General features: G+C 47.1%; 42 protein-coding genes and 1 riboswitch (1 of these 43 only partly in view). Of the genes, 18 read left to right on the top strand and 24 right to left on the bottom strand.

Features of this window, described 5'->3' with window-relative positions; translation table 11 throughout:
* Positions 1-137 precede the first annotated feature (137 nt).
* The 3 genes from RHEIN_RS12985 (at position 138) to RHEIN_RS12975 (ending at position 3129) form a co-directional block, all read left to right on the top strand.
* Positions 138-1415 carry a citrate synthase gene (locus RHEIN_RS12985; protein WP_008899431.1) on the top strand — a complete coding sequence of 426 codons (1278 nt, stop codon included), beginning with the start codon at positions 138-140 and terminating at the stop codon, positions 1413-1415.
* Between the two features lie 62 nt (positions 1416-1477).
* Positions 1478-2692, top strand: a complete 1215-nt coding sequence (locus tag RHEIN_RS12980; RefSeq protein WP_008899430.1) for an aminotransferase class V-fold PLP-dependent enzyme — start codon at positions 1478-1480, stop codon at positions 2690-2692.
* Entirely contained in the window at positions 2689-3129 is a 441-nt protein-coding gene (locus RHEIN_RS12975; RefSeq protein WP_008899429.1) for a SufE family protein, read from the top strand. The genes RHEIN_RS12980 and RHEIN_RS12975 overlap by 4 nt, the downstream gene beginning before the upstream one ends.
* Before the next feature lie 8 nt (positions 3130-3137).
* On the opposite strand, the gene tcdA is transcribed toward RHEIN_RS12975, so the two are convergent.
* The 7 genes from tcdA to RHEIN_RS12940 form a co-directional block, all read right to left on the bottom strand.
* Positions 3138-3923, bottom strand: a complete 786-nt coding sequence (tcdA, locus tag RHEIN_RS12970; protein WP_008899428.1) for a tRNA cyclic N6-threonylcarbamoyladenosine(37) synthase TcdA — start codon at positions 3921-3923, stop codon at positions 3138-3140.
* A 13-nt stretch (positions 3924-3936) separates the two neighbouring features.
* The gene (locus tag RHEIN_RS12965; protein WP_008899427.1) at positions 3937-4644 is read right to left on the bottom strand and encodes a pseudouridine synthase; all 708 of its coding nucleotides are present in this window, start codon (positions 4642-4644) and stop codon (positions 3937-3939) included.
* The gene (gene kdsB, locus RHEIN_RS12960) at positions 4645-5424 is read right to left on the bottom strand and encodes a 3-deoxy-manno-octulosonate cytidylyltransferase (protein ID WP_008899426.1); all 780 of its coding nucleotides are present in this window, start codon (positions 5422-5424) and stop codon (positions 4645-4647) included.
* The gene (locus tag RHEIN_RS12955) at positions 5412-5609 is read right to left on the bottom strand and encodes a Trm112 family protein (RefSeq protein ID WP_008899425.1); all 198 of its coding nucleotides are present in this window, start codon (positions 5607-5609) and stop codon (positions 5412-5414) included. Before RHEIN_RS12955 ends, kdsB begins: the two co-directional genes overlap by 13 nt.
* Complete coding sequence (gene lpxK, locus RHEIN_RS12950; protein WP_008899424.1) at positions 5609-6574, bottom strand: tetraacyldisaccharide 4'-kinase; 966 nt, start codon at positions 6572-6574, stop codon at positions 5609-5611. Before lpxK ends, RHEIN_RS12955 begins: the two co-directional genes overlap by 1 nt.
* Positions 6574-8322 carry a lipid A export permease/ATP-binding protein MsbA gene (gene msbA, locus RHEIN_RS12945; RefSeq protein ID WP_040555183.1) on the bottom strand — a complete coding sequence of 583 codons (1749 nt, stop codon included), beginning with the start codon at positions 8320-8322 and terminating at the stop codon, positions 6574-6576. Before msbA ends, lpxK begins: the two co-directional genes overlap by 1 nt.
* Before the next feature lie 68 nt (positions 8323-8390).
* Positions 8391-10562, bottom strand: a complete 2172-nt coding sequence (locus RHEIN_RS12940; protein WP_008899422.1) for a DNA internalization-related competence protein ComEC/Rec2 — start codon at positions 10560-10562, stop codon at positions 8391-8393.
* A 64-nt stretch (positions 10563-10626) separates the two neighbouring features.
* Between RHEIN_RS12940 and RHEIN_RS12935 the strand changes: the two genes are divergently transcribed.
* A complete protein-coding gene (locus tag RHEIN_RS12935) occupies positions 10627-11166 on the top strand; it encodes a DUF2062 domain-containing protein (protein ID WP_008899421.1) in 540 nt (179 codons plus the stop codon).
* A 37-nt stretch (positions 11167-11203) separates the two neighbouring features.
* Here RHEIN_RS12935 and RHEIN_RS12930 read toward each other — a convergent pair whose 3' ends face one another.
* From RHEIN_RS12930 to RHEIN_RS12920, 3 genes are read right to left on the bottom strand one after another with little or no spacing between them, the layout of a single operon-like run.
* Positions 11204-12442, bottom strand: a complete 1239-nt coding sequence (locus RHEIN_RS12930; RefSeq protein ID WP_008899420.1) for a lipoprotein-releasing ABC transporter permease subunit — start codon at positions 12440-12442, stop codon at positions 11204-11206.
* Complete coding sequence (gene lolD / locus RHEIN_RS12925) at positions 12435-13133, bottom strand: lipoprotein-releasing ABC transporter ATP-binding protein LolD (protein WP_008899419.1); 699 nt, start codon at positions 13131-13133, stop codon at positions 12435-12437. The genes RHEIN_RS12930 and lolD overlap by 8 nt, the downstream gene beginning before the upstream one ends.
* Entirely contained in the window at positions 13126-14337 is a 1212-nt protein-coding gene (locus RHEIN_RS12920; RefSeq protein WP_008899418.1) for a lipoprotein-releasing ABC transporter permease subunit, read from the bottom strand. Before RHEIN_RS12920 ends, lolD begins: the two co-directional genes overlap by 8 nt.
* 86 nt (positions 14338-14423) lie before the next feature.
* On the opposite strand from RHEIN_RS12920, the gene RHEIN_RS12915 reads away from it, so the two are divergent.
* The 6 genes from RHEIN_RS12915 to RHEIN_RS12890 all read left to right on the top strand — a co-directional run bounded on the left by RHEIN_RS12915 (position 14424) and on the right by RHEIN_RS12890 (position 22832).
* On the top strand, positions 14424-15053 hold the full coding sequence (locus RHEIN_RS12915; protein ID WP_008899417.1) for a hypothetical protein: 630 nt from the start codon (positions 14424-14426) through the stop codon (positions 15051-15053).
* A gap of 98 nt (positions 15054-15151) precedes the next feature.
* Positions 15152-18676 carry a transcription-repair coupling factor gene (mfd, locus tag RHEIN_RS12910; RefSeq protein ID WP_008899416.1) on the top strand — a complete coding sequence of 1175 codons (3525 nt, stop codon included), beginning with the start codon at positions 15152-15154 and terminating at the stop codon, positions 18674-18676.
* The gene (locus RHEIN_RS12905) at positions 18673-19752 is read left to right on the top strand and encodes a DUF2803 domain-containing protein (RefSeq protein WP_008899415.1); all 1080 of its coding nucleotides are present in this window, start codon (positions 18673-18675) and stop codon (positions 19750-19752) included. The genes mfd and RHEIN_RS12905 overlap by 4 nt, the downstream gene beginning before the upstream one ends.
* A gap of 27 nt (positions 19753-19779) precedes the next feature.
* Complete coding sequence (locus RHEIN_RS12900; RefSeq protein WP_008899414.1) at positions 19780-20031, top strand: hypothetical protein; 252 nt, start codon at positions 19780-19782, stop codon at positions 20029-20031.
* Positions 20032-20095: 64 nt separating this feature from the next.
* Complete coding sequence (locus RHEIN_RS12895; protein ID WP_008899413.1) at positions 20096-21838, top strand: DEAD/DEAH box helicase; 1743 nt, start codon at positions 20096-20098, stop codon at positions 21836-21838.
* Positions 21839-21989: 151 nt separating this feature from the next.
* Complete coding sequence (locus RHEIN_RS12890) at positions 21990-22832, top strand: HDOD domain-containing protein (RefSeq protein ID WP_008899412.1); 843 nt, start codon at positions 21990-21992, stop codon at positions 22830-22832.
* 41 nt (positions 22833-22873) lie between these two features.
* Here RHEIN_RS12890 and lysC read toward each other — a convergent pair whose 3' ends face one another.
* Both lysC and nhaD read right to left on the bottom strand, forming a co-directional pair.
* Complete coding sequence (gene lysC, locus RHEIN_RS12885) at positions 22874-24220, bottom strand: lysine-sensitive aspartokinase 3 (RefSeq protein ID WP_008899411.1); 1347 nt, start codon at positions 24218-24220, stop codon at positions 22874-22876.
* 109 nt (positions 24221-24329) lie between these two features.
* A riboswitch (Lysine riboswitch) is annotated at positions 24330-24503 on the bottom strand.
* A 296-nt stretch (positions 24504-24799) separates the two neighbouring features.
* Positions 24800-26047: a sodium:proton antiporter NhaD gene (nhaD, locus tag RHEIN_RS12880; RefSeq protein WP_008899410.1), complete on the bottom strand. Its 1248-nt coding sequence runs from the start codon at positions 26045-26047 to the stop codon at positions 24800-24802.
* 127 nt (positions 26048-26174) lie between these two features.
* Between nhaD and RHEIN_RS12875 the strand changes: the two genes are divergently transcribed.
* From RHEIN_RS12875 to RHEIN_RS12865, 3 genes are read left to right on the top strand one after another with little or no spacing between them, the layout of a single operon-like run.
* Positions 26175-27419, top strand: a complete 1245-nt coding sequence (locus tag RHEIN_RS12875; protein WP_008899409.1) for a hypothetical protein — start codon at positions 26175-26177, stop codon at positions 27417-27419.
* Positions 27420-27968 carry a condensin complex protein MksE gene (locus tag RHEIN_RS12870; RefSeq protein WP_008899408.1) on the top strand — a complete coding sequence of 183 codons (549 nt, stop codon included), beginning with the start codon at positions 27420-27422 and terminating at the stop codon, positions 27966-27968.
* Positions 27961-30828 carry an ATPase gene (locus tag RHEIN_RS12865; protein WP_008899407.1) on the top strand — a complete coding sequence of 956 codons (2868 nt, stop codon included), beginning with the start codon at positions 27961-27963 and terminating at the stop codon, positions 30826-30828. The genes RHEIN_RS12870 and RHEIN_RS12865 overlap by 8 nt, the downstream gene beginning before the upstream one ends.
* A 66-nt stretch (positions 30829-30894) precedes the next feature.
* Here the strand turns inward: RHEIN_RS12865 and RHEIN_RS12860 are convergent, their stop codons facing one another.
* Both RHEIN_RS12860 and RHEIN_RS12855 read right to left on the bottom strand, forming a co-directional pair.
* The gene (locus RHEIN_RS12860) at positions 30895-31572 is read right to left on the bottom strand and encodes a response regulator transcription factor (protein WP_008899406.1); all 678 of its coding nucleotides are present in this window, start codon (positions 31570-31572) and stop codon (positions 30895-30897) included.
* On the bottom strand, positions 31560-33155 hold the full coding sequence (locus tag RHEIN_RS12855) for a sensor histidine kinase (protein WP_008899405.1): 1596 nt from the start codon (positions 33153-33155) through the stop codon (positions 31560-31562). The genes RHEIN_RS12860 and RHEIN_RS12855 overlap by 13 nt, the downstream gene beginning before the upstream one ends.
* Positions 33156-33336: 181 nt before the next feature.
* On the opposite strand from RHEIN_RS12855, the gene RHEIN_RS12850 reads away from it, so the two are divergent.
* The gene (locus RHEIN_RS12850) at positions 33337-33882 is read left to right on the top strand and encodes a hypothetical protein (RefSeq protein WP_008899404.1); all 546 of its coding nucleotides are present in this window, start codon (positions 33337-33339) and stop codon (positions 33880-33882) included.
* Between the two features lie 24 nt (positions 33883-33906).
* Here the strand turns inward: RHEIN_RS12850 and RHEIN_RS12845 are convergent, their stop codons facing one another.
* From RHEIN_RS12845 to RHEIN_RS12825, 5 genes are all read right to left on the bottom strand, one after another.
* A complete protein-coding gene (locus RHEIN_RS12845) occupies positions 33907-34650 on the bottom strand; it encodes a 3'-5' exonuclease (RefSeq protein WP_008899403.1) in 744 nt (247 codons plus the stop codon).
* A gap of 10 nt (positions 34651-34660) precedes the next feature.
* Positions 34661-36526, bottom strand: a complete 1866-nt coding sequence (locus RHEIN_RS12840) for a putative nucleotidyltransferase substrate binding domain-containing protein (RefSeq protein WP_008899402.1) — start codon at positions 36524-36526, stop codon at positions 34661-34663.
* A 61-nt stretch (positions 36527-36587) separates the two neighbouring features.
* A complete protein-coding gene (locus RHEIN_RS12835; RefSeq protein WP_008899401.1) occupies positions 36588-38216 on the bottom strand; it encodes a BCCT family transporter in 1629 nt (542 codons plus the stop codon).
* Positions 38217-38318: 102 nt separating this feature from the next.
* Positions 38319-39605: a porin gene (locus RHEIN_RS12830; RefSeq protein WP_008899400.1), complete on the bottom strand. Its 1287-nt coding sequence runs from the start codon at positions 39603-39605 to the stop codon at positions 38319-38321.
* A 325-nt stretch (positions 39606-39930) separates the two neighbouring features.
* Positions 39931-41646, bottom strand: coding sequence for a dipeptidyl-peptidase 3 family protein (locus RHEIN_RS12825; RefSeq protein ID WP_008899399.1), 1716 nt, complete (start codon positions 41644-41646; stop codon positions 39931-39933).
* Between the two features lie 471 nt (positions 41647-42117).
* On the opposite strand from RHEIN_RS12825, the gene RHEIN_RS12820 reads away from it, so the two are divergent.
* The 3 genes from RHEIN_RS12820 (at position 42118) to RHEIN_RS12810 (ending at position 48921) form a co-directional block, all read left to right on the top strand.
* Entirely contained in the window at positions 42118-44460 is a 2343-nt protein-coding gene (locus RHEIN_RS12820; protein WP_008899398.1) for a glycosyl hydrolase family 18 protein, read from the top strand.
* A gap of 106 nt (positions 44461-44566) precedes the next feature.
* A complete protein-coding gene (locus RHEIN_RS12815) occupies positions 44567-47641 on the top strand; it encodes a chitinase C-terminal domain-containing protein (protein WP_008899397.1) in 3075 nt (1024 codons plus the stop codon).
* Positions 47642-47715: 74 nt separating this feature from the next.
* Positions 47716-48921, top strand: coding sequence for a lytic polysaccharide monooxygenase (locus RHEIN_RS12810; RefSeq protein WP_008899396.1), 1206 nt, complete (start codon positions 47716-47718; stop codon positions 48919-48921).
* A 44-nt stretch (positions 48922-48965) separates the two neighbouring features.
* On the opposite strand, the gene RHEIN_RS12805 is transcribed toward RHEIN_RS12810, so the two are convergent.
* On the bottom strand, positions 48966-50243 hold the full coding sequence (locus RHEIN_RS12805) for an acetyl-CoA hydrolase/transferase family protein (RefSeq protein ID WP_008899395.1): 1278 nt from the start codon (positions 50241-50243) through the stop codon (positions 48966-48968).
* Positions 50244-50442: 199 nt separating this feature from the next.
* On the opposite strand from RHEIN_RS12805, the gene RHEIN_RS12800 reads away from it, so the two are divergent.
* The gene (locus RHEIN_RS12800; protein WP_008899394.1) at positions 50443-51045 is read left to right on the top strand and encodes an outer membrane beta-barrel protein; all 603 of its coding nucleotides are present in this window, start codon (positions 50443-50445) and stop codon (positions 51043-51045) included.
* Positions 51046-51117: 72 nt separating this feature from the next.
* Here the strand turns inward: RHEIN_RS12800 and bktB are convergent, their stop codons facing one another.
* From bktB to RHEIN_RS12780, 4 genes are all read right to left on the bottom strand, one after another.
* Positions 51118-52302, bottom strand: coding sequence for a beta-ketothiolase BktB (bktB, locus tag RHEIN_RS12795; protein WP_008899393.1), 1185 nt, complete (start codon positions 52300-52302; stop codon positions 51118-51120).
* A 242-nt stretch (positions 52303-52544) separates the two neighbouring features.
* Complete coding sequence (locus RHEIN_RS12790) at positions 52545-54035, bottom strand: S41 family peptidase (RefSeq protein WP_008899392.1); 1491 nt, start codon at positions 54033-54035, stop codon at positions 52545-52547.
* Between the two features lie 94 nt (positions 54036-54129).
* Positions 54130-54531: a hypothetical protein gene (locus RHEIN_RS12785; protein WP_139056463.1), complete on the bottom strand. Its 402-nt coding sequence runs from the start codon at positions 54529-54531 to the stop codon at positions 54130-54132.
* 346 nt (positions 54532-54877) lie between these two features.
* Positions 54878-57671 carry the 3' portion of an ExeM/NucH family extracellular endonuclease gene (locus tag RHEIN_RS12780; protein WP_008899390.1) on the bottom strand. 185 nt of this gene lie beyond the right edge of the window, so 2794 of the gene's 2979 nt are visible here — the last part of the coding sequence; its start codon lies beyond the right edge, outside the window; its stop codon occupies positions 54878-54880.

Below are 57671 nucleotides of genomic sequence, written 5' to 3'. Positions count from 1 at the left end.
ATTCAACTTTGATGGCAATACGACCAGAGTCGAATACTTATTATCCAATCGCGCATTAAAATTGACTTTTAGGCAGCACTTGACGTTAGAATAGGTGCGAAAAGGTTTAACCCAATTAAAACAACAGGAGAAATCCAATGGCAGATAAAAAAGCTGTCGTGCAGATCGAAGGACAGGCACCATTTGAACTTCCTATCTATTCTGGCACTGCAGGCACTGATGTTATTGATGTTCGTGCTTTAGGTCAGCAAGGATACTTCACCTTCGATCCGGGCTTTATGGCCACGGGCTCATGCGAATCAAAAATCACCTATATCGATGGTGACAATGGCGTGTTGTTACACCGGGGTTACCCAATTGAGCAATTAGCAGAACATTCAGATTATCTGGAAACCTGTTATTTATTACTGGAAGGCGAATTACCAGGCAAAGAAAAGTACGAAGACTTTGTGCATACCATCACGCGTCACACCATGGTGCATGAGAAAATCGCCTCATTTTTCCAGGGCTTCCGTGTTGATGCTCACCCTATGGCTATGCTCTGTGGTGTAGTAGGCGCGCTTTCTTCATTCTATCACTCAGACCTGGACATTAACGACCCGGCTCAGCGTAAACGCAGTGCCCACCGCTTAATTGCCAAGTTACCTACTATCTCTGCCATGGCGTATAAGTACACTGTAGGTCAGCCTTTTGTGTACCCACGCAATGACTTAACTTATGCAGAAAACTTCCTGCATATGATGTTCTCTGTACCAGCTGAAGATTACAAAGTCAGTCCTATTGTTGCTAAGGCAATGGACCGCATTTTTATGCTGCATGCAGACCATGAACAAAACGCTTCAACTTCTACTGTACGTTTGGCCGGTTCTTCAGGCGCAAACCCATACGCTTGTATAGCTGCTGGCGTAGCTTCTTTATGGGGTCCTGCACATGGCGGCGCCAACGAAGCTTGCTTAAAAATGTTACAGGAAATCGGTTCTGTAGACCGTATTCCTGAGTTTGTGGCTCGCGCTAAAGACAAAAACGACAGTTTCCGTCTGATGGGCTTTGGTCACCGCGTTTACAAAAACTTTGACCCTCGCGCCAAAGTGATGCGTGAAACCTGTCACGATGTGTTAAAAGAGCTGAACATCAAGGATCCTCTGCTGGATGTAGCAATGGAACTGGAGCGTATTGCGCTGTCAGACCCGTACTTCATCGAGAAGAAATTGTATCCAAACGTCGATTTCTACTCAGGCATCATTTTAAAAGCCATTGGTATTCCAACCAGCATGTTTACTGTGATTTTTGCTATGTCACGTACTGTCGGCTGGATCTCTCACTGGGACGAAATGTTGTCCGACAAAGGCCACAAAATTGGTCGTCCGCGTCAGCTGTACACCGGCTATACGAAGCGCGACTACAAAAAAGCCTAACCTGCTAATGGGGCCGGATGTTATGATCCGGCCTCATTTGTTTTTGCTTTAGGTTGGCAACCTTGAACTTCGATCTTCCCGCTTTACGGCAACAATTCCCATTTTTTACCGCTCATCCGGATTGGATTTATCTGGATAACGCTGCCACTTTGCATAAACCTCAAGCCGTTTTTGATGCAATGAATCAGTTTTACTGTGCGCAAAACAGTAATGTGCATCGCTCAGCCCATGGCTTAAGCCAACAGGCTACTGCCGCCTTTGAAGCGGCCAGAACCATTGTTGCACAGTTTCTAAATGCGCGTTCTTCCCATGAAATTATCTGGACCAGTGGCACCACAGCAGGTTTTAATCAGTTGGTTTTTGGTCTGATGGGGCCTGTTTTGCAGTCTGGCGATCGTGTATTAATTTCAACTATGGAACATCACGCCAATATAGTGCCATGGCATATTCATGCGCTGCCTTTTGGTGTGGAGTTGGACGTCGTGCCTTTGACGGCAGACCATCGTTTTGACCTGTCTGCCTTTGCAGAATTATTAAAGCTTAAGCCCAAAGTGGTCAGTATCAGCCATGTATCCAATGCGCTGGGGCATATTCAGCCAATAGCAGACATAGCGCGACTGGCCAAGGCTGCCGGCGCTATTGTGGTGCTGGACGGCGCTCAGGGCATTGTCTGGGAAAAAGTTGATGTACAGGCCCTGGATCTGGATTTTTATCTGTTCTCCGGTCACAAGCTCTATGGGCCAACGGGAATTGGCGTTTTGTATGGTAAAACAGAGTATCTAGAGTTGCTGCGCCCGCTACTTGGTGGTGGCGAAATGATTAAAACTGTGAGTTTTTCACAGAGCAGCTGGAACGATTTACCCTACCGATTAGAAGCTGGCACGCCCAATATGGCAGGTGCTATTGGCCTTGGTGCTGCTATTTTGTGGCTGCAACAGCAGGATATAGCCGCGATGCAGCACCATAAAAAAGCGCTGGTACAACGTTTTTATGAGGGTTGTCGACAAATTCCTGGCCTTGAACTGCTATCTGGTCCGACAACCAACGCAGGAATAGTGGCACTCAACCTGAAAAATGAGCACCCTGCCGACCTGGCTACCTTGTTAGACCAACAAAAGATCGCTGTTCGGGCCGGAACTCACTGCGCTATGCCGTTATTTCAGGCACTCAATAGCAAAGGCTCTGTGCGATTTTCTTTTGCCTGTTACAACAGTTTCGACGAAATTGACCGAACTTTGACCGCTTTAGCTACTGCAGTGGAGTTACTTACTGAATGATCCGACCAGATATCTTTACAGAAACTGCTGCTGCGCTAAAAAATATTTACGATACACAACTGCCGGAATTACGTCAGTTGAAAGACTGGCAAAGCAGATACAGAATTTTAATGACGCTGGGCAAAGCATTACCTGTTTTTGACAGTGACGGGCACAGAGATGAGTTTTTGGTTCAGGGCTGCGAAAGCAAAGCCTGGCTGCTGCATTATCAGGACCCTGTTACAACACAGCATTTCTGGGCCTTCGACAGCGATGCCCGCATTGTCAAAGGCTTAATTATTCTGATTTTAGCCCAAGTGAATGGTTTAACCGCAGAAGAGTTCGCCAGGGCGTCACCAGAGTTATTACTAAACGAATTGCAGCTGCAACAAAATATCAGCCCCTCCCGCAGCAACGGTCTGCTGGCAGTGTTAACTAAAATTAAAAATGTGATCTGATTCTAATTTCATTTATTCGCTTTTTCCGCCAGCTTTTTCAGCACTTTTGATACAGCAACAAAAGCAAAGGTGCCTGTTACTACAGTGACAGCACCAAAACCGCCGCTGCAATCTAAACGCATAGGGCCATCCAGTTCAGGTTTGGTCTGACAAACAGTGCCATCGCCTTTCGGATAGACCAACTGCTCAGTGGAATACACAGCATCTATACCAAAACGTCGTTTGGGGTTACGACTATAGTTGTAGTCGCGGCGCAATGTATTACGAACTTTGGATAATAACGGGTCGTAGACTGTCTGGCTTAAGTCGGCCAGCTGAATTTGAGTGGGATCCACCTGCCCGCCAGCCCCACCTACTGTCACTATCGCAATTTTATTACGTTTGCAGTGCGCTATAAGCGCGACTTTAGCTTTGATGGAATCAATGCAATCCACCACATAGTCAAAATCGGTGCTCATCAACTCAAATAAATTGTCAGAACTGACAAAGTCTTCCACCTGATGCACAACACAATCCGGATTAATAGCTTTAATCCGCTCTGCCATCACCGCCACTTTGTCTTTGCCTATGCTGCCCGACAAGGCATGCAGCTGCCTGTTGGTGTTGCTGATGCAAATATCATCCAAATCAATCAGGGTAATTTCGCCTATACCTGAGCGAGCCAAAGCTTCAGCAGCCCAGCTGCCAACACCACCAATGCCCACCACACAAACATGAGCCTTCTGAAACGCATCCAGCGCTTTGGTGCCATACAAACGGCCTATGCCGGCAAAACGTAATAAATAATCGGACACGTAAATTACTCTTTTACTCAACAACTTTAGAGGTTGTTGGTTTTTGATAAGAAGGCCAATCCAGCAATGCAGGTTCTGCCCAATGCTGATTCAGGTGCTGCAACAAGGATGGCGATAAAAACTCTGTGCCATCAGATGGAGGCAACACCAGCTTAATGTCAGTGCCACGCCAGCTAAAATACAGCGCATAAGCATGCAGATAAAGACGATCTGCCACTGTGCCCTGATACAACTCATCCCCAAGAATAGCGGCGCTGACACTTTTTAAAGCAACACGCACCTGATGAGTTTTACCGGTAAAAGGCTTGACCAGAAAAGCTCTGCGCCCTTCCACCTCATAAAAAGCCGAGACAAAATAACTGACCGCTGGATTCGTTAACCTACTGGTCAATTTCCAGGCCGAACGACGCGCCTGCACCATATCGCCTTTGACCCAGCCTTGTTTCTTCTTTGGTTTTTGATCAGTCAGCGCCAGATAAAACTTTTGGATCTGCTGGTTTAAAAACAATTCCGACAATAAAGCAGCCGCTTCGCTACTTTTAGCCAGCAGCAATAAACCTGAAGTGCCTTTGTCTAAACGATGCACAGCATAGAGCTTCAGCCCAAACTGAGCTTCCGCCAAAGCCACTACTCCTGGTTCAAACTCGGAATGAAAACTGCTGCCGGAAGGTTTATCCAACACCAGAAAATCGACATGATCCAATACCAGCTTCAATGACATTTATAAAGCTGCCGCAACCAGACGGGCGCGTTCTAAATCTTCAGGCGTATCTACGCCCACTGCAGGCGTTTCCAGCGCAGTCGCTACATGAATAGCTTCGCCTTGCCACAAGACTCTAAGCTGCTCTAAGCATTCAATCTGTTCCAGCTGTGATGCTGGCCAACTGACATAATCTTTAATAAAACCAGCACGATAAGCGTAAATGCCGATATGACGGCGATAAATATCAGCCAGAGCCGCAGTAAAATTTTTATCGCGATCAAAAGGGATCACAGAGCGGCTGAAATACAAAGCATAGCCATTTTTGTCGCTTTGTACTTTCACCACATTCGGATTTTGCACTTCATCCTGATGTTCGATAGGCACAGATAAAGTCGCCATACGCGCTTTGCTTTGACTGGCTAAATTCTCTGCCACCTGACGGATAATAGCTGGCGGAATAAAAGGCTCATCGCCCTGCACATTCACCACCACAGTATCATCGGCCAAACCTAATAAAGACACCACTTCGGCCAGTCGCTCGGTGCCTGAATTATGTGCTGGGCTGGTCATACAAACTTCGGCACCAAAGCCTTCACACAGTTGCTGCACCCGGACATCGTCAGTGGCTATAACAACCCGCTCAGCTCCACTTTTAATGGCCTGACGGTACACCCGCTCAATCATACTTTGGCCAGCAATATCGGCCAGAGGTTTGCCAGGTAAACGACTGCTGGCGTAACGGGCCGGAATAACAACCAGAAAACCTGAAGTATTCATAGCTTCGTTCAGGAGCGCCATTTCTCAGCCTCATCCAGACTTAAAGTGCGGGCTTCTGAACTTAACAGCACCGGAATATGTTGTTTCACCGGATACGCCAGACGGTCTGCAGTGCAAATCAGCTCCTGCTTTTCTTTGTCCAGTTTCAGTTTGTTTTTACAAAGTGGACAAGCAATGATGTCCAGTAAGGCGATATTTAAAGCCATTAGTTATCTCTCCATTGGTTCAGCTGTTGCTGCAACCAGAATTTAAATTCATCCGGTAATTGAGCTTCGACCGGCAGGTAATACCAATTGGGTTTGGCAAAAGCCCGGCATTTGACCGCATCTTTTTCAGTCATCAATAGTGGGCCTTCAATGCCCGCTAAGGTTTGTTCATCAAAAGCATAATGATCGCGGAAAAACTCTGTGCTTTTAATCTCAATACCAAAGCTTTTTACCGTATCAACAAAACGTTGTGGATTGCCTATAGCTGCCACTAAAGTCACTGCCTGCTGTTGCCATGCCGTTTGACCATCCAAAGCAACAGGAGTAACAGGTTGTAACGCCATTTTATACTGAGCGGACTGGAATTCGCCGCTATTTACAATAACCGCATCGACACTTTGTAAACGTGATACTGGTTCACGCAAAGGTCCTGCTGGCAATAACTGCTGATTACCCAGTCCACGCTGACCATCAATCAGCACTAACTCCAAATCACGTTGTAGTCTGTAATGCTGCAAACCATCATCGCTAATGACAATATCGCAATCCGTGGTAGCGAGCAGATATTGTGCTGCGGCAACACGATCCGGACAGACCACCACAGGACAACCGCTTTTACCTGCTAATAACAAAGGTTCGTCACCCACATCAGCGGCTAAATGCAAAGAAGTAACCCGCACAGGTTCGGTGATACGGGCACCATAACCCCGGCTGACAATACCAGGAGTAAACCCCTGTACTGTTAAAAACTGACAGAGCCAAAGGGTAAAAGGGGTTTTGCCTGTGCCTCCAACTGAAATATTACCGACAATAACAACTGGTTTTTCCACAGCAAAAGATTGAAACCAGCTGCGCTGATAACCAACACGGCGAATAACAGCCACCAGCCGATACAACAAACTCAAAGGCCAAAACAACAGTGTAAAAGGATGCTGTTTATACCAGCCGCGCTCCCACCAGTTCATCAGACCTCGCTAAATTGCATTTTATACAGCTGAGCATAGTAGCCATTTTGCGCCAGCAAAGACTGATGAGTGCCCTGCTCTACGATCTGGCCCTGATCCATCACTAAAATCTGGTCAGCATTTTCAATAGTAGATAAACGGTGTGCTATGACAATACTGGTACGGCCTTTAAACAACTCTTCTAAAGCCCCCTGTATTTTACGCTCTGATTCGGTATCCAAAGCTGAAGTGGCTTCATCCAGAATAAGTAAAGGAGCCTGACGTAATAAAGCTCTGGCTATGGCTATACGCTGGCGTTGACCACCGGATAAAGTCACACCATTTTCGCCAATTTCTGTATCCAGCCCTTGTGGCATCTGGTTGACAAACTCCATCACATGAGCTTTTTCCGCCACGTTAATTAAATGCTCGCGACTTAATTCACCACGATAACCATAAGCGATATTATTGGCGATGGTGTCGTTAAACAGTACCACCTGCTGCGAGACCACAGCCATTTGTCCACGTAGTGAGTCCAGCGTGCAGTCTTTGGCATTGATGCCATCCAGCAGAATTTCACCTTGTGTTATTTCATAAAAGCGCGGCAATAAGTTGGAAATAGTAGTTTTACCGCTGCCGGAGCGACCCACTAAAGCCACAGTCTGGCCAGGTTCCACTTTGATATTGATCTGTTTTAACACCTGTTTTTCATGACCAGGATAGTTAAAGCTTAAGTTCTTTATTTCAATGGCGCCTTTTACCTGCCCAAGCTCGATAGTGCCGGTGTCCTGCTCTGGTTTTTCATCCAACACTAGAAACACATTAGTGGCAGCAGCCATACCACGCTGGAAATCACTGTTCACTGTCGTCAGCTGTTTAAGCGGTTTCAACAACAGCATCATGGCGGCCAGAATTTCGCTGAAAGTACCAGGGGTTAAGGTATCGAGCATGGCCGGGAAGCTGGCCAGATAAATCACAAAAGCCAAAGCAAAAGAAGCGATCAGCTGCACCAGCGATACACTGATGGAACGGGTCGCTTCCATTTTGACATCCAACTGGCGGTTACGATTATTCACAGCTTTAAATCTGGCGTTTTCCAGCCCGGCAGAACCAAAGGATAAAATCACTTTATGACCATTCAGCATTTGCTCTGAACTGGTAGTCACATCGCCCATGGCATTTTGCATATTGCTACTGATTTTGCGAAAGCGTTTTGACACTTGAGTCACGATCACGGCGATCACTGGCGCTATCACCAGAAAAATAAGCGACAACTGCCAGCTGTTATAAAACATCAGGCCCAGACAACCTAAAACAAAAACACCTTCGTGAATAAGCACCATCAACGCTTTACTGGAGGCTTGTTTAATTTGCTCTGCATCGTAGGTGATTTTGGAAATCAGCTCGCCAGTCGAATGTTTATCATGATAACTGACAGGTAAGGCGATCATCTGACGGAATAATTGCTGGCGTAAGTCTTTGACTATATGAGTGCCAGCCCAGGTTAAGCAATAACTGGAAATAAAATGAAACACACCGCGCAGGAAAAACATACCCACTACAAAAACCGGCGCCCAGGCCAGGTAATTCATATCTTTTTGGGTAATGCCTCTGTCGATAAAACTGGAAAACTGCGAAATAAAATACACGTCGACGCAGGCATAACCGGCCATACCCAACATGGCCAGCGCAAACCCGGCTTTATAGGGCTTTAAATACTGCAGCAGGCGTTTAAAAGTGCTGATTGAACCTGTTGTTTGTGAAGACAAATCTAACCCCAAAGAATATGAAAACCGCCGCCATTCTACCTTGTTGTTTCGGCTCTTTCAGCAATTGTTCACTGCTTTTGCAGCCAAAATGGCAAAGGCTGCTGCCGGTAAGGCCAGATATGTAGCTGCTGCTCCGTTATTTCAATCCGAATAGCGCCCTGGTCTGCAGTGTTTAGCAGCGGAATTTGCAACAAAGACAACCGGGCACGCACTTCTTTACTCGGATGGCCATAGGCATTGTTCGCCGCAGCGCTATTGAGGGCTAACAACGGCTGGACTTGCGCTAAAAAGCGCAGGTGGCTTGAGCTCTTGCTGCCATGATGGCCCAACAGCAACAGATCTGTCTTCAAATCAGGCTGAACACTGAGCAGCTCTGCTTCCACTTTGCTGCTGATATCCCCCGTTAATAAAAAACGCCATCCGACGGCCTCTACAGCAAGCACGCAGGATGAGTCATTGCCTTTCGGCTTTGCGTAGGCACTTTGAAACGACCATAGCCTGGCATCCAGATAAGCAGCAGGCAAAGCTGAACAAGGCTGCTGCGGATAACCTGTCTGAAAATCAGCAATTAACCGCACCTGAGGGTAAGCCTTTAGTACTTCAGAAAAAGCACCTGTATGATCGCTGTCCGCATGGCTTAAAACTAAATAATCCAGCTGACGTATGCCCTGATAATGCAGATACGGCAGCACATAAGCTTGGGTTGCATTAAAACTGCCATACACAGGCCCAACATCGTACAGCAGGCCTCTGTCGCCTTTTTGCAACAACACAGCTGTACCTTGCCCGACATCAATCATATGTAATTGCCACTGCGACCCTTTGGGCCATAACAAAAAAACAAAAGGCAACAGCAGTAAACTCAAGCGCAATCTGGGGGCAGAACCTGGCAGGAAAAATACAGCAACTAACAGCAACGCCACCAAAAGCGCAGAAAAAACCGTCTGAGCAGGCAATAGCCACCAATAGTCCATCGCCGCACCGTACAGAAGCCAATGGTAAAGCGGCGCTAAAATCAGATCAGCCAGTTGCCAGTGCCATACCGCATGTGCAGGCAACACCAGCTCCAACAGCAAGGCGATAAGTAAATAAGGAATAACCAGCAAAGAACACCAGGGCACAAAAATCAGGTTGGATAACAAAGCTAAAGGCGCTATGCCATGGAAAAATAGTAAAGTAGGCGCACTCATCAAAAGCGTCATCAGCGCCTGAAACTTAATAGCGTGGCGAACTCGGCCCCTAAAGCTATGATCCAGCAAAGGATAACGCCAGACAAACAAAAAAATAAGCGCCACCGCATAGACCGTCAGCCAAAAGCTGATACTCATCACCCACAAAGGGTTCAACAGCAATAGCGAGCCACAGACCAACAACCAGCTTTGACTATAACTTAAACGCCTGTGCTGTTGCATCAGGTACACAGCCAGGATCAGCGCAACCAAAGCACGTAAGGTAGGTATAGCAAAACCTGCCAGCAAGCTGTAATACCAGGCGGCCGCTAAAGCAACAAAAGGAGCCCACTGGCGGCAGACTAACAAGCTCAGATTGATTTTTGCCAGCAACAGCATCAGGCCATAAACCCAACCAAACAACAAACCAATATGAAAACCGGATATCGAAATTAAATGCCCAAGTGCTGTCGCCTGCAAACCTAACCATAGTTCATCGCTAAAAGGCCGCTCACCCAGAGTTAAAGCAGTGATCAAAGAAAAAGAAGGCAAATCACCAATTTTTGCTTTTAAACGCTGATACAACTGCTGACGGTGATCCCATTGAGGCTCCAGCAAGACCGCATCTTTTACAATGCAGTTGGCAATAAGGCCGGGCACATAGGCATTGGCCTCCACATAAGCAGAGCCTGGATTGGCAGGCGCCCTAATTGCTTTACAACGTACTTTAAACCACCAGTGCTGCCCTTGGCCCAGGACCTGTGGCGCTTCCTGCCAGCGCAGTCGTAACAAATAACCCTGGTGTGGCCCTTCATTGATTTGCCATAAAAATCTGCTGAAGTCTTCATTTTGTTGTCTGATACTCACCACCTGCCCTTTCAGCCAGGGATCGGACAAGCTAAGTAACTGCTGCGTATGCAACTGGTGCTGTTGTACTTGCCACAACCAGAGACTTAAAGCGCAACAAAGCCCGGTAAAAAACAGTAAACGGTAGTACAAAAAAATCAGGATCAAAGATAACAAAAAAATAAGCCACAAAAGGGCTGGCACTATTGGTAAAAATAATGACAATAGACATCCGCTGATCACGCCGATGAAAAAACGGTTCACGTTAATTTTTCATTAATGAGTTGTAATGGCAAAGAATCTAATTAAGAAATATCTACCAGATACAGAAAAAATCAAGCAACACCCGTCGCTAAAAATTTTTGGTGATTTGTTGCATGACAACAATTTGTGGCACTTTAACCGCCGTTCAGCCCGTGGCGCTTTTGCTGTGGGTTTGTTTGTTGCCTTAATCCCTATGCCATTTCAGATGGTGTTAGCTGCGGCTTTAGCTATTTTATTCAGAGTAAATTTACCCTTGTCGGCAGCTTTGGTCTGGTTGACCAACCCTTTGACCATGGGGCCCATATTTTTTATTTGTTATCAGTTGGGAGCGCTGATCCTGGGTCATCCAGGCCATCATGTAGAGCCTCAGATCAGTGTAAGCTGGTTGATAGATAGCCTGGATACCATAGGAAAACCTTTCCTGTTAGGCAGTCTGATTATTGGCTGCACCCTGTCGGCTTTGGGTTATACGCTGGTGGATTATTTCTGGTGTTTGTCGGCAAAAAAATCCTGGCACAACCGCATTAAAAAACGTCAGAGTGAAACTAAAACCGACTCGCTCTGACGTTTTTTTATCTTCGCCTGCCACTTGGCGCCAGAAACTATCGTTGTCCTAACACAAAGGCTGGCTGCACTTTGCTGGCACTTAATGCAGGATAAATAGTCGCCAGTAAACTCATCACCAGCGCTATGCCTATGGTCATCACCACTTGCATAGGTTCGATATGAGAGGGCACATAATCAACAAAATAAATGCTGGAATCCAGTAAGCTAAAACCGGTCAGGCTGGTAATAAGGCGAAACAGCGGCTCTATTTGCCAGGCCAATAACAAGCCCACAATGCCACCAACTAAAGTTCCTGTTAAACCATTCAGCCAGCCAAGCCACATAAAAGCTTTCACTATGCGGGTTCTGGGCATGCCCATAGTCAGCAGAATAGCTATATCCCCTTGTTTTTCACGCACTGCCATCACTAAAGTGGCGACAATGTTAAAGCAGGCCACAGCCAATACCAGCACTAATACCAAATACAGAATACTGCGCACCATCTGAATATCGTTATACAAATGGCCCTGAGTGCGGAACCAGTCCAGCATATAAACATAGTCACTCGCCTTGTTGCCCAACTCTCTGGACAACAAAGGTGCGGCAAAAATATCGTCAATCTTAAAGGCAAAACCCTGAACAGCACCCTGCGGGTAGTTCAGCCAGGAGCCTAAAGCAGCAATATCCACCCAGGCTTGCTGGTGATCCAGCTGGCCGCCAATACTGACGATGGCGGATACGGTTAAACTGACATGCTTATGACTGGCCAGTTTGCCATCCGCAGTCACTTGCGGCAGCATCAGTTGCACTTCGTCCCCTATTTTGGCCTGTACTTCGTCGGCTATGCCTTTGCCAAGCACAATCTGATGCTCGTCTATCTGGCTTAAATTCCCTGCGACCACAAAAGAGCCTAAAGCACTGATACCTTGCTCCAGCTTTAGATCAATGCCCCTTAAACCTGCGGCTTTGACTTTAGCACCACTACGGATCATGGTATTGGTTTTGATATATGGCGCGCCCGCCACAACACCCGGATGCTGTTGCAAAGGCTGAATTTTTTTCCGCCAGTTCTGAATAGGGTCCGACACTGCCTGCAATTCAACATGAGGAATGACCGACAAAAGTTTGTCTTTTAATGCCAGCTCAAAGCCGTTCATCACGGATAAAGCCAGAATAAGAATAGCCACACCAAGGCCAATACCTATAGTAGAAGAGGCCGCAATAAAACGGATAAAGGCATTGCTGTTACGGCTTTTGCGATACCGCTGCGCCAATTGCCAGGACAAACTAGCCATGAGGTAAGCCATCCATCGTCTTGCCCAGGTGTCCATCACGCATCCAGTATTGCTGATCCAACTTTTTCGCCAGAGCCAAATCATGGGTCACCACAATAAAGCTGGTTTTCAGCTCCCGGTTTAATTCACGTAACAGCTTATAAATACTTTCTGCGGTTTGATGATCCAGATTACCAGTAGGCTCATCGGCCAGCACTAATGCAGGCTCTCCCACCAAAGCCCGGGCTATAGCAACACGCTGACGTTCACCACCGCTCAATTCAGCAGGCCGGTGATCAACCCTGTGTCCTAAACCCACACGTTTTAACATAGTGGCCGCTTTTTGCTCAGCGTGTTCGTTAGACTCGCCACGAATAAGCAACGGCATAGCCACATTTTCAAGCGCAGTAAAATCCATCAGCAGATGGTGAAACTGATAAATAAAGCCCAGTTTTTCATTACGGAGTTTTGCTTTGGCATTGGCCGATAACTTAGCCACAGCTTTGCCCAATAAGGTCAGTTCACCACTGTCCGGCTGATCCAAAGTGCCTAAAATATGCAACAAGGTGCTTTTACCCGAACCTGAACTGCCGACTATGGCCAGCATTTCGCCCGCTTTGACTTCAAGATTGACCTGATGCAAAACCGGAGTGACATTTGCACCATCTCTGTAACTTTTATTGATTTGACGGGCCGTTAAAATACTACTCATCTCTTAAAATCTCTGCAGGTTGTACTTGCACTGCCCGCCAGGCTGGATACACCACAGCCAATGCCGTCAGCACCAAAGCTGATACCACTATAAAAAAGATTTGCACGGGTTGAATATCCACAGGCAAAGCCACCCCGGCCACCACACTAATACCCAAAAGTGACAAAATACTGTTGAGCTGCCATGCGATCACAATACCGGCCACAGCACCACTTAAGGTGCCAAGCAGGCCGTTATTCATACCCTGTACGGCAAAAACGGTAAAAAGCTGAGCGTCTGTCATACCCTGAGTTTTTAAAATGGCCACTTCACGTTGTTTTTCTGTGACCATCATCACCAAAGCGGACACTATATTAAAAGCCGCTACGGCCACTATCAACAGTAACATCAGCCACATCATGGCTTTTTCCATAGCCACGGCTGCAAATAATTTGCCATGACTATCCCGCCAGTCTGTGACTTTTTCCACAGCCGGGAATTTAGCTATCTCATTGGCTAACACCGGAGCACTAAAAGGCTCAGTTAAACTCAAACGCCACTGCGGTGCATCTTTGAGTTTAGTGCCCAGTCGTTTTAAATCAGGCAAATGCAACAACGCCACACCGTTATCTACTTCAGAGCCGGTATTAATTAAACCAGCGACAGTAAATAAACGTTGGCGTGGCAACCAGCCCATAGGCGTAAAACTGCCCCCTTCAGCCAGCAATAACCGAATTTGCTGACCAGGACCAACCTTTAATTCATCAGCAAGACCAGCACCTAAAATCACAGAATAAGGCTGAGCCGCTAAAGCAGACCAGTCACCGGCCACCAGAGATTGTTGTAAAAAGGACGGAATGTGATCCGGCTCTATGCCTTGCAGTAACACTGCCGTCAGTTGACCCGGGCTTTGTGCCAATGCCTCCAGTTGCAGATAAGGTGTTGCCTGCTGAATCTGTGGGTACTGCTGTTGCAAAGCTGTGACGTCAAGCTGTGGTTCTGACGCGCTTTGCACTATTAAGTGGGGGATCACTCCTAAAATACGTTTTTTAAGTTCAGCTTCAAAACCGTTCATCACAGAGCTGACAATAGTCAGCGCCGTCACACCTAAAAAAATACCTGTGACAGAAAACAGCGTAATAAAGGATAAAAACCCATGTCCTTTCCGGCTCTGGCTGTAACGCAAACCAATACGGACACTCAGGGGGAATTGCAGGCTTTTCACAGACTTCCACTTGGGTTGGTGAAGAAATTGCTGCGATAATAGTGATTATCCGTTAAGGTTACAAGCTTGCTACCCGAGGTATCCTTATGCAACAGTCAGGCAATACAGAATTAGCTGCAGAATTTGCTGATTACTTTCAAATTGAACACCAAACTACGGTCAATTTAGTACCTTTTCCCGCGCCTCTGCCGGACCAGGATGGTTTTTTACGCCTTATTCCTGACGCTTTTAAAATGACCAGTGAGTTAAGTCTGCTGAACAATTCGTCCATTCGAACTTTTAATGCAGTGAAAGATTTGTCCGTTGATTTGGCGCATTATTTACAGCAACAAGCCCGTAAACTGGATGCCTTAACTCATTATGTGTTGCGATCACAGGACGATCCGGCCTGCCGTTTTTTTACTTTTAGTTACGGCGGCTCTGGTGTGCAGGTGTGGATGGATAATCCTGTAGCTTTAGACCAACTCTATGAAGTAAAACTGTTTTTAGATAATAATGATGGCGCTTTATTTTGTTTAGGTCAGGTGCTGGACGTGACAGAACAGCCAGCCACAGAACCAGAACAAAAAACCGGTTATCTGGTTAAAATTCTGTTTCGCCGTATTCGGGATGAAGACAGAGATATGGTGGTCAGAGCCAGTTTGCATGAACAATCCAGACAATTAAAACGTAAAGCGGAACAACGCCAGTTGCAGGCTCAGCAAAGCCAGCAATAAAGCTGTTTCGTCAAAGCTGAACCCAAAACACTAAACCCAAACAACAAGACAGACCGTACAAAACACGGTCTTTTTATAACGAGTAAAGAATTTCCCTGATGATCCGCATTGAAGCATTACCAGCGCCTACCTCCAGCACCGATCAAAAACAATGGGGCCGCCTGTCCGGCGCTGCCTTGCCATGGGCCATTTATCAGCTGTATCAGCGCCAGAAAGGCCTTTATGTAGTTGTGGTACCAGACACCACCACAGCCCTTAGGTTAGAGCAGGAACTGACGGTGTTTTTCCATGAAAACGCGGCTGACGTCTGGACCTTTCCGGACTGGGAAACTTTGCCTTATGATGTATTTTCACCCCATCAGGATATTATTTCCCAGCGTATAAAAACCCTGTACAGCCTGCCGCGTTTACAGCATGGCATAGTGATAGTGCCGCTGAATACCGCCTTGTTGCGGTTAACCGACGCCAGCTATTTGCAGCAATACAGCCTGGTACTCAAAAAAGGCCAACAGCTGGATTTAACAGCGCTGCGTCAGCAACTGGCTGCTGTAGGATACCGCGCCGTGGATCAGGTGATGGAACATGGCGAATTTTCAGTACGTGGCTCTTTGCTGGATTTGTATCCTATGGGCAGTACTTTGCCCTATCGCATTGACTTTTTAGACGACGAAATTGACGGCATTCGCCTCTTTGATCCGGATAATCAGCGCACAGTGCAGCAAGTGAATGAAATTGAACTGCTGCCAGCCCACGAATTTCCACAGGATAAAGCTGCGATAGAACGCTTCCGTATTCGGTATCGTGAACGTTTTCCGGCGCGCAGCGAAAAAGAATCGCTCTATATGCAGGTCAGTCAGGGCCTGATGCCTGCTGGCATTGAATATTATCTGCCGCTCTTTGCCGAGCAATCTGCGCCTTTGTTTTCCATGTTACCCAAACAGACAGTGATGCTGGCAGTTGGTGATTTGGAAGCAGCGGCTGAGCGTTTCTGGCACGACTTGCAACGTCGTTATCAGGACAGAGCAATAGATTTACTTAAACCCATTTTAAAACCGCAGGAACTGTATTTAGCGGTCGATGAGTTTTTTGCTCAGTTAAAACAGTGGCCACGCTTACGTTTAAGCCGTGCTGAATTGCCAGAACGAGCCGGACAATCCAATGCAGCAGTGACTGATTTACCTGAACTTACCGTCAATCATCAGCTGAAAAACCCGCTGGAAAAGCTGCAGCAGTTTATTGTTGAGATCAAAAAGCAACAAGGACGGGTGCTGTTTTTTGTTGAATCTGAAGGCCGGCGCGAAAGTTTATTGCAGCTGATGCAACGCAATCAAATTCGCTTGCAGCAGTTTGCTTCGGTTGAAGAGTTTTTAACAGATCAGGTTGATTTAGGCATAGTGATAGGGTCTTTGGAGCAAGGTTGCTTACTCCAGGCCAGCTCTTTGCAATCAACAGCAGGCAAAAGCAAAGCTAAAGCTGGTGAAGAGCCTTTAGCTTTAGTCAGCGAAAACGAGCTGTTTGGTCACAAAGTGACCCAGCGCCGTAAACGCAAACACAGCCAGCAAATCTCCGGCGATACCATAATCCGTAATCTGGCGGAGCTCTCTGTTGGTCAGCCTGTGGTGCATTTACAGCACGGTATAGGCCGTTATCAGGGCTTGCAGGTGCTGGATGCTGCCGGGATCAGTGCTGAATTTGTCACCATTGAATACGCGGGCGCCAGTAAGTTGTATGTGCCTGTGTCTTCCTTGCATTTAATCAGCCGTTACACAGGTTCGGATCAGGACCATGCGCCGCTGCATAAACTCGGTAACGACACGTGGGAAAAAGCCCGGCGCAAAGCGGCAGAGAAAGTGCGGGATGTGGCAGCAGAACTTTTGGATGTTTATGCGCAGCGGGCCGCCCAGACTGGCTATGGTTTTAAACTTGAAGCCGACCAGTACGAGCTGTTTGCCGATGGTTTTCCTTATAAAGAAACTGTGGATCAGCTCGACGCCATAGCTGCAGTACTAAACGATATGCAAACCGAACGCGCCATGGACCGTCTGGTGTGTGGTGATGTAGGTTTTGGTAAAACAGAAGTGGCGATGCGTGCGGCTTTTGTTGCAGTCAATGACAATAAACAAGTCGCGGTTTTAGTGCCTACCACGCTTTTGGCACAGCAGCATTTTGAAAACTTCCGCGACCGCTTTGCCAACTGGCCGGTCAAAGTAGCGGTGTTGTCGCGTTTTATAAGTAGCAAAGAGCAAAAGCTGATACTGGAAGAAACCGAACAAGGCAAAGTGGATATACTGATAGGCACCCACAAACTACTGCAGGACGATATTCGTTTTAAAGATTTAGGCCTTTTGATTGTTGATGAAGAACACAGATTCGGCGTGCGGCAAAAAGATAAAATCAAAGCCCTGCGAGCCAATATCGATATTCTGACGCTTACAGCCACGCCTATTCCCCGCACTTTGAATATGTCGATGTCTGGCATGCGTGATTTATCTATTATCGCTACTCCTCCGGCCAAACGTTTGCCGGTCAAAACCTTTGTGCGTGAACATGAAGAAGGCCTGATCCGTGAAGCTGTGCTTCGGGAAATCTCCCGTGGTGGTCAGGTGTATTTTCTGCACAACGATGTAGCCAGTATAGAAAAAGCAGCCGCTGATTTAGCCCTGCTGTTGCCTGAAGCTTTAATTGGCATAGCCCATGGCCAGATGCGTGAGCGGGATCTGGAAAACATCATGGCTGATTTTTACCATCAGCGTTTTAATCTATTGCTGTGCTCGACTATTATCGAAACCGGTATAGATGTGCCAACAGCCAATACTATTATTATCAACAGAGCGGATAATTTTGGTCTGGCACAGCTGCACCAGTTGCGGGGCCGGGTTGGCCGTTCGCACCATCAGGCTTATGCGTATTTATTAACACCACCGCCAAAACGTTTGACTAAAGACGCAGAAAAACGGCTGGAGGCGATTTCAGCTCTGGAAGATTTAGGTGCAGGTTTCGCTTTGGCCAGTCAGGATATGGAAATTCGCGGCGCAGGCGAATTGTTGGGTGACGAGCAAAGTGGTCAGATTGAATCCGTAGGTTTTAGTTTGTATATGGAAATGCTGGAGCAGGCTGTAGAAGCTTTAAAAGCAGGCAAAGAGCCAAGTTTAGATGCACTTCTGACCCAACAAACCGAACTGGATATGAAGCTGCCTGCCTTGCTGCCGGATTCCTATATTCCGGATGTCAGCTTACGTTTATCCTTTTACAAACGTTTAGCCTCTTGTCGCGACGAACAGGAACTGGACGATGTACAGGTAGAATTGATTGACCGTTTTGGCTTATTGCCGGATGCCGCAAAAAACTTAGTCAAAATCACAGAGTTAAAAATGCAGGCGCAAGGGCTTGGAATTAAACGACTGGAAGCCAACAGTAAAGGTGGTGTGCTAGAATTCGCCGAACGGACTTCAGTGAACCCGTCTTACATTATTCAGCTGATCCAGACTCAGTCGAAAGTATTTAAATTGGAAGGCGGCAGTAAACTGAAATTTATCAAAGACTTACCTGATACCAATAGCAGATTCGCCTTCGTCAGCTTTATGCTGGATGACTTTGCTAAACATCAGACAGGAGCATCATGAAACATCTGCGTTTAACATCGCTGGGACTGGCTTTGGTTGGTTTATTCGCTACAACTACAGCCTTGGCTAACAGCTGGTATGAAATTGAGCTGATAGCCTTTAGCCGAAGCACCGACAACAGCTTAAAAGAGCAGTTTGAAGCCCCTGTAGCGGCGCTTAAAACCAGCAATGCGATGGATTTGATGCGTCCTTTAGTGCAACCTGCAGTGGCTGATTTAATTAAAGCTATACCAGCCTGCACACCAGAACAGGCTGATCCGACTTTGTCAGCCCCAATTCCTGCACAGCCAGTTTCTACCACTGTACAGCAGCAAATTCAGCAACTATTAACAGAACATCAGCAGAATAAACAGCCAGACCCCGTGGTGGCAGAAGATTCATTAGATGTGCAATTAGAACCAGAGCCTGTAGTCACTTCTTTATTTCAGCTGAATTTCCAGAATTGCCAGATGGAACAATGGGATATGGATGGTCAGTTAATAAGTCGGCCATTAAGTGCTGAAGAGCTGGCCTTACAGTTAGCTGCACCAGCGCAAATCCCTGTTACTTTTACCGGCGATGGCATTGCAAAAGATACCGCTTATCTGGTGGGGCCCAATGATTTACAACTGAAAAATCTGGCCTACCAGTTACAACGTGAAGCAGGCAAACAATTGCTGCTACACACAGCCTGGCGTCAACCTCTGATATCAGGCCGTAACAGCCGCAGCCACTGGTATGCTGGCTCTTACCATGCGGATGAAAATGCAGAAGCAGGTCAAACTGTTGATTTAATGCAGCAAGTGCAGCAACAACTGGCCGCAGTGCAACAAGGTCAGAGCAGCTTGCAACTTTGGTTCAGTCCGTGGCAATTTGACTCTTTAGTTCAGTTACGTTTAGGTCGCTTTATTCAGTTTGATGGCACTTTTTATCTGCGCCAGAGCGAAGATACAAAACAGCCGGCGCAACTTGCTATTAAACAAAGTGCCCGCTTAACTTTAGGCCAAATTCATTATCTGGATCATCCACGTTTAGGTGTGATTATTCAGGTGAAACGCTTTACACCGCCAGAGTCAGCTGTGGCGGCAACACTTTAAACACTTAAATAACACAAGGAATCTGTTATGAAAAAAATCGTAGTTTTGTTAGCTGCGCTGAGCCTGTTAGGGGCATGCAGCAAACTGACGCAAGACAATTATGATCAGGTGAAAGCCGGTATGACCTACAATGAAGTGACCGATATTTTGGGAAAAGCGACACATTGTGACGAAGCTGTGGGCACTAAAAGCTGCCGCTGGGGTGATGATGCGAAAAATATCAAAATCACCTTTTTAGCTGACCGCGCTACTGTATTCTCTAACCACGGTATTCAGTAATCACTGGTATTAACCCTTATCAAGGGGCGTTTTATTGCCCCTTTTTCCTGCGTAAAGCCTCCTGATGTTTCAACTTCGTTCTTATCAACAACAAGCTGTGCAGTCTGTTCTGGTGCATTTCAGGCAAAAACAGGATGCGGCTGTGCTGGTATTGCCCACTGGTGCAGGAAAGAGTTTAGTCATCGCTGAACTGGCACGACTGGCGCGTGGCCGGGTGCTGGTATTGGCTCATGTCAAAGAGCTGGTTGAACAAAACCATGCCAAATACCAGAGTTATGGCTTAGAGGCCGCTATTTTTTCCGCCAGTTTAGGCCGCAAAGAAACGGCGGCCAAAGTGGTGTTTGCCTCAGTGCAGTCGGTCGCGCGCAACCTTGCTGAATTTACTGAGCAGTACAGCTTATTGGTGATTGACGAATGCCACAGGGTGGGCGATGACGAAGACAGCAGTTATTTAAAAGTCATTCGTGCTTTACAAGCCCAAAACCCGGATTTAAAAGTATTAGGATTGACAGCCACCCCCTACCGCTTAGGTTCAGGCTGGATTTATCAGTATCACAGTCGTGGCCTTATCCGCACCACTGAACCACGTTTCTTTACATACTGTATTTTTGATTTACCTATCCGGTTTTTATTGGCTGAGGGTTATTTAACACCTGCAGTACTAATGGATGCGCCTGTACTGAGTTACGATTTTGCCGGTTTAAAACCAACAGCCAGTGGTTACTTTAAAGAAGCCGATCTGGATTTGCGTATCAACCAGCAGCAACGTGCCACGCCCCAAATTATTCTGCAAGTGATACAACAGGCTCAAAGCCGGCAGGGCGTAATGATTTTTGCAGCTACTACTGCCCATGCCCGCGAAATTTTGGGTTATTTACCGGCCGCTGAGACTGCATTGATTTTAGGCGACACCCCGCAAAAAGATCGGGATGTACTGATAAACAGCTTTAAGCAAAAACAACTGAAGTATCTGGTGAATGTGGCCGTTTTAACTACAGGTTTTGATGCCCCTCATATAGATTTAATCGCTATTTTACGGCCTACCGAATCTGTCACCTTGTATCAGCAAATTGTTGGCCGTGGCCTGCGTTTAAGCCCTGGTAAAACCGATTGTCTGGTGTTGGATTATGCCGGAAACCGCTTTAATCTGGAGCAACCTGATATAGGTGAATTGAGGCCGGAACCAGGTACTGAATTGGTGACCGTGCCCTGCCCGCTCTGTGGTTTTTTTAATAACTTTTGGGGCAAAACTGATGACAGAGGTGTAGTGCTGGAACACTATGGTCGTCGCTGTCAGGGCTATAAAGAGGATGAACAAAAAAAGCCTCAAGCCTGTGGCTACCGTTTTAAAGCCAAGTTTTGCCCGGACTGTGGCGCTGAAAACGATATTGCCGCCCGCCACTGCGGTGACTGTGGTTTGGTCTTGGTCGATCCGGATAAAAAGCTCAAAGAAGCCTTAAGTTTAAAAGATGCCTTAGTGCTTTATGTCGCACGAATGCAACTGCAAAGTCATCAGAGTAAAGAAGGCAAAAGCTCACTCAAAGTCAGCTATTTCTCCGCTGACGGCGCAGAAATAGCCGAATACTGGAGTTTGCAAACCAAAGCACAAAAACAAAAGTTCTTAAGCTTATTTGTACCCCCTCATCTGGTAGACAGACACAGGGCATTTAGTGAAGCGACAGTCAGTAAAGTGTTGCAACAGGTTCACAGATTCCAGCCCCCCGCTGCCATCATAGCCCGTAAGGATGGTCGTTTTTGGCAAATTCGTGACAAGCTGTTTCAAATTCAGGGCAAAGAAACAAGCTAATTCCCCTGATCTGGACAAAATGAAAAATTCTTTTGTTTTGCTACTGGGCAAAGCCAACAGAATTCGTTAATAATCGGAGTGTCCGTGTCTGGTCTGACAGCAATACTGCACACAAAGCCAGTTCTCCTTTTTTGTCACAAGGTTACAGTTTATGTCAAACGAAAACGCATTATTAAGTTTGCTGGTCGAAAGAATTCAAAACGATACCCTGGTGCTGCCAAGTCTTCCCGAAATTGCTTTACGGATCCGCAGAATGGCGGAAGACCCAAATGTAAATTTAAACCAGATGGCGGATATTATTTCTCACGATCCGGCCATGTCAGCCCGTATGATGAAAATTGCCAACAGTGCCTTTTTAGGCCGTTCAGTACCCGTCAGCTCTTTACAACAGGCTGTTACCCGCATTGGCCTGCGATATATCAAAAACATCGCGACAGCCATGGCTCTGGAGCAGTTGTTTGTTTCTCATTCCAGCCTGATTAAAGACATGATGGGCAAAGTTTGGCAGGACACACTGGAGGTAGCGGCTGTTGCTTTGGCTACCATGCAGTTATACAACAGTCGTTTGAAATCCAGCCCTGTTAACTTTGATACCATGACGCTGGCTGGCTTAATTCACAATATAGGGGCTTTACCCATTCTGACTGAAGCGGAAAAACATCTGGAGCAGTTTGGAGATAAAGACTTTATTACTGGCTGCATTACCGATCTGGCCGGGGGTATAGGTGGTAGTATTTTACGTAAATGGGAATTTCCGGATGAGCTGATCGAAGTGGCAGAGCTGTGGAATACCAGATTGCCTCATATGGATAAAGTAAATTACCTGGATTTTATTCGTATCGCCACTATTCAAAAAGGTTTTGCCAAAGACAAAACTGAAACCCGTATAGCGCTAAAACCTTTTGCTGACAGAGGGTTAATTACCGATGTTAACTTCAGCCACAGCCCTGAGTTCGTCGCCCTTTATCAGGATATGAAACAGCTGTTTGTTTAATTGAAACTGGTGTCAGAGCCTGAAGCTCTGACACCAGTTTTTTAGTTAAACAACTTTTGATGTAACTCTTTTACCACAGCTGCAGCTGAAGCATCCTGTACTAAAAAGCACAGGTTGTGACGTGAGGCGCCGTGGCATATCAGCCGCATATTGATCTGTTCCAGGGCACTGAACAACTCGCCTGTAACCCCTTTAGCGCTGTGCAGATGATTACCAATAACGGCAACCAGACTTAAACCCTGCTCTACTGACACTTCACAGAAACTTTTTAGCTCTTCAAGTGCAGGTTCAATCGCTGAATGAAAAGCACTGCCCGCAGATTCGTCTAAAGTTAATGCCACGGAGATTTCTGAGGTGGTGACTAAATCAACCGATATCTGATGACGGCTCAGAATATCAAAGACTCGGGCTAAAAAGCCTGCGGCATGCAACATTTCCGGGCTTTTTACCGTGATCAGTGTCTGAGATTTACGTAGCGCTATGGCACGGTACGCAGGTTTATGTTCGACAATTTTAGCAATCCAGGTACCGCCCGCTTCAGGTTCGCGGCTTGAACCGACAAATACTTTGATATTACGGCGCATGGCCGGAATTAAGGTTGCAGGGTGTAACACTTTAGCGCCAAAAGTAGCCATTTCAGCCGCTTCATCAAAGCTGATTTCATTGATACAACGGGCTTCTGACGTTAAACGGGGATCTGTGGTAAATATACCCACTACATCAGTCCAGATTTGCACAGTAGCGGCATTTAATGCTTCACCCAATAAAGCAGCACTGTAATCAGAACCCCCCCGGCCTAATGTGGTGGTTTGCCCCGCTTCATCGGCCCCAATAAAACCTTGAGTGACCACAATGTTTTCACGCAGTAAAGGTAATAAATGAGTTTGAGCTAAATCAGCAATCACACTGACTTGGGGTTCGCCTTTCCCAAAACGGCTGTCGGTGCGAAGCACGCGGCGCACATCAAAACACTGAGCTGCAGCGCCTCGTTCCACTAAAACCTGAGTAAATAACACTGAACTTAAGCGTTCACCAAAAGATTGGATCAAATCTTTATGAGCACCGGAATAAACAGCCCCACCAGTTTCAATCAGGTTACGTAAATCGGCAAGCAAGCTGTTGATTTGAGCGGCCACAGTTTCAGGCTGCTGCAACGCATTTAATACAGCCAGCGTAATACGCTCTATGCCTTCAAATGAGCTATAACGGGCCTGTACTTCGGTTTGTTTAGTGATATCGACCAATAAATTGGTCACGCCCGAACTGGCACTGACAGCCACCAGACGGATAGCAGGATCGGCTAACACAATATCAGCACAACGGGACATAGCCTGAAAATCGGCCACTGAAGTTCCGCCAAATTTGGCGACAATAAGTTGATTAGACATTCGAGTCTCTCCTTATCAATAAGTCATAAGGCAGAGCATGGCATTTGCAGGCAGTAAATAAAGCTGTAGTGCAGGCATGATGCTGCATACAACTGATCACGGACACACAAAGGCCAGAAGCTCTCCACCACAAAAAACAGGTGACAGTCGTAAGGATTCAGCCTTAGCAACCGGACGCACAGCAGCTACAGCTGTTAGTCCTCGGCGTTAATCCCCCTCAAACATCCTGCGGCTTGTAGCGGCCTGAGATGTTCTACCTGGTTAACGCTCCTCTTCTGGTCTATACCCGTCGTACTTGAAGCTGCAGCTTTGTTGACTGCGTGCCCTTGCCCCAGTCACATAGGACTACTATGCTCCTGGGGTCTCACGCACTTGTCGTCGCGCTGCAACTTCAATTACTTAGGGTATAATCCCCGTCGTTCTTGAATACGGGTGGGGGTAAACCCCGCCCCTACACATCGGGTATATCACAATCACGTATGATTGACAGCGCTGAGCTTAAGTGACTTTTTTACAAAAGGCAACAGCCGTTTAGCCGTCTTTTAAAAAAAACTGTAATTAAATTACAGTTTTTTATGGTTAAGCCAAAGCAAATTGGCCAATAAAATACACGCCAACATAACCCAGGCTATAACAACCCAATAAATATCCAGCCATTTTAAAGTAAGTGCCGAAGGTAAGTTCTTTGACTTTACTCATCGCGATAATACCTGCTGCTGAGCCTATGATCAGAATTGAACCACCCACACCAGTGGCGTACGTTAAGGTCAGCCATTCCGCAGTTGTCATGGTTAAATCCGCTTTTAACAGCGCTGCGGTTAAAGGCACGTTGTCGATCATTGCAGACAAAATACCCATCAGATAGTTGGCTTGCACCGGCTCTAAATACTGATACAAGTGAGTGATATTGGTCAGCACACCAATTTCTTTCAAAATACCAACAAGCAACAAAACGCCTAAGAAAAACAATAAGGTGTCAAACTCAACTTCACGGATGTAATGCAGAATATTTACACCTGTTTTTTTACGCAACAAGAACTGAGCAGCCAGAAACATCACACCTAAACCAAACAGAAAAGTCAGTACAGGTGGGATTTGGAACAGGATGTTGAACAACAGCGTTGAACCAATAGTAGCCGCAAAAATACCAGCAATAATCACGTCAGTTTTCTCTATTGGCTTAGGAGATTTTTCCAACACAACTCGGCCTTTCATTTTTCGTGATAACAAAATCGCCAGCACAGCAACGGCAAATAAAGATGGCAGGATCAACAGTAACAGATTGGTTATTGTTACTTTACCGCCTAAAAACAACATCAGAGTGGTCACATCCCCTGTGATCAATGACACACCACCACTATTGACGGCAAAGATAATCAGAGTGGCATACTGAATACGCTTTTTCGCTTCCAGCTTAATGCTGCTGATCACCGCAATAGACACCAGAGTCGCAGTGACGTTGTCGGCAAATGACGAGAAAAGAAAGGCAAATACTGCAACAATAAACATCAATCGGCGTTCAGACAGTTCTGCAGGTAACAAACGCTGCACAATTTGGGAAATAAAACCTTTGCTGTTCAGATAAGCAACAAAAGTCATAGTTGACATCAAAAACAACCACAAAGTGGCGATTTCTAATAAGTTATGATTCAATTGCTCAGTAATTTCGGCACTTGTAGCGCCGTGCATTGGAAAAATAAAAGCGAGGATCCAGCAAAGAGTACCGAAAAAAAGTGTCGTTTTTGCCTTGTTTACGTGGATAATATCCTCTATAACGATCATCACAAAGGCTATTGCCACCAGAGCCAAAATTACTGCGCTTACCATGATGTAGTACCAGCTTTATTGTTGTGGAAAAGGAAGGAATTTGCGGGGCGGTATTCTACCAGCCCCAACAAGATGCCACTACCCTACCAAAGTCACATTTGTGAAATATTTATGAAAGAAAGGACAAATGATAGCGCCACGTAAAATTATCCGCTGCTTAGATGAGCACTGGACTGTCATTGAACAGTTGGTCGAACGAAGTGCCAGCGGTAACTTCAGTTTCCAGGATGTACAGCATCTGATCCTGCGCCATAACAATGGCCTGAGCAGTGAACAGGTGTTCCGTGAAGCCCAGCGTTTTTTGCAACTCGAAATTCTGATCCCTTTGGCTAAATCCAGTCAATTGGAGCTGAATCGCTCTGTGCTGGAATTTGCTCAGCAGTTAATGCAGGAACAGCAGCTTGGGTTAGCGACTGATATTGAAAGTCGTATTTTGGAATTAAACCGTTTATCAGAACGGATGAAAGAGGCAGCACAAAGCCGCGACAGCAGCGAATTGCGTCGTTTCTCCCGTGTGATGGATGAACGTATTCGTGAGGTATTGAAGCACTTTGGCCAGAACGAAAGCGCCATCTTATCTTTGGTCGAGCGGGCTAAAGCCGATGAAGGAAAACTAAGTCTGGCACGCCGCTACGCAGCAGTGATGGATGCTTTTGATGACTATATAGATCCAGTCTTAGCCCTGGTCGACATCAACGGACCTTTTCAGAAAACTGTGTCCGATGTGGAGGCGATGCTCAGCGAGTTGCTGCAAGTCATTGAAGTGACTGGCACACTGAACACTGAAAAAGAAACCTTAATTCAGCTGCGCACCCGTTTAATTGAAATGAATCAGGTAGGCCGTGAAAGCTTAAGTCGTTGTGCTGATTTGTTAATGCCGCTTAGAGACGAGCTGCGTCGCAATACGTTGTTATCGCGCAACGCCAGCTTCTTATTGGGTCAGATGCGCAAAAAAGGCATAGAGCTGACACTTGATCCTTTAGTGCCGCACATCAGTTCTGACAGTCAGCGTTTCTCTTTAGGTTCTGCCAATCAAATCACCAGTTATATGGCTGAGCTGTGCCAGTACGAACACGATGCCTATCAGTTGCCTGAAGAAATCCTCAGTAATCACAGCATGCTGATGCAGGTGCCTGAACTTAAAGATGTGGTTCACAAAGCCAAAGCGCTGAAAAAGCTACCGGATTTAAGCCGCTGGTTGGCCGACAGTTACCCTGAACTACCAGTGGACGAATTGCTGTTTTTATACCAGGAATTGTCGCGCTCTGATGAGCTGACACTGCAGCACAGCGACGAACACTCTGAATTGACACTCAATGGCTATAAGCTGACCTTACACCCTTTTCAAAGCAGCGAAGCCGGGACTAATTAAATGCAATTAAACTTAGATGAACTGACCCAATTGGCTGAAATCAGCAAAAAGTTGTCGAACGGTTACCACATCAGCGAACAGGATTTTGCCTTGTGGCAAGAGCTGGATCTGCAGGAAGACTCTTATTCCGCTTTATTTGGTGCCTTAGGCAATACATTAAAACGCGACAGCCGCGGTTTCTTTTATTTTGAAGTGGATGACGCCACCGCCAGTATGGGCAAAATTTCCAGGCTTTTTGCGTTAACTTTATTTGCTTTGGTCGAGTTTTACGCCGACAAAGGTCAGGACCCACTGCGCGCTTTGTTTGAACATGAAATTACCACAGAGATTTGGGGCCAGCTGTTACAGCAGCAGTACCACTTATTTGAACAACTGGAAATTTTCTCAGTGACCGATATGAAACGTGAAATCGCCAACCGCTTATTACGTTATGGTCTGGCACGGCCAAGTGGCGATCAAATCAAATTATTATCCCCTGTGTATCGTTATTTAGACGCGCTGATGGATGTGGATCACAGCGCTGTGGCAGAGGAGAAAGCTGATGTCTGAGTTAATAACAGAGCAAAAAGCTGACAAAAAATCAGAGCTGTATGGCTTAACTAAACTGGCACTGCTAAACACCGCAGGCTATGCCAAATGTGTGATCCCGCTGGATGATTCCTCTTCCATTTGCGCGCCAAATAATACGGGCAAAAGTTCGGTGATAAATGCCCTACAGTTCCCGCTAATCAACGATTTGCGCTTAACTGAATGGGATGGTCACGATTTAGACGAAACCCGTAAGTTTTACTTCGGTACAGACCAAAGCTACATACTGCTTGAAGCGAACTTACCAGACGGCCCTGTGGTGATTGGTGTAGCAGGTCGCGGCAAAATTGCAGGTTATGCTTTCCAGTATTTTTGCTACAAAGGCAAACTGGATTTAACCCATTATTTAGATGGAAAAAGCTATGTTCGCTACAACAAGCTGGACCATCATTTACGCAGTTTAGGTTTTGACCCTATTGAGCTAAAACAGTCAGAACTGAATGCCATGCTGACGGGGGGCGCCACACCTTTTGACAGCCGCATTAACCTTCGCATGATCCCACTGGCGAACGTGTCTGATGCACCAGTGTATAAAGATATTTTCCGCCGTATTCTGAACCTGCACCGCTTAACTGCTCAGGACGTCAAACGTTTGCTGTTGCCTGTATTTGCCCGGCATTTAGGTGATCCTAAGGTCGACTTTTATCAGGTCTGGCATAACGCCTTTGAAAAGGTCAATAAAGACAGACGTGAACTGAAAGCTTTAGAAAACCAGCAGGAAGCAGTCACAGCATTGGAAAGCCTGCTGGAAAACCGCTCTGTACTTAAAGGTCGTTTAGCCACTTATGCGCCTAAGCTGGATGTGGCTTTAACTGAATTCCATAGCTACTTTGACGATCAGCAAGATATATTAAACGAGCAGCTCACAGGCTTATTGGCAGAAAAAAGCCAGTTGGAAGAGCGTCAGCGTTTGTATGTTGGCCAAATTAAAGAATTGTCGGGCCGTCAGCAGCAGTTACAGCAATGGTTTGGCGAATTTGATGGTCTGTCACAAAAATTCAGTTTAAGTAATGAAGCAACCTTACAAACTAACTTAAGCAATATCCGTGCGGCTTACGAGCAACTCAGCCACAGCTTACAAGGTGCCAGTCAGGTCAATGCCACCACTCTGGCTCATCAAAAAAGCCAAAGTGCCAAACAGCTGCAAAGCTTAAAACTGCAACTGAAGAACCTGGAATTTAACCTGTACTCCCGCTTACGCGAAGATTTAAGCTTGCCGGAAGTACAGCAAATGACCCGTATTCTGAATCCGGATTTATTGTCGCTTTCTACTACGGGTGGCGGTGATATTGAAATTCTGGACGATGCTTTGTTTTCAGAGCAGCTGGAGAAAATTGCCGATTGCTTTAAACAAGGCAAATTGCATTTACCAGGTGTGGTGATAGACCTGCATCATCTGCAGCCGGTAGAGCAAAATAGCTTAGAGAATAAAATCCAGCTGAAAGAACAAATTGATGCGCTGCAACAAACCTTACATACGCTGGAGCAGCAACTGGCAGTGGCTGGTGATTTAGCGGGTAAAACCCGTGAAAAAGACCGTTTGTATCAGGATTTATTACAAGCCGAAGAAGACATTAAGAAGTTTGGCCGCTACCAGCAGATGCTCGAATTCAGTGACGAGCAACAAGCGCTGCAGTCAGAGCTTGAAATTGAAGAGGACAAGCTGCAGGAACAACTAGCCGAAGTGCAGCACAAAGCCTCTACCCTGTCTGACCGCCGTAATTTAGTCGGTAATAAGCAGGAACAAATTAAACGTCAGGCTGAACGTATTGAGCAGGAGAAAAAAGAGCGGATCGACTTCCAGCTTGATTTCTATTCCGGCAAAGTCACACCTTATCCTATTGAAGTGACCTTGGATTTTGATAACTTAGCTGACGTATTACGCGACTTTAATAAGCAGTGTAATGAGCTGAAACTCATCGACGTGAATATCAAAAACACCTACTTGTTTATTTTTAACGCTGGTATCACTAAGTTTGAAGTTGAATCCGATGAAGAGCTGAAGTTCCAGAAACTCATCAGCGCTTTCCATCATTTAGACAAAGAACGTGAAGCCATTGAACGTCGTGCCCGTGTGGCGCTGACTGAAGTTGCCTCCACACTCAAAGGCTTACGCGATGATTTAAACCGTCTGCACCGGGAGCTGAACAGCTTTAACCGCGGTATTTGGCGTCATCAGATCTCCAACCTGCAGGATTTTAAAATTGAAATTGTTGACCGTGCTTTATTGGTTGGCCATATAGATACCATTCTGACGACATCAGAAGCTTATCAGCAAGGGGATACGCTGGACTTATTGGCCCCCAATGCCAGCAGTAATGAGCGTGAAGTGCAGGCCGCGAAGGATTATTTGATTCAGGCTGCCAGTGAAAAAGGTGGTTTAACTTTATCTGACTTATTTGATATTCGTTTTAAAGTGGTGAATCGGGCCGGTGAAGTAGAGTTCTTCGATAAGATTGATTCAGCTGGCTCCAACGGTACCCGTATTACTATTAAGTTATTGTGCGGTATGTTATTTATCCGCCAGTTATTGTCCGAGCGCGAACGCGGTAAATACCGTATTCCAATTTATATCGACGAAGCAGCCGATATTGATCCGCATAACCAGCAGGCGCTGATCGAAACCGCGCTGAACTTTGGTTTTGTGCCAATTTTTGCGTCGGTAAAACCTCAGACCTCATGCCGTTATATAGTGCCAATCCGCACTGTGGCGGGTGGCGCGCAAAACTGGGTCGATGAAAAAGACTGGATTTTATGTGAAAAAATTCCGGTAGCGGGTGAAATTGAAGAACAAGTTTCGACAGTAACAGAACCTGCCTGATCCTAAACACAACATCAGCTCAGCCGTTTCAGCACAGAAAGCGGTTGAGCTGATGGTCAGATGGCGTCAGCTTTCCGCAGATAAATAGTACCCTATCCCTCTTAAGGTTCTGATGTAACTCTCACCAAAAGGCTCATCGACTTTTTTTCGTAAACGCCTGACATAAACATCGACCACGTTAGTCAACGGATCTTCATTAATACCCCACACCGTTGCCAGCACCCGCTCACGACTAAATACTTTTTGGGGGCTGGACATCAGTAGCTCGAGCACAGCCAGCTCTTTGGCGGTCAGCTGCAGCAGTTGGCCTTGTCGTCTGGCCTGCATACTGTCCAAATCTAATTCCAAATCACCTACTGTCAGTTGGCGCCGAACCGCAGCAAAAGGATTACGTTTAGATAACGCCTCAATCCTTGCTAGTAATTCTTCAAAAGCAAAAGGCTTCACCAGGTAGTCATCAGCACCAGCTTTTAAACCATCCACCCTGTCAGAGACTTCAGCCAAAGCCGATAACATCAGTACCTTTACCGGCAACTGTTGGGAACGTATTAACCGGCATATTTGTAAACCATCCATTTTTGGCAGCATCCGATCCAGAATCACCAGCTGTGGTTTTTGCGCCAGTAATACAGGTAAAGCCTCACTGCCATCGCCGACCCAATCGACAAAATAGCCTTCGGCTTTCAGTCCCCTGATCAGAAAGTCTGCCACCTTTTTTTCATCTTCAACGATCAGGATATGCATGCGTTTTCCTCTTCCACTAAAGGTAAAATAACTCTGACACAAGTACCTTGTTGATCATCGCTGCTGACTGTCAGCTCTGCATGCTGGCTTTGTACTAAGGTCTGACACAATGATAAACCTATCCCCAGTCCGTCAGGCCTGAGCTGGCGGGCATTATCTGCTCTGAAATAGCGGTCAAATACATGAGGTAAATCACCAGGCAAAATACCTATGCCATGGTCCTGCACCCGAATAACACATTGCTCTGCCACTGCAACACTTAATTCAACCTGTTGCCCTGTACTACTGTACCGCACTGCATTATCGAGGATAATTTGTAATGCCTGCAGCAACTTATCCAGATCAAGCCACAACAATTCTGTGGCTGCGTTATCAGGCAATTCTGCACACTGGATCTGCACTGACTGGCTGGCAGACAACTGCCGGGCTAATGCAGTGATCTGTTGCCATAACTCGCCAAGGGTCAAAGTCCGAGGCCGCAACTGTAGTTGTTGTGCGCCTCGCACCAGCATCAGTAGATCATCAATACGACTGGATAACTGCACACTGGTTTGAGCTATCCGCAGCAAGCTATCCTTGTAAAAATCAGCGGTTTTGTCTGCGCCACGCAGACTGATTTCGGCCTCCCCCCGAATCGCTGTCGCAGGAGTACGCAACTCATGGCTAACATCAGCCAAAAAACGTTGCTGTTGCTGTTCTGCATGCTGTAGCTGTTCAACCGCATGTCGCAATTGACGGGTGCGCTCTGCGACCTCAAGCTCAACTCTGCGGGTATGATCTTCTTCTTGTTGTCTGGCCCGCTCCAAACCTGTAGCCATCAGATTAAAGCTACGGGCGAGCATGCTGAACTCAGCCGGCCCCTGCTCTGGCAAACGGTAATTCAGTTGGCCATCAGCCAGAGCTGAAGTGCCTGTCAGTAACTGCTGCACTGGCTGATACAAAGCTCTGGATAACACAAGTGCAAGACTCACAGCACAAGCCACGCCAAACAAAGACACAACCACGACCAGAACTTTGACCTGTTGCAATGCTGTTGCCGCTTTTTCTTCGGCTTGCTCTGAGCGCTGGCGTTGTAATTCAATAGAGTCAGCAATCAGATGCTTCAAGTCCAGTCCTTCCAGATTATCGAAAGTTTGGATCAACAACCGCCATATTTGCGCTTCATGCTCGGGTCTGACTTGCTTATTCTTTAAACTTTGCTCCAAAGCTGCGACGTTCGTCTCAAGAATAGACAGGGACTTCAACTGCTGGCTTATGGCAGCAAAGTCATCAGGATGTTCCGACAAACGCTGATCATGTTGCAATAAGGTATTTAAACCAGCCAAACTTTGCTGCATTTGCCCAAGGTATTGATCCCGTTGCTCGACAGTGCTGTCTTTGGTCAATAACGATTGGGCAAGCCAGACTTTAAGCCGCTGTTTATCAGCTCCAAGTGTAATAAATTCAGCCAGCATCTGATTGGCAACCCGACTGCGCTCTACATGATAACTGGCCACACCGGAAGCCCATATCGCAAGGCCAGCCTGCACCAGGGTGATTGCCAGCAACAAAAAAAACGCAAGATACAGTTTACTTCGAAACACAACGCCTCCGAGTTAGCGCCTTCTATGCTGACAGAGTAATGCAAGTCATGCTCAAAGGCTGCTTTGTTCATCTGTTTTTAATCTTCAGTGCAGACAAACTTCATGTTAGATGCAGCCAATTGCACAGCTGACTGGCCGATACTGAACCCAGACCAATGATTGAATAGAGCAAGGAAAAAATATGAACCTTAAAATGACCAGCATACTTGGACTGACTTTTGTAGCCTGGTGCGCTCCACTGGCCTATGCCAACACAGCCATCACGCAAGCCGAGTTAAAGGCGGCTCAGGACGCCTGGGGGCAAGCACTGATCCAGATCAGCGCTGATTACGAAAAATCCGGACTTGAAAAAGCAAAAATCACCGCAAAAACTGTGCTGGACACAGCTTATGGTTACAACATCACTCCTGTGTTATTTAAGCCAACCCTGGCCACAGGTGCACAAACTTTCCGTACCACCTATCAGGGAGCCCTAGCCTATTTTGTTGGCGATGACAAAAACTTTCCTGCAGACACAGGTTTTGCACTCAAAGGCTGGACAGCCTATGACTATAAAAACGCCGCGGTTTATATCCATGGTGATATAGCGTTAACCACGGGTCATGTGATGCTGACGGATAAAAATGGCAAAGTCACCACTGTAGATAAAAGCTGGGGCTTTAAAAAAGATGCTGATGGTAAATTACGCATAGTACTGCACCACTCGTCTTTACCTTATCAACCTTAGTAGCACGAACAGGTTAGAACGGTATTAACTCCAGAGCTTGCCCACTGGAGTTGATACCGAAAAATGTTGAGCCACCTGAGCCTGAAACAGCTCAGCACAGGCAATAGCGTCTGTCACCGCATGATGAGGTTGATAAGCCGGTAGTTGATAACGCTGACGGCAATCGGCAAGACGTAATGAAGGCTGCGACTGTTTGGTCAGTTGACGCCACCAGCCCTTGAGGCCTGACTGAGTAAAACCTCGTTCTAACGCAAGAGTGTCGATCATCGGGAAAACAACAGCTTCTTTTAAGCGACTCATCACACCATGGTACAAAAACGCCCGTTCAATAGGCAGATGATGCACCAGCACCACTTTTCCGGCCAAAGCCTGTAACAAAGGCTCTATATAAAGTTCTAAATCAGCAGCCTGCGCTATGGCACTGTCGGTAATACCATGCACTATCACTGAACTTTCATTGAGCTTTACTCTGGGTTTGACCAAATAACTTTGAGCTTTACTGCTTTGAATACGCCCTAATGTCAGCGGTACCAGCCCTATGCTGACAATGCCGTCACGCACCGGGTCCAGCCCTGTAGTCTCAAAATCTAAAGCGACAAAAGAGACCTCTTGCAAAGCAGTATCAGCAGCTACTGCGCCTGCCTGATAAAAAGCCTTTAATCTGGCATCTTTGGTGGATAACTCCAACTGCTGCATAGTTTTTTGCCAGTTGTTGCTCAGAAGCTGCAGTGGATCTGTTTTTAACTCCTGCTTTTTCAAATAAAACATACCACCTCCGTCATTGCCGTCCGCCGGGGTAACGAAACTTCAGAAACTTTTGTGCGTAACTCAGAATTTGAAAGGCTTCTTTTAAGGTTTTACGTTCAAACGCAGACAGCTCTTCAGGTTTAACTTTATTGTCTGCGGCTCTGCCCGCTTGTAAGGATTTGGCTTGCTGGCGAATTCGTACCATAGCTATCACTTCCAGCGCATCTAACAAATCATCGGCCCTGCCCTTAGGTAATATGCCAGCCGCTTTGACAGCCAATAAACGCTCATAGGTATTGGTTGCAGTACAGCCAATAGATAAAGCATGCACTCTGACCAGATCGGCCAATGGCGCTGTACCTCTGCGTTTGATATCCAGTGAATTGTTTTGCTGGCCGTCATTTTCCAGCACAAAATCTTTAAAAAAACCTAAAGGTGGAGTCCGGCTGATGGCGTTACGGGCCATACAGGCTAAAAAATCCGGATTGGCTTTCACTTGCCGCCTGATTTGTTGATTCAGCTGATCAGCCCAGCGTACCTGGCCCCAAACCCCTTCTAAATCAAAAAATATACCGCTGTTGAGCAATCGCTGTGCATCTGGTTTTTCAATCCAGTCAGTGAAATACTGCTGCCAGACTCGTAGCGGCTGTCTCCATTGGCTATTGGTGGCCATAATATCGCCACTGCAATAGCTGTAACCACAAGCGGCCAGACCATCACAGACAAACTGAGCCAGAGCAGCAAAATAATCCTGATGCAACAGAGGGTCGTAGTCATTGTGCAGCACCAGCGCATTGTCCTGATCTGTGACAATCAGCTGTTCGTCCCGAGCCATAGAGCCCAAGGCCAAAAAACAATAAGGCACAGGCGGTGGCCCCAATTGTTGCTCTGCCAGCTCCAGTAAACGTTGCTTAAAACTGCGGCCCGTCACCGCCATAGCAGCACCAATCATTCTGGAGTTAGCATCTTCATTGACCATACGGACAAAACAAGAGGCCAGCTCAGTACTCAGGCTTTGTAGTTCAGCCACAGTCTGCTGGCGGAAAATGCTGCTGACAATGTAGAGGCTATTTTGCGATTCATAACGGATCACATCGGCAATAGAGATAATACCCAGCACTTTACCCTCTTCAAGCACGGGCAAATGATGCACATTGTGACGTAACATCAGTAACATGGCTTCAAACACAAACTGGTGCTGCTCTATACAGACCAGTTCAGTGGTCATTACCACAGCCACTTTCTGCTGATAATCCAACCCGGCCGCTATCAGCCTGTTGCGTAAATCCCTGTCTGTGACTATGCCCACCAAAGCCGCATCTTTTGACTGATCCGCCACAATCAACAAGGACGACACCGACTCTTGTTGCATCAATTGAGCAGCCTGCTGCACTGTGGCATCTGCGGCTAAAGTCACAGCAGCTCTGCCAATCAACTGGCGAACTTCTGAGCTCATTAACTCATTACTGTTTTTGTCTGAAAGAACGCCGCTCTTTTTGCGTTGGGTATCGCCTATCTCGACATAATCTGCAAAGACCTCATCCGATTTGTACAGCAGTTCAAAACACTCAGCGGGAATAAAATAGATCAGGCTGTCTTCCAATGCTGTTGCAGGAAAAATAACGGTTTTATCACGCAACAAACCTTGCTCAGCGAAAATACCGCCTTCGCTAAGTCGGTTGTACAAGACGCCATTGCGCCTGTAAGTTTCGACTGCACCACTGCGAACCAGATGCAAAGCCTGTAACGGCTCACCAAAACGCAATATCGGCGTACCGGCTTTAAAATAACCAATATCTACCTGCATCGCAGTCTGGTGCAATAAATCATCCGGCAGTTCTTTAAAAGGACTGTAACGCTTTAAAAAATTCAGAATTTCTATCTGTTCTATCTGCATTCGCTTGCCTTATCCATGAAAAGCGGAGGAGTAACCTCCTCCCACTTTCAGCATACTGCGGTTAACTACGGGGCTCAGATCTCAGCCCTATCACCACAGACACACAAGAGGCTAATAACACCAGGGCAAAAGGAAAACCTGTCGAGACTGCCATGGCCTGCAATGCCACCAGCCCCCCACCCAGCACCAGCGCTATAGCAACCAAACCTTCGAACGTACACCAAAACACCCGCTGCGCCACAGGCACATTCACTTTACCTCCAGCCGCTATGGTATCTATCACCAGTGAGCCAGAATCCGAAGAGGTGACAAAAAACACCACCACCAGCACTATGGCAATAAAGGAGGTGATATTGGCCAGTGGTAAAGCCTGCAGCATTTGAAATAACTGCAGTGGCAATGCTGCAGAGACCGCGGCCTGATAACTGTCTTGTACCAGTTGATGAATAGCTGTAGAACCAAAGACGGTCATCCATAATACACAAGCTAAGGAAGGTACCAGCAGCACTGAAATTAAAAACTCGCGCACAGTACGGCCTCTGGATACACGAGCTATAAACATGCCAACAAAAGGTGACCAGCTAATCCACCAGGCCCAATAAAAGGCTGTCCAGCCCTGCAGAAAATTGCTGTCTTCGCGCCCAACCGGATTGGCAAGAGCAGGCAAATACTGCAAATAAGCCCCCAGGTTATCCAGCACACCACTTAGGATCACCAGCGTTGGTCCAAGCACAATCACAGAGAGCAACAGCGCCGCCGCCAGCACCATATTGATTTCAGATAAACGTTTTACTCCAGCATCAAGCCCTGCCACCACGGAAACCAGAGCAATAAGGGTGATCACCACCACCAGCACCACTTGGGTTGTCAGGCCTTCAGGCACTCCAAATAGCAGATGCAAACCGGCTGCGGCCTGAGCAGATCCCAGCCCAAGTGAGGTCGCCAGACCAAACAAGGTGGCAAACACCGCCAGAATATCAATGCAATGCCCTGGCCAGCCCCACACCCGCTCTCCTAATAATGGATAAAAAACTGACCTGATGGTGAGTGGCAAACCTTTGTTAAAGGAAAACAGCGCCAGCCCCAGCGCTAAAATGGCGTAAATAGCCCATGGATGCAGCGCCCAGTGATAAATAGTGGCCGCCATGCCTAATCGTGCAGCTTCAACCGGATCGCCTGCAGCTCCAGCCAGTGGTGCCCAGTCAGTACGAACGCCATTTTCCAGTACTGGCCCGCTTAAAGCGCTGCTGAAATGCGATAAAGGCTCGGACACGCCATAAAACATCAGCCCTATGCCCATACCAGCAGCAAATAACATCGAAAACCAGCCCAAATAGCTGTAATCAGGAGTTGCTTCTGTGCCGCCCAGTCGCACTTTACCCAGAGGCGATACAATCAACACCAAACATAGCAGCACAAAAATATTGGCCACGCTGATAAAAAACCAGTCCAGATTGCTGGTCAGCCAGCCACGCATAGCGGAAAACACCGGCGCAGCCTGACTTTGAAATACCAGGGTAATAATCACAAAAGCCACAATACTCAAGCCTGAGATCAGAAACACCCTGTTATGGATATCCAGGCCAAAAGGGCCAAGTTTCACCAGAATATTGTCTTGCCCCACCTGGTAGTCGGTGTCGATAGCATTGACCCTGCCATCAGGGATCATCGGATCTTTTTGTTCGTTCATTCTGTACCTGCTGTAGTTTTAGTGTGCGCCTACACGGGTCACCAGCCTGATTGACCAGTTAGTGCGGATCACGCGGTTAAAAATGTCGCAAAAAAAGACCGGCTAAAAGTAATAGCCAATATTGATATTAAAGCGTTGCTCCTCGTCACTGCTGTCTCCGGCCATACTGCCACCGACAAAAGGCTGGTTACGGGCATGCACATAATCCACGTAGGTAAAAAGTGAACCTGCTGCAATAGAAAAACCTGTCACATTCATCAGTGTGCTGCGGCTTTGATCAGATTTGTCATAGACCAGACTGTAGTTGTTATAAAACTGCAAATCAGTAACAGGACCCCATTGCACTGGCAAATCGTAGGCCAGGTTGACTGTGGCTGATTTTGCTTCTGCAGCGATGGAGTCATAAAAACCATAAGCCCCTACAGCGATACGCTCTATACCATCCAAATCATAATGATACTGGCTATGTTGCAGTTGCAACTGCCAGCGCTGATAACGGCTGTTCAGATGCAAAGCAAAAGCCTGATAATCGCCGGCGTTATGCACACCATCGTGCAACTTGCCGGAGAGCGCAGAAAAACCAAGTTCAGTTGTTAACTGGCCCTCTGTCAGGTGATAACCAAAACGGCTGACAAAAGTATTGGTTTCAGCCAACGCCTGAATAGGCTCGCCGTAAATATCTTCGGTCGCACCACGAGCGCCGACTATATCGTAGGAATAGCGGTCGGTTTTATCTGAGACATAACCATCTATGCCACCGAGTTCATCGTTTTTGAAAAAGCCGATATCCAACTGCCACTGATCAGAAATCTGCCGTTTAAACAGCAAGCCCAAATCGTGGTCATCTTCTAAACCCAGGTAATAGTTACTGCTGAAGAAGTAGTTATTTGAGTTGTAAGGCCAGTTGCCAAAAGGCACCTGAGTAATACCCAATTGGGCTTGCCACAGCTCATCCAACTGATAAGCAACATAAGCCTTTTTTACCGCCGTCATATAGTCAAAAAAACGAATTTCAGCATTTAAGCTGACATCCCCTACTGTGCCGCGAAAATCCAGCCGCAGCAGGTCAAAATCAAAATCACCACCACGATTTTTATTGCCCTCATCATAAGAGGTATGACTGAAGTTTGTCCGTACAGCACCGCCAATCTCTATACCATCAGCTGATTTCTGTTGCTCTGCAGCAGCGGTTTCCTTGATGCTTTCGCGTTCAGCTTCTGTTTCAGAAGCTTGCGCCAGGCGGCTTTCCAAAGCCTCGACCTGAAGTTTAAGTTGTTGTAGCTGCGTAGCTAAATCCTGCTGCTCTGCGCTGTGTAAAGTATCAGTTGCATACACAATAGAAGGACAGGCCGCTGCGATAGACAGAGCCAGAAGTGTGGGCTTGACCATTGAATAACCTTTGGTAAGTAGTGAGAAGAAATACCCAAGTACCAGAAGCCGCTGTGTCGACTAAGCCGTTGTTGCCTGTCTGCGACAACCATTACTTTGGGCATATAACGCTTTTATAGGGTAACGCAGCACCAAGCTCAGGCCAAATTTGCAGCGGAAAAACGGGATAAATGGGGAGCTCAGCAGGATAGATGGCTAATTAGAGGATTATTGTTTATGTAAATTGACTGCAATACTCCATCAAATTAAGGATTTTTTATACTTTTCGTTGCACATACTTCAACGGGTCAGAGCAAACTACAAAGAGCAGCTCTGACCCACTCACTTACAAACCCAATACGCCTTTACCCTGATTAAAGATAATATCCACCGGAATATTGGCGCTGGTTAAACGGGCTAAATCATCCGCCAGTTGAGCTTTGATCACACCTTTGTCGGCCATTAATGACGCCACGCCTTCGTAGTTACCATCGCCCTGCAACGTCAGGATCAGTTGGGATAACGAGGTCATGGCTTGTTTCATTTTGACAAAATCGACCTGATAAGTGCCGTCGTCGTTACGGACAAAAGCGCCCTGCTCAGCAAAATAGTTAAAACACACCATATTGGCTTTACCATGCGCGCTTGAAGCGCCAAAACGCACAGAGCGGAAAATACCAGCCATAAAAGTGGTGTAAAAATCTTCCATTTTGGCATCAGGCAATAAGCCTTGCTCTGACAACTGGGAAATCATATACAAACCTAAAATATCGGCTTTGCCTTCTTCCAGTCCGCCTGCAAACTCCTTTAAGCTCTGACGCACTGTCCCCTTATCATTGATGGTGTTTTTAATACCTAAACCATGCGCCACTTCGTGGAACATCACATTATTAAAAAAGGCATCAAAAGTGATGTGCTGGCGCTGTGACGGGGCGATCAGCACATCCGCTATTGGCAACATAATGTGCTCAAATTTGGCTTGCATCGCATTTTTTAACTGTAAACGTCTGGTGCCTTTTTCCAGCTGTACCTGCTCGTCGTTTGGCAGGTTAATGGCAATGGTTTTGCCACCTGAGTTGGAGTGACCCGCGTAATAAATCACGTCATAGGCATTTAAGTCCGCATCTGAGCCCGGGCTTTCAGTTTTATATTGCTCAGGCACTGGCAGACCTTTTTGCAAAGCTGGCAAGGTGGCTGCGTATTTGGCTAAACGCTCACTCCAGGCTAAATCTTTGAGCAACACATAAGATTCAAAAGCAGCACGGTAACCAAACAACTGATCTTCATAAGTTTCAATAGGGCCTATCACCAGATCCACAGGGTTGGTTTTCATGGCCATCCAGGCAAAATCGGACGGCTGGTAATTGTCTGTTAAAAAGGCTTCAGCACGCATGGTCAGGTAATTGGCAAAGTCTTTATCTTCCGATAAAGCCGCAGCTTCTTTTAATAAAACGGCTGCAGCTGTCAGTTCCGTTTTGTAGAGCTGCGAATAAGGTACTGCTACTAACTTCCCCTCTTTGTCCCGCTGTACCATGGAGTACAGACCTGCTTTATCGGCAAAATCAGTTTGTTCAAACTCTTCTTTGGTCATATCAGATGGGTAAAATTGAGCGCCCAAAGGCTTAGCCGGATAATCTGTTAAAAAAGCCTGATTTCCTTGTAATCTGTCCCATGGGCCATAGTTTACATCGGCAAAAGCTTTGGTTTTGGCATCAGTTATTTTGCCTAAAAAGCTTTGTTTATCTTCTGAAAAAGCCTGCTTCCAGAACAACTGATCCATAATTTCTGAGGCATCAATCAATTTGGACAGCATCTGTTTATGTTGTGCTGATACAGCGGACAGATCAGCGGTTAAATCTACAGTACGATAGATATCTAAACGCTTTTCAAAACCAGGCACCAATAAGCTGGCAGTGTTTTCAGATGCTGAGGCTACAGAGTGTTCAGCCACTGCAGTTGTCTTTTGTGGTTCTGTTTGTGCAGCCTCTTCAGCAGGTTTACAGGCGGTCAACGCCAGAGCGCCACCAAGGCTTAATGCCAGCATAATTTTGTTGGGGTGCATCCTCTTGTTCCTTCTATTTTTTTAGTGTTGTGTTGGTTCTGTTTTGGACCTGTTTGGTCTGAGATCTGAATCTATTTAACCCGCACTATCATACTCCAGACTGAGTCAGCTTTGTGCCGCCGCCTCATGGTTTTTGGTAAAAAACGATGAGGCGGCGGCACAACATCTATCGACAATATTTCCTATAAACCATCCAAAAAGATAAAAACGACAAAATTATTGTCTATCGCTGTCATTTATGTGAATAAAAACTTTATGTTTTTTATCTTTACTATTCATACACATGCTCATATATAACCAAATTATCATAAATTTATCATCAAAGAGAAATGATCATTAATTGACAGCGGTGTCATTTGAGCTAATTTTTAATGCGCTGGTAACGCACTGGGAGAAGGATGGTCCGTGGTCAGTGTCTGCATCGGCATACACAAGCAAACTATTGCTATAAACAAAAAGACCGGAGAAACCATGTTAACGACCTTCATTCAGCATCCTGCAAAGGCCGGGGCACAACAGCTCAATACCAGATTACGTCAACCTTTGACTTTTGCAGCGGCCGCAGCCCTGCTTTGCAGCACACAGCTTATAGCCGCTCCCGCAGCCCCTGCAAAACCACAACTGGCATGGCAAGAAAGCAATGTCAGCCTGGTTAATGGACAAATTAGTATTCCTATTCAATGGGATAGTTGGTGGGGCACAAATGGCAATCAGTGGATCCTCAGCCAAAACGGCGTGCAAATTCACAGTGCAGCCCTGACTAAAAACGGCCAGAACGCCCAAAATGGTAGTTTTACTGTGCCCGTTTCAGCTGCTGGCAGCTACGAGTATATTGTTCAGCTCTGTAACCTTGAAGGCAGCGAACAAAGTTGTACCAGTAGTGACGCCCGGCTAATTCAGGTAGCTGCCGGTGCTGGCGGTGATACCGGAGGTGGTGGTGATACCGGAGGTGGTGGTGATACCGGAGGTGGTGGTGATACCGGAGGTGGTGGTGATACCGGAGGTGGCGGTGATACCGGAGGTGGCGGTGATACCGGAGGCGGCGGTGATACCGGAGGCGGCGGTGATACCGGAGGCGGCGGTGATACCGGAGGCGGCGGTGATACCGGAGGCGGCGGTGATACCGGAGGCGGCGGTGATACAGGTTCAATCCCGGCTCCGGCTAAACCTTCACTAAACTGGCAGGAAACCAGCCTGAGTTTAAGCAACGGTCAGGTCAGTATCCCTATCAGTTGGAGTATGTGGTGGGGAACCAACGGCAATGAGTGGAATTTATTACAAAACGGCACTCAGATTTACAGCGCCAGCCTGACGCCTAACGGCTCAAGCGCACAAAGTGGCAGTACTTCAAGCACAGTCACAACAGCAGGAACTTATAACTTTGTCGTGCAGTTGTGTAACGTGCAAGGCGCAATAAAAAATTGCACCAACAGTGACAGCAGAGCCATCATCGTCAGCGGCGGTAATGCAGGTGGCGGTGATACTGGCGGTGGCGACGATGGTTTTGACCCCTGGACTGATATCAATGTAGGCGCCTACCCTCAGCCTTTAAAACAAAACAATGTAGCCCACAGCAACAGCACAGGAAAAATGGTGGGTGGCTATTTTGTTGAATGGGGCATTTATGGCCGCAATTACCATGTTGCTGATATTCCAGCCAAAAACCTGACCCACCTGTTTTATGGTTTTATTCCGGTTTGTGGCCCAAATAGCTCACTGAATGATGCCAATCCACAAGGGTACAGCGCGTTAATGGCGCAATGTGCCGGAAAACCGGATTACACAGTGGTGGTGCATGACAAATTTGCTGCTTTAGAAAAATCCTACCCGGGTGACACCTGGGATCAGCCGATACGGGGTATTTTTGCCGAGCTGTACCGTCTGAAAAAAACACATCCAAATCTGAAAATCTTACCTTCAGTCGGTGGCTGGACCTTGTCTGATCCGCTGTACACCATAGGTGTGAATGCTCAGGCCCGCGCCACTTTTGTAGAGTCCATTGTCGATATGATCCAAACCTACGACTTCTTTGATGGCGTGGATATCGACTGGGAATTCCCTGGCGGCGGTGGTGCCCACCCTACTTTGGGATCTCCCCAGGACGGTGCTGGTTTTGCATTATTGATGCGTGACTTACGGCAAGCGCTGGATGCGTTAAGTGTGGAAACAGGCCGTACTTATGAGCTCACTGCAGCCATGAGTGGTGGTGTACAAAAACTGCAACTGGTCGACTGGGAAGCCGCTCATCCGTACATGGACTACATCAACCTGATGACCTACGACTATTACGGTGCCTGGAACGGTGTGTTAGGCCATCAGGCTACTTTATACCCCAATCCAAACTCTCCATTGCCAGGTTTTAGTGCAGACGAAGCAGTACAGCATTTACTGTCACGTCAGGTGCCTGCAGGCAAAATCACCTTAGGTGCAGCTATGTATGGCCGCGGCTGGAAAAATGTCAGTAACGTCAGCGGTAATAATCCGTTTACCGGCACTGGCGGCGCTGGCATCAGCGGTAGCTGGGAAGCAGGTATCGAAGACTATAAAAAAATCGAAGCCGACTATATGGGTGGCGTCAATGGCACCGGAGCCAATGGTTTTAGTCTGCTGTGGGACGACACGGCCAAAGCCAGCTATGTCTGGAATTCCGCAGTAGGCACTTTAATCAGCTTCGACACTAAACGTTCTGTGCAAGCCAAAGGCAACTATGTGCTGCAGCACCAACTGGGCGGCATTTTTGCCTGGGAACTGGATGCAGACAACGGCCATATCCTCAACGCTATGCACGAAGGTTTAGGCCATCCGGCGCAATAACGTCAAAGCAGCAGCGGGTCTGTCTTTTCCAGAGTCAGAACCCGCTGTTTTTTTACATGAGCTTTTTACAACAGCACTGGTCACAACTCAAAATAAGAGAATCATTATGCAACAGGTACAAAAACTTTATCTGTGTGGGCTACTCAGCCTGAGCAGTTTCAGTAGTCTTGCGCTCGACTGCGCGCCCTTGGCTTCATGGGATGCCGGCGGCACTTATGTCACCAATAATCAGGTGAAACATCAAAACAAAGCTTACAAAGCCAACTGGTGGAACCAAAACCGTGATCCGGCTTTGTATTCAAACCCTTATCAGGAATGGACTTTAGTCGGCAGTTGCGATGGGGCAGCCGAAAATCAATTGCCTGTTGCAAGTATCACCAGCCCTGCTGCCAATACCAGCTTTGCCACTGGTACTGTGATTAGCTTCAGTGCCAATGCCACAGATCCGGATGGCAGTATCAGCAAAGTCGATTTTTATCTGAATAATCAGCTGTTAAGTTCGGACAGCAGCAGCCCTTATCAGGCCCCATGGACTGCGGTTGCAGGTAACCATCAGCTTTATGCTGTGGCTTTTGATAATGAAAATGCCAGCACTCAAAGCAGCACTATTGCTTTTAGCGTGACCAGCACACCTGGCAATCAGGCGCCACAAGTCAGTCTCTCCTCTCCTGCCAACAACAGCCAATACAGAACAGGCGAAACGATTTTAATCAGTGCCTCTGCCAGTGATAGCGATGGTACTGTGGCCAAAGTGCAGTTTTATCTCGGCACCAGCTTATTGGCAGAACAAACCGCAGCGCCTTATACCACCAGTTGGACAGCTGTTGCGGGTCAGCAGCAACTCAGAGTGGTGGCCACAGACAATCTTGGTGCAAGCAGCGAAGTCTCGGTTTTGGTTAATGTGATGGATGAACAAAGTGGTCATGCCGCTTGTCGTCCTGATGGTTTGTATGCCACGCCTGATCTGGATATACCTTATTGCACAGTCTACGACAGCAATGGCCGTGAGCTGATGGGCGCCGATCATAAACGCCGTATCATTGGTTACTTTACCAGCTGGCGCAATGGCGCTAATGGCCAACCCACTTATTTAGTGCCTAATATTCCGTGGAGTAAAATCAGTCACATTAACTATGCCTTCGCTCATGTAAATGCCAGCAATCAGGTGGGCATAGGCAATACCCAAAGTGCAGCTAATGCGGCCACTGGTATGGAATGGCCTGGAGTGACAGGGGCAGAAATGGACCCGGAATTTAACTACAAAGGCCACTTTAACCTGCTGAATAAATACAAAAAACAGTACCCGCATGTCAAAACACTGATCTCCATTGGCGGCTGGGCTGAAACAGGTGGTTTCTTTAATGATGCAGGTGAACGTGTGGCCAGCGGTGGTTTCTACAGCATGACCACCAATGCGGACAACAGCATTAACTACAACGGCATCAATACCTTTGCCGATTCAGTCGTCAGTTTCCTGCGCACTTATGGTTTTGATGGGGCCGATATTGACTACGAGTACCCTTCGACCATGAAAGACTCGGGCAACCCGGATGATTTCACCATAGCAAATGCCCGTCGTGGCGGTTTGATGGCTTCTTATGTGGTGTTGATGAAAACCTTAAGAGAAAAACTGGATGCGGCTTCAGTGGCGGATGGCAAACATTATTTGCTGACCATAGCCTCGCCTTCTTCAGGTTATCTGCTGCGTGGCATGGAAGCTTTTCCTGTGACTCAGTATCTGGATTACGTCAACATTATGACCTACGACCTGCACGGTGCCTGGAATCAGTATGTTGGGCCTAATGCAGCCTTGTTTGATGATGGACAAGACAACGAGCTGGCGACCTGGAACTACTACAATTCGGCGCAGTACCAAAATCTCGGCTACTTAAATACCGACTGGGCTTACCACTATTTCCGTGGCGCTATGCAAGCGGGCCGCATCAATATAGGTGTGCCTTATTACAGTCGCGGCTGGAACAATGTCACAGGCGGAACCCATGGTTTATGGGGTAAAGCACCACTACCAAACCAGAATCAGTGCCCTGCCGGTACGGGCGGTTCAGCTCAAAACCAATGTGGCAGTGGTGCTGTAGGCATAGACAACCTGTGGCATGATTTGGGCAAAGATGGCAATGAAATGCCTGCTGGTTCCAACCCACTCTGGCATACCAAAAACCTGCAGGCCGGTATCTTAGGCAGTTATGCCGGCATTTATGGCCTGGACCCTGTCAATCAGCCTGAAGATCAACTGATTGGCACTTATCAGCACCATTACGACAGCACGCTGGTTGCGCCATGGCTTTGGAACCCTACCAAAAAAGTCTTCCTGTCGATTGAAGATGAAACCAGTATTGCCGCCAAAGCCGATTACATTATCGAGCGAGGCATAGGCGGTGTAATGTTTTGGGAGCTGGCGGGTGATTACAGCTACAACAGCAGCACAGGTGAATATGGTTTTGGCGATGATTTAACCAGCATCTTCTACAACAAATTTAAAACAGCTTCGTTGTACGGCAATCAGCGTGACCCACGGCCTTTACCTGCCAGCAGTCTGGATCTGAAAGTCAGTCTGGGTGGTTTTAAATTAGGTGACTCAAACTACCCGCTGAATCCTAAACTGACACTGGTGAATAACAGCGGTCAAACCTTACCTGGTGGCACAAAAATCAGCTTTGATGTGCCCACAGCAACAGGCAATAACGTGACGGATCAAAGCGGTTTGGGTACCACTGTGATTGAAAATGGCTCCAACAGCTCAGGCAACAACATTGGCGGTCTGGACAATGATTTCCACAGAGTGGAATTCACCCTGCCGGGCCACAGTCCTTTAGCTGCTGGCGCCACTTTGGAGATGACACTGAACTACTACCTGCCTATCCCTATGCCGTCGAACTGGCGTATCACTGTGGGTACAGAGTCTTTTGCGCTGAAACAGGACTACCCACAATTACCAGCAGGCACCATCAGTGGTGGCTCTGGCGGTGATGGTGGCAATAACGGTGGCAGTTGCGCTGGCGTACCTGCGACTGTAGTGACCTACCCGGCATGGCCTCAAGGCAATCATGCTGCAGGTGGAAACTACATTCGTTATCAGAACCTGATTTACAAAGCCAACTGGTGGACTAACTCAGTACCTGGTTCAGACAGCAGCTGGACCCTGATCTGCACCGCTTCTTAAGTTTGCACCAAAGCGAATTTCTTTAGCCTTCGCAGCGCCGGATTGACTCCGGCGCCTTTTTAAGGAGATCTGTTATGAAAACATCACAACTAGTCACCGGAACTTTGAGCTTGCTTGCCCTGCTCTGTTCTTTTCAAAGTCAGGCCCATGGTTATGTGGAGTACCCAAAAGCAAGGCAGCAAATTTGCAAAGAAGATGGCGGTTACTGGTGGCCCGCCGATGGCTCTGGCATACCCAACCTCGCCTGTCGTGCCGCTTTTGTGCAATCCGGCGAATACCCTCTGAGTCAGCACCATGAATTTTCCAGCAATGTAGCCAACTATCAGGATATCAACGCCGTAAAAGCCAAACTGACCACTGGCTTGCTTTGTGCTGGCGGCGACCCACGCAAAGCAGGAATGGATGCACCTTCAGCGCATTGGCACTACAGCACTATTGATCTAAGCCAACAAAACAGCCTGCAACTGAAGTTTAAAGCCACAACGCCACATAACCCCAGCTACTGGCAAGTGTATTTATCCAGCGCCGATTTTGACCCGGCCACAGAGCTTTTAAGCTGGGATAAATTACAGTTGATCCACCAGCAAGCGGATATCACAGCACAAGCGGGATATTATCTGCTGAACATCAGCTTGCCTGCTGATCGTCAGGGCAAAGCCGTACTTTATACCCGCTGGCAAAGAGAAGACGCAGCTGGAGAAGGCTTTTATAACTGCTCGGATTTATTGCTGGTCAACAGCAACACGGACCCGGTTCCAGAGCCCGTCTGGTTTGACAAAGGCCCCTTCTTAACTTCAGGGCAGACAGGCTCTGCAGGTGAAACTGCGGTACTGCGTGTATTTGACAGCTCAGGTCAGGAACTGATGGAACAAAGTCTGTTGATCACGCAAACAACTGCCATCAATCAGCAATGGGCATTGGATTTAGCTCAGCTGGTTAATAGTCAACACAGCACTTTGCTGCAGATTGGTTTGCAACAAAATGCCCTGATCACAGTGCAGCCAACCCCTGCACAAAACCGCTTTTATTTGAGTAATAACACTCACTTTGTGAATCTGGATCTGAAACCAGCAGAAACCACAACACCGGGCTGTGCTGGCCTGGATCCAGCTCAGATTTTTGCCTACCCCAACTGGCCACAAAAAGACTGGAGCGGCCAGCCCAGCCATGCCAGTCAAGGCGACTATCTGTCCTATCAGAATAAAGTCTATCGCGCCAACTGGTGGACTCAATCCATACCGGGCTCAGACAGCAGCTGGACTTTGATTTGTTCAATTTAAGCACTTAGCCCTGAGGTGAACTCAGGGCTTTTTCAGTCTTTGCTCTAGACCAGCAAACCCCAATCTTCATAAGCAGCTTTAGCTAATTGCTCGCGAAATTGGGGGGCCGCTATATCAATTAAAGCTCTGGCTCTTTCAGTCAGGCTGCGCGCCCGCAAGTTTGCCACTCCAAACTCTGTCACCACATAATGCACATGAGCCCGGGTCGTTACTACCCCAGCGCCAGGTGCCAATAAAGAACTGATACGGGACACGGTGCCGCCTGCTGCAGTGGCTGGTAATGCAATGACAGATCGTCCGCCTTCGGACAAAGCAGCGCCACGCACAAAATCCATCTGCCCGCCCACTCCTGAATAAATGCGGGTTCCGAGTGAATCCACACACACCTGTCCGGATAAATCGACCTGCAAAGCACTGTTGATTGCCATCACCTGTGGATTCTGCCGGATCACAGCAGTGTCATTGGTGTAAGCCACATCTAAAAACACCACTTCAGGGTTGTCATCCACAAAGTCATACAAAGCCTGACTGCCCATCGCAAAAGTAGTGACTATTTTGCCCGGATGTTTTTTCTTATTGCGGTTGGTAAACACGCCTTTTTCCAGCAAAGGTAAAACGCCATCAGAAAACATTTCGGTATGAATACCTAAATGTTGCCTGTCGCCAAGGCAAGCTAAAGTGGCATCAGGAATAGCCCCTATGCCCATTTGCAGGCAATCGCCATCGCGCACTAAGCTCGCCACATGACGGCCTATCTGTGCTGTCACCGGGTCCACAACAGCAGGTAAATGCAACGGAATTGGACTCTCGAGCTCCACATAAGCCGCAAAATCTTTCAGATGCACAAATGAATCGCCATGAGTACGGGGCATATTCGGATTGATCTGCGCTATGATTTTTTTCGCAGACTGCAAAGCAGCTCTGGTGGCTTCCACTGAAATACCAAGGCTACACAAGCCATGTTTATCCGGCGGCGATACCTGAATAATAGCGGTATCGAGTTTTTGCTCCCCACTGCGGAATAACTTAGGAATTTCCGATAAAAAGGCAGGTACATAATCAGCCAGCCCTGCATTCACAGCTGGTCGACTGGGTCTGCCAACAAAAAACACCCGCTGACGCAAGTGGCCTTTTAATTCCGGTGAACATAAAGCTTCGCTGTGTTCTGTATGCAGGCTAAGTAAGGTCAGGTTTTGTTTTTCCAACGCAACACGGGCAAGGCCATTGAGCATGGCATAGGGAGTTGCTGCCATCGAATGGCACCAAATGTTCTCATCATTTTGGATCAAAGAAAGAGCTTGTTCGGCCGAATAACAACGCATAAAAGTCCTGAGTCAGGGAAGGAAGATAACCGCAGTTTAGTCGCTTTTCATCAGGCAAATACTGATAAAGATCAACACAAGCTCTGTTCAGGTTGTTTTTCTGCTACATAAATGTTTACAAACTTTTTTAAAACAACAATTTACACCACAACACCAATCAACTTACACTTCGGGCGCAAAAAATACATAAGGAACTGTAATGAAAAACGCATTTAAACTATTGATAGCACTACCTTTACTTTCTGCTGCCCCTTTGACTTTAGCTGAAACAACTGGCTTTGCAGTCACAGCAGATTTAGGCTCTGCCCGCCAGTCTGCCGAAGGAGATGCAGGCAATGCAACGTCAGCCTCTTTAGGCCTGAGCTACCAATTCAGTCCTAACTGGTCTGCCAGCCTGAGCTATATCGACTATGGTAATGCTGATGTTATTGAATTTTCTGACACTTTTGGCGATGACATTATGTATAACGCCACTATTTCAGCAGACAGCACTGGATTGGGTTTACATGCGCAGTATATGACGGACCGCATGGCAGGACACTGGTCTTTTGGTGGCCGCGCCGGATTGGTTCGTTGGGATACAGATATTAAATTAGCCATTGAACAAATCGGAGCTGGCGGAACTATGGCTTCTGATTCTGGAATTGCGTTTTCTGCCGGCTTAGTCGCTGCTTATAGCATCACAGAACAACTGGATGTCACACTTAGTGCTGACTTTATGCAATACAGCATAGAAATCGAAGACGAAAAAGGTGATATGGATAATAGCCGCGTGGCTCTGGGTCTGAAATACCACTTCTGATGAGTCCCCTGGAACCCCGGTTCAGACTTTTGAATCCTTTTAAGGAGAAAAGCTAAACCGGGGTTTCTTTTATCAGAGTCGTTCAATCAATAAAGCTATACCCTGCCCACCGCCTATACACATGGTGATCAAGCCATAACGCCCCGCTGTTCTTTGTAATTCAGCCAAAGCTTTTACCACTAAAATAGCCCCAGTCGCCCCCACCGGATGGCCCAGCGCTATAGCTCCGCCGTTTGGATTTACTTTCGCGTTATCAAAACCCAAAGTCTGGCTGACGGCCATAGCCTGTGATGCAAAAGCTTCGTTAGATTCAATCACATCAATCTGTTGCAACGAAAGCCCGGTCTGACTCAGCAGTTTTTGCACTGCGGGTATAGGCCCAAGTCCCATCAGAGCAGGCTCTACTCCGGCAAAACTGTATCCCAATAAACGGGCTGCTGCTTTTACGCCAAGACGATTGGCTTCACTGCGACTTGCTAACACCAAAGCGGCGGCGCCATCATTTAAGCCGGAGGCATTACCGGCAGTCACCAGACCGTCTTTTTTAAATGCAGCTTTGAGGCGGCTTAAACTCTCCATTGTGGTATCAGGCCTGATATGTTCATCTTGTTTTATCCAGAGTTCGTTCTGGCGGGACTGAACCACTACAGGCGCAATTTGTTCATCGAAGTAGCCTTGCTGCTGCGCATAAGCGGCACGGCGCTGACTTTCGCAGGCAAAAGCATCCAGCTCACTGCGGCCAAAGCCATAGTGAGCTGCAATAGTTTCAGCAGTAAGGCCCATATGACCAGTACCAAAAGGGTCGGACAAAATTCCCAGGGTTAAATCTGTTACAGCTCCATGCCCAAAGCGTAAACCTTTACGCACTGCTGGTAACAAATAAGCGCCGTTACTCATACTTTCAGCGCCACCGGCCAGAGCAACCTGGCTTTGGCCTAATTGGATTAACTGGGCTGCAGAAATAACGGCTTGTAAGGCTGAGCCACATAATCTGTTGACGTTAAATGCAGCACTGGTCACAGACAAACCTGAATTCAGCGCTATATGACGGGCTAAATACGCATCTTCTGTTCCGGTAGTAATAATATGGCCAAAAACGGCATGGTCGATTAGCTCTGCCGTTACACCGCTTCGGCTGATGGCCGCTTTAGCCGCCACAGTACCCAGGTCTGCAGGGCTTAACGAAGACAAAGCGCCGGCAAAACTGCCAATAGCAGTGCGGGCACCGCTAAGAATAACCACATCAGAAAGTTGCATACGGATCCCATACTAAACAGATGATTCACTAGTCGTCATAGCAGTTTATGCCAGTTGGGGCTGTACCTGCCACTGATCACTGCGCTTTGCTTTGTTGGAATACAAGGGCTGTACCTTAGTTATACGCCTTGTAGCTGGTGCAGGCCGAAAGCAAGCAACTCAGCTCACTCCAACAGCCAGAAAAAATAATTTCCCGACACTATGAAGCTTCGATTGACTCAAGAGTCGTCGTTTTTTAAATATTAAATGTTGTTCTGTATTTTTTCCGATAACCATTTCTTAAGTTCTGCATCCGCCTGGATATCTCCGCTAAAAGTCCATTCTGCTTCAGGCTCATAAGGTTGGTTATTGCTTCTGGGTCTGTTGCGATACAGCTTTTGTGGGATCGAAAAATAGCCCAGTTTGCTTGGCAGCTGCACAGTGCGAATGTCCATATACAAAGTATCAGCCCAGGTAGGCTGGCCTGCATGGATCACACCGGGCAGTCTTAGCATAATATCGGCGAAATCAAGACAGGCGCTGCCACAACGGATATCGGTCAAAAAAATCACTTTGGTATGCACCCTGGGCTGGATTGCCTTCCACTGCACTGTTGGATTCTTATTATGTTCATTCGGTTTCGTCAGGCGCTGTGGCACTAAATGTTGCGCGTCAGCTTTGGTCATACGCTCGGTCAATTGACTAAACTCTGCAAAAACCGCTGAGTCTTTACCAAACTGCTGTGCTAAATCAGGTAAAAAACCTCTGATATCCGCCGTATTTTCGGCACTGGCTCGCCAATAGGCCATGGACTGATCCGGAAAACGTTTCAGTTCATTTTTAACATAAGCCTCACCATACAAAGCAGTGGCCAAATCCCTCCCCCACTGAGAGTTGCCGCCTCTGTTCCCTCTCATATCAAACACAACCCATTCCGCCGATTGCAATTCAGAAAGCTGCTTGATCACGGCCTTTAGTTGCTGTTGCTCCGTTTGGTTTGGTGAAAAACCCGGGATAGTCAGCCAATAGTTTTGTTTCCCAAATGCATTGAAGCTGAATTGTTCTGTGGTGACATAAGGAGATAATGCAGCGCGCCATTGGCTTTCGTCTGTGCCCCGCCACACCAGCTTATATTCCCGGAGTTGGCCTTGTTCAGCAAAAATGCATTGCTGTGCTTTAGGATAATTTCCAACCCCCTCATCTTTTAACAGAAAGGGCGTGTACAGCAAACGAGCTGCCTTTAACACTGGTAAATTAAACCTGTTGGGTAAAATGCGTTGATCCAGCCATTGATCTGCAGTTAATCCATCGCAAGACACCAGTTCAGCGCCCACAGCAGGTAAAGGCTCAGACCAGCTTTGACTGGCGGAACTGACTGTTGTTTTACCTTGTCGTAACTGCACAATCACACCAGGCCATTGTACAAAGTTACGCTGATAACCCAGTTGTAAATACAAATGTCCATCGGCAAAACCAGCAAAATAACGCCTGTGTATATTCATCAGATCATTCAGATTTTGCACGCTGCTCAGCGCTTGTTGCCCCTCCTTGTACCCCTGCTCAAGCCAGGATATAAAAGCCGGGTTTTCTGTATCCAGCACGCCCGGATGATTGGCTTTGATCTGCTGATACACATAATCCAGATCCGTTTTGGCCAGTTGTTGCCATAACGAAGCTTGTGGCTCTGCAGCAGAGAACGAACCAAAGCTGAATAAGGCAGAACATAACAGAGGTACAAGAAAGAAACGGTTCACATGAAACTCCTTTTCACTAATTCCATATTTTTCAAAGTATTGCATTACAACTTAACGCAGAACATTCCGATGAAACAAGCCATAGCAAAGCGTTCTATAACCTGTCGGCAGGGCCACATAAAGCCAGCTTTTTCATTTCCTGCTCCGTTGCGCTGTCGTTACATTCACCAATAATCCGCTCGTAACCATGTTCAAAGCTGCTGTCGAGTTCAAAGTAGCCTTCTTTACAAAACTGTTTTGTTTGCATTAACTCAGCCAGTTCATCATACAAAGGGCCTTCTCCCATCTCTTTATCATAACGATCGGCATTGGCAGGACGGCCAGAGCGCCGTTGCATTTGCCGTTCTGTCGCCATGCGCTGCATCATCACTTTGTGTTCTATTTGCAGAGGACGGCCTTTGCGATAGCTGAATTGTTTACTCTGATCCGGATGCACACAAGCAGTAAAAATTGCAGGAGCAGCTGAACGTCTGTGATCGGTTGATGAACATCCCATCAGCAGCACAGCTGCGCCTGTACACAGTATCCAATACCTTGTTTTCAAATGACTATTTTCCTCGTATCAATCTGTTTTCCCAGATTTGAGTTTACAACCTGAGACACCAGACTCAGGATAAATGATTAGGTTCCTTTTAGCATAAAATTTTACTGACAGGCAGCACCATCTGCCATATGGCGGAAAACAGCCTTGTGGATCGCAAAATGTAAAACAATAGTCGGGAGCGATTGTTAACAGCACAGCGCAGCGACGCTGGCCTGAACAGGCATTTTGCAGGACAGCAAAATGTAAAACAGCCACCTTGCGGTGGCTGTAATTCATAGTGTTTCAGGCTAAATATTAATTAACCAAATAACCAACCTAAGACTTTGTTGATCACCGAAATCACCCATTCCAACACTGTATTACTTTTGCCATCTTTCACTTCAATCACATAAGTAACACTGGTGCTGACACCTAAAGAGTCAGTAGCTTTGATACTGAAACGCAGCTCTGGCTGATGTTTGGCATTCAGTTTCCTTTTCAGCGTTAACTGACCATTTTTCAGTACCAGATACTTATCACCTTCAATCAGCTGGATTTTTTCAATCACAGCATTGTTACCTGTTGCTTGTGCTGTAACAGTCGCCAGCAAAGTACCTGGTTTACTATGATCGGAAATCACTACAGGTAAACCTTCCAGCATAAGCACTGGCAACTCAGGTAAATCATTCAGCTGTACTTCAATAGTGGCAGGTTCAGACACTAAGCCGGATTCAGTTTGTACTGTTAAGTCAAAACGCAGCACCTGACGGCTTTCATAGTCCAGTTCCGCACCTGCAGCCACTATCAACTGACCTGTGGCGCTGATAGTAAAGAGTGCAGCCTGTTCGCCTGACAATTGATAGCGGCTAATAGCCACAGCAGAACTGGTGACAATCTGCCCTACGACTGTGCCTGGTGCAGCCTGCTCGTCCAGCATAAAAAACTGGTCCTGCACTACAGGTTTAGCAAAATAAACCGACATCACCATAGGGTCATGATCAGAAGAGCGGAACGGGTCTGGCGCATAGAAGTTCGCTTTGGCTATATCAGATTTATACTCTTCGTTGTAATCCAGAATAATAGGTTCATCCGCATTGATCGCCCACTCTGTCACTTCGGCCACCCGGCTTCGGATATCACCAGCAGCGAACACATGATCCAGACTGCCCGACTCACCATTAAACTGATAAGAGCTGACTTTGTTGCCATGCGCCTGCTGGCTTAACTGCACATAACCTGCATCGTTCATAGCCCGGATAGGGTCTTCCAGCATATAGGCATTAAAATCACCTACTATCACGCTATTGTCGGTTTCGACACCTGTAGGGAAACCTGCTAACCAGTTGTGCATGGCTTGTACAGCCTGCAGACGCACCGCATTCCAACAGCCTTGTCCATCGCCGGAGTCCAGATTGGCCAGATCAGATTTATCTTTTGGACAACTGCCTTTGGAGCGTAAATGCACCACAGTGAAGTTCAATAATTCAGCAGATTGCTGCACTTTAAAGCTCTGACTAATCAGCGCCCTGTTGCCATAATCAAAAGGCACAGCTGTGGTAACAGCAGCCAGACCAGCCTGAGTCATTTTATCTTTGCGATAGATAATAGCCGACGTAATAGCGTCAGTTCCTACCTGTGGCATAGCAAAATCAACAAAAGCCCAGACATCAGCACCCGCTTCTTCATTTAAACCACGAACTAAATCTGCAATGGCACTCTGCTCGCTAAAACCATCGTTTTCCATTTCCAGCAAACCGACCAAATCGGCATTCATCGCAGAAATAGCAGCGATAATTTTGCTGCGCTGCTTGGCAAATTCAACAGCAGTGGAAGCACCGCGGGCTGTTGGGAAGCCGATACCAGTGCCGTCACCGTTAAAATAATTCAGCACATTGATACTGGCGATACGGTAATCACCTTTGCTGATGGCAGGTTGTTCTGTGCGTGGATTACTGCTGATAAATACAGGTTCGCTCAGAGGGTGCACCCGGTATTTACTAAAACCATAACCAAGCACCGCATCAAAAGGCAGCACCTCATCACCCACCCTCAAGGTATTGCTGGCCGATAAACCTGGCGCAGGATACACCTGATCTTTGTTCTGCAGATTAGAACCGTCATCCAGCACCAGCTTGTTCAGGCTATTGGCAGCCATTACAGCTTTTGCTGCGTCTCCTGGTAATGCAATTTGTGTCGGCTGATACAAACGTTCAGAAGATAAGGTCAGCTCGTTGTAACGACCTAAACCATAGTTATCACTGACCGTCAGGCGTTCGGTGAAGCGAACTTTCATCCCCTCCAGCGCTTCGAGCTGGCTTAAATTGCTGACAGGTAAAGTCACAGCAACAGCGGCTATATCCTCGCCTTCACCACAGTCGGTTAAGTCCACCAGTTTCGCCAGTTGAGTCTGACCAAAAGACTCTTCGACCACGGCGCTGACACGAACTTTGTCACCCACTGACACCAATTTACCAAACAGGTTGTCGTAAACAAACACCCCTTCAGAGGTCATAAGGTTTTGATCCTGATCGGCCATTTCTTCCTGAATAAAAAAGCCTTTTAAGCCACTGGTCTCCTGATAGCTGGCTGTGACTACTGCTTCGACAGAAACTGTCTGACCTTTCAGTGGCGATTCATCTGCCTCGCCCTGAATAGCGGAAATAAAGGTGACAGCATCACCACACTGGCCATGCACATAAACTGGTTCTTCCGGCTCGGGTTCTTCCGGATCTGTAGGGCCTGAGCCGTTATAAAAACCTATATCGCTGAAATCATCCTGAGCAAACTGCTCGTATTCCAAAGAAGGATCAAACAGGTCCGCAGGGATGTTATCCCCTTGTGTAACTGAGGCTTTGCGTCTTAAAGTTTTATCTATGGTAGAGACGCCAGCTGAATTCCAGGCACTGCCCGGATCAAAGCCAACCTGACCAAAAGAATCAATCACCTGCTCGCCTTTGGAGAGCACCAACGCATCGTCACCGTTGTACCAGGATGAACTATTCAGCAATTGAGCTTTGTCTTTTAACGCCGCTACTGAATTACTATTGGCAATCACATAGACAGCGCCTGGTGCCAAAGTACCGGTCAAATTAATAGTTGTTGCAGCTGTGGTG

The organism is Rheinheimera sp. A13L, assembly GCF_000217935.1.
Lineage (GTDB): Bacteria > Pseudomonadota > Gammaproteobacteria > Enterobacterales > Alteromonadaceae > Pararheinheimera.
Note: the sequence above shows the minus strand (reverse complement) of the source record. Positions and strands in the feature narration are given on the sequence as shown.

Excerpts from the sequence above, each read along its gene's own strand:
- mfd (WP_008899416.1), top strand. The coding sequence starts at position 15,152 with ATGATCCGCATTGAAGCATTACCAGCGCCTACCTCCAGCACCGATCAA.
- lpxK (WP_008899424.1), bottom strand. The coding sequence starts at position 6,574 with ATGAACTGGTGGGAGCGCGGCTGGTATAAACAGCATCCTTTTACACTG.
- RHEIN_RS12815 (WP_008899397.1), top strand. The coding sequence starts at position 44,567 with ATGCAACAGGTACAAAAACTTTATCTGTGTGGGCTACTCAGCCTGAGC.
- RHEIN_RS12870 (WP_008899408.1), top strand. The coding sequence starts at position 27,420 with ATGCAATTAAACTTAGATGAACTGACCCAATTGGCTGAAATCAGCAAA.
- RHEIN_RS12955 (WP_008899425.1), bottom strand. The coding sequence starts at position 5,609 with ATGGCTTTAAATATCGCCTTACTGGACATCATTGCTTGTCCACTTTGT.
- nhaD (WP_008899410.1), bottom strand. The coding sequence starts at position 26,047 with ATGGTAAGCGCAGTAATTTTGGCTCTGGTGGCAATAGCCTTTGTGATG.
- RHEIN_RS12850 (WP_008899404.1), top strand. The coding sequence starts at position 33,337 with ATGAACCTTAAAATGACCAGCATACTTGGACTGACTTTTGTAGCCTGG.
- RHEIN_RS12800 (WP_008899394.1), top strand. The coding sequence starts at position 50,443 with ATGAAAAACGCATTTAAACTATTGATAGCACTACCTTTACTTTCTGCT.
- RHEIN_RS12985 (WP_008899431.1), top strand. The coding sequence starts at position 138 with ATGGCAGATAAAAAAGCTGTCGTGCAGATCGAAGGACAGGCACCATTT.
- RHEIN_RS12845 (WP_008899403.1), bottom strand. The coding sequence starts at position 34,650 with ATGTTTTATTTGAAAAAGCAGGAGTTAAAAACAGATCCACTGCAGCTT.
- RHEIN_RS12805 (WP_008899395.1), bottom strand. The coding sequence starts at position 50,243 with ATGCGTTGTTATTCGGCCGAACAAGCTCTTTCTTTGATCCAAAATGAT.
- bktB (WP_008899393.1), bottom strand. The coding sequence starts at position 52,302 with ATGCAACTTTCTGATGTGGTTATTCTTAGCGGTGCCCGCACTGCTATT.
- lolD (WP_008899419.1), bottom strand. The coding sequence starts at position 13,133 with ATGAGTAGTATTTTAACGGCCCGTCAAATCAATAAAAGTTACAGAGAT.
- kdsB (WP_008899426.1), bottom strand. The coding sequence starts at position 5,424 with ATGGCGCTCCTGAACGAAGCTATGAATACTTCAGGTTTTCTGGTTGTT.
- RHEIN_RS12895 (WP_008899413.1), top strand. The coding sequence starts at position 20,096 with ATGTTTCAACTTCGTTCTTATCAACAACAAGCTGTGCAGTCTGTTCTG.
- RHEIN_RS12865 (WP_008899407.1), top strand. The coding sequence starts at position 27,961 with ATGTCTGAGTTAATAACAGAGCAAAAAGCTGACAAAAAATCAGAGCTG.
- RHEIN_RS12840 (WP_008899402.1), bottom strand. The coding sequence starts at position 36,526 with ATGCAGATAGAACAGATAGAAATTCTGAATTTTTTAAAGCGTTACAGT.
- RHEIN_RS12875 (WP_008899409.1), top strand. The coding sequence starts at position 26,175 with ATGATAGCGCCACGTAAAATTATCCGCTGCTTAGATGAGCACTGGACT.
- RHEIN_RS12860 (WP_008899406.1), bottom strand. The coding sequence starts at position 31,572 with ATGCATATCCTGATCGTTGAAGATGAAAAAAAGGTGGCAGACTTTCTG.
- lysC (WP_008899411.1), bottom strand. The coding sequence starts at position 24,220 with ATGTCTAATCAACTTATTGTCGCCAAATTTGGCGGAACTTCAGTGGCC.
- RHEIN_RS12975 (WP_008899429.1), top strand. The coding sequence starts at position 2,689 with ATGATCCGACCAGATATCTTTACAGAAACTGCTGCTGCGCTAAAAAAT.
- RHEIN_RS12890 (WP_008899412.1), top strand. The coding sequence starts at position 21,990 with ATGTCAAACGAAAACGCATTATTAAGTTTGCTGGTCGAAAGAATTCAA.
- RHEIN_RS12935 (WP_008899421.1), top strand. The coding sequence starts at position 10,627 with ATGGCAAAGAATCTAATTAAGAAATATCTACCAGATACAGAAAAAATC.
- RHEIN_RS12930 (WP_008899420.1), bottom strand. The coding sequence starts at position 12,442 with ATGGCTAGTTTGTCCTGGCAATTGGCGCAGCGGTATCGCAAAAGCCGT.
- RHEIN_RS12900 (WP_008899414.1), top strand. The coding sequence starts at position 19,780 with ATGAAAAAAATCGTAGTTTTGTTAGCTGCGCTGAGCCTGTTAGGGGCA.
- RHEIN_RS12835 (WP_008899401.1), bottom strand. The coding sequence starts at position 38,216 with ATGAACGAACAAAAAGATCCGATGATCCCTGATGGCAGGGTCAATGCT.
- RHEIN_RS12825 (WP_008899399.1), bottom strand. The coding sequence starts at position 41,646 with ATGCACCCCAACAAAATTATGCTGGCATTAAGCCTTGGTGGCGCTCTG.
- RHEIN_RS12915 (WP_008899417.1), top strand. The coding sequence starts at position 14,424 with ATGCAACAGTCAGGCAATACAGAATTAGCTGCAGAATTTGCTGATTAC.
- RHEIN_RS12810 (WP_008899396.1), top strand. The coding sequence starts at position 47,716 with ATGAAAACATCACAACTAGTCACCGGAACTTTGAGCTTGCTTGCCCTG.
- RHEIN_RS12905 (WP_008899415.1), top strand. The coding sequence starts at position 18,673 with ATGAAACATCTGCGTTTAACATCGCTGGGACTGGCTTTGGTTGGTTTA.
- RHEIN_RS12785 (WP_139056463.1), bottom strand. The coding sequence starts at position 54,531 with ATGGGATGTTCATCAACCGATCACAGACGTTCAGCTGCTCCTGCAATT.
- RHEIN_RS12965 (WP_008899427.1), bottom strand. The coding sequence starts at position 4,644 with ATGTCATTGAAGCTGGTATTGGATCATGTCGATTTTCTGGTGTTGGAT.
- RHEIN_RS12820 (WP_008899398.1), top strand. The coding sequence starts at position 42,118 with ATGTTAACGACCTTCATTCAGCATCCTGCAAAGGCCGGGGCACAACAG.
- RHEIN_RS12830 (WP_008899400.1), bottom strand. The coding sequence starts at position 39,605 with ATGGTCAAGCCCACACTTCTGGCTCTGTCTATCGCAGCGGCCTGTCCT.